Source organism: Cronobacter sp. HA18006 (assembly GCF_011605445.1).
Lineage (GTDB): Bacteria > Pseudomonadota > Gammaproteobacteria > Enterobacterales > Enterobacteriaceae > Cronobacter > Cronobacter sakazakii.
On the sequence record NZ_JAANQB010000024.1, the window covers coordinates 227,329 to 284,999 of the forward strand.

A 57,671-nucleotide genomic window follows, 5' to 3' on the forward strand; every position below is an offset into this window, starting at 1 on the left:
GCGGCGTCGCCTGATCCTGCGACGCGTCAGCGGTGTTATCGGTATTCAGAGGAACGGATTGCGGGCTGTTGGCCGCGTTCTGGCTCAGCTCAGCGCTGGACTGATCCGCCATGGTGCTGATTTCTTCCTGCTGCGCTTTGTGGTTTTGCCACCACCACGCGCCTGTCAGGCCGACCACCACAAAAAGCACAAGCCAGGTGAAACTCATCAGCCAGCCGTCACGTTTTTTACGGCTTTTGCCAAGCGCGTAGGTTTGCATCGGCGCGACCTGAGCGGTTCTCACCGGCGCCTGTTTGGCGAGCATCGGCAGCAGTTCTTCTTCCGGAACGTGCACCAGACGCGCATAAGAACGGATATAGCCGCGCAGGAACGTGGAAGCCAAATCGGCAGGCGCTTTGTCCTCTTCGATGTCGCGAACCGTCGATACCTTCAGGCATAAACGTTCCGCCACAACCTGTTGGCTGAGTCCCAGTTGTTCACGGGCCAGGCGCAGACGCTCACCCGTGGTGTGTGGTGCATTTTCTTCGTGAGTGGCTTCAGTATTCATTAGCTACAACTGCTGGTACTGTTTTCATTAGGAACCTGGCACCGGCAGGAATAAGACAACGTTTCGCTGCCCTGTCTGCCCATACCGCGAAATCATTCTCATCGAACACGCACATAACGCGTATCCGTTACCCGTTTCCGTATTTTAACGCCTCAGACGGCATAACGCCGCAGGCGATAAGCAGAAACGTTAGTTAACCATAGCCAGCTTTTTATCCGGTGTCTGTTAAGTAACGCCAGATAAGCCAGAAAGCCCCAGCTAACATGTTGTTGCGACGCTACATACTGCCTCAAAGCACAGAGAAACGCACCGTAATTATTTACCCTGCACGCTTCTTTACGCAGCAATCGCTGCGCCTGTGCGGAAAGTGGTCACGCGATAGCCTGTTCGCGTGACCTTACCGGCTTTTGGCTCGCTGTCAGACCGCCTTAACGGCAATCGGCTCACCCTGCATACGCTTGCGCATAGTGCGTTTGGTACGATCGATAACGTCGCCCGCCAGCTGCCCGCAGGCCGCATCGATATCGTCACCGCGTGTTTTACGCACGATCGTGGTGAAACCGTAGCTCATCAGCACTTTAGAGAAGCGATCGATACGGCTGTTAGAGCTGCGGCCATACGGCGCGCCCGGGAAGGGGTTCCACGGAATCAGGTTGATTTTGCACGGCGTATCTTTCAGCAGTTCCGCCAGCTGATGCGCATGCTCGGTGCCGTCGTTCACGTGATCCAGCATCACGTATTCGATGGTCACGCGGCCCTGGTTGGCGTTGGATTTGCCGATATAACGACGCACGGCCGCCAGGAACGTTTCGATATTGTACTTTTTGTTGATCGGTACAATTTCATCGCGAATTTCATCGTTCGGCGCATGCAGGGAGATAGCCAGCGCAACGTCAATCATATCGCCAAGCTTATCCAGCGCCGGCACAACGCCGGAGGTTGAGAGCGTGACGCGGCGTTTAGACAGCCCAAAGCCAAAATCATCGAGCATGATTTCCATCGCCGGAACGACGTTAGTCAGGTTCAGCAGCGGCTCACCCATGCCCATCATCACCACGTTGGTGATAGGACGCTGGCCGGTCACTTTCGCCGCGCCAATGATTTTTGCCGCGCGCCACACCTGGCCGATAATTTCAGACACGCGCAGGTTACGGTTAAAGCCCTGCTGCGCCGTTGAACAGAATTTGCACTCCAGCGCACAGCCCACCTGGGAAGAAACGCACAGGGTGGCGCGGTCATCTTCAGGAATATAAACCGTCTCGACGCGCTGATCGCCGACCGCAATCGCCCACTTAATGGTGCCGTCGGAAGAGCGCTGCTCTTCGACCACTTCCGGCGCCCGGATTTCCGCCACTTCCTTGAGCTTACCGCGCAGCACTTTGTTGATGTCGGTCATCTCATCGAAATCATCACAGCAGTAGTGATACATCCATTTCATCACCTGATCGGCGCGAAACGGCTTTTCACCCAGCGTTTTGAAGAACTCGCGCATCGCTTGGCGGTTCAGATCGAGGAGGTTAATTTTTTCAGATTTAATAGCAGGCGCCGCTGAGGCATCCTCAGGCGTGACAATGTGTTCAGACATATTCGATCCTGGCCTCGTTGTTACACGTTACGGCCTCTGGAGGGTTGATAAAAAAGAAACGCCCCGGTCAGAGCAGGCTCATCCGGGGCGCAGCATTGTACAAATTCTATGGCAGTGACGCCACGGCTTAAAGCGACATCATGAAAATAAAATGTAAATGTCTCTTTGCCGTTTCGCTTATTAGCGAGTGCGCGGGCAGATTTCGCCTTCGCCGAAGAAGTACGCGATTTCGCGGTTAGCAGACTCAACGGAATCGGAACCGTGGGTGCCGTTTTCGGTGAAGCTGTCTGCGTAATCAGCGCGCAGGGTACCTGCCAGCGCGTTTGCCGGGTTGGTCGCGCCCAGCAGGTCGCGGTGACGCTGTACCGCGTTTTCGCTTTCCAGTACGGAAACTACGATCGGGCCAGAGGTCATGAATTCCACCAGACCGTCAAAGAACGGCTTGCCTTCGTGCTCGGCATAGAAACCGCGCGCCTGCTCAACGGTCAGGTGCAGCATTTTGGTACCGATGATTTTGAAGCCTGCGGATTCAAAACGCGCGAAAATGCTGCCGATAACGTTTTTAGCGACTGCGTTCGGTTTGATGATGGAAAAAGTACGCTCGATTGCCATGATTACCTCTGTAAGTTGTTCTGTTTGCCCGACAGGCAAGTTTAGAATTGGCGGCGATTATAATGAGCATCGAAAGCCTTGCCTACCTTCGGGGATAACATTTTTTTAAAATAATATGAGCTTCGGCAACACTTCATGCCAAAAGCGTGCTTTTCAGGCGTCTTAACTCATTCCACCCGAAACTGCGCGGCGGCAATCTGCCCGGCTTCATCCATCAGCAAGACCTGATAATCCCCACTTTTATCAAAGGTCAGCGTCACACTATCGCCTTCTTTATCGAGCGGTTCGCCGTTTAAAAACCACCAGTGGCGTCCGCCACCGCCCTGACTGCGCAGCGGCAGCGACAACGCGGCTTGCCCCGGCAGTCGTTTCAGCACAGCCCCTTCGCTTACGCCGGTGAGCAGCAGCGGCACCTGATCCTGCTGATGAACTGGCGGACACTGCGCTGAAACCGGCGGCAGGCGGGCGGCGCGCCGCTCGGCGGGCGGCAGCCACGGTTCAAGCGGCAGCGGCCAGAGCAACAGGCGGCTTTCGGAAACATGCGGGCAATCCGCCGCCACCCGCTCGCCCTTCGCATTCAGCCACAGCGGGAACTGAATGCCCCGGCTTCCTTCCTGCCCTTCGGCAAGCAGCGTTGGCGGTTCGCTGTTATCAAGAAGCCACGTCGATAACCGGCGGCGGCAGTTGCTGTCTCCCGCCGGTAAGTGCTGCCCACCCGGCCAGCAGATGGTACCTGCCGACACCGAGGCCGGGCGCGGATCGACGGGTTGTCTCGCCTGCTGCACCGCCGAGGCGGCCCCCGCCTGTAACAGATTATTGACCTGATTCAGCACCGGCACGGCGCTTGCGAAACCAAACTGTCCGGCGACCGGCGTCGCATCCGGGCGTCCGGTCCAGACGCCAATCAGATAGCGCGACGTCACGCCGACAGCCCAGGCGTCACGGTAGCCGTAGCTGGTGCCGGTTTTCCAGGCGAGCGGCACCACCTGCGGCAGTGAACCGTCCGGCAGCGGCTGCGCCTCGTTCGCAAGGATGCGGCGGATAATCCATGCCGCACCCGGCGACATTAGAGGACACTCCACCAGCGGATCGCCTTTGACCACGCGCAGGCGCGCCGCCTGACCGTGACGGGCGAAAGCGCTGTAGGCCGCCACAATCTCATCAAGTCTTGCACCCGCGCCGCCCAGGATCACCGCGAGGCTTGGCTGCGCCGTCGGCGGAAAACGCAGCGCCAGCCCGACATTACGCAGCTTCGCCGTAAAGCGCTTCGGCCCATAGGCTTCCAGCACCTGAACGGCGGGCAGGTTCAGCGAACGCACCAGCGCCTCGCTCATGCTCACCGGCCCGTTAAAACCGCTATCGAAATTGCCAGGCCGGTAATCCCCGAAGCGACGGGGCACATCCTGTAACAGCGACGCCGGATGAATAAGCCCCTCATCCAGCGCCAGCCCGTAAACAAACGGTTTTAACACCGAACCGGGTGAACGAATCGCTGTGACCATATCGACATGACCAAAGCGGGCATCATCGTTAATATCCGCCGAACCGACCCAGCCGCGCACTTCCATGGTGGTGTGATCGACCACCAGGATAGCCAGCGACGTCCGCGCCGGGAGGCGGCCTTTCCAGTTCAGCGCGAGATCTTCAAGCTGGCGCTGTAAAGCGGCGTCAAGCGTAGTGGTGATTTTGGTGTCGCGACGTTGCCTCACCAGCCGCCGAGAGAGCAGCGGCGCCAGCTGCGGCATCTGGCGCGGAGCCAGCCAGACCGGTTCTTCCAGCGACTCGCGTACCTGTTTTTCACTCCAGACGCCCTGCGTCGCCATGCGGCGCAACACCTTATCGCGCGCCGCCTGTGCGCGGTCAGGCCAGCGGTCAGGCCGGAGCCTGCTTGGTGCCTGTGGAAGCACCGCCAGCAGCGCGGCATCGGAATAGCTAAGTTGCGAAGGCGGTTTGCCGAGATATACCCAACTGGCTGCCCCGATGCCCTGCAGCGTGCCGCCAAACGGCGCGCGGTTCAGATAGAGCGTGAGAATCTCGGCTTTGGAGAGATGCCATTCAAGCTGCATCGCCCGCCATACCTGACGCAGCTTGCCACCGAACGTGCGCGGATGTGGATCCAGCAGGCGCGCCACCTGCATGGTAAGCGTACTGCCACCGGAGACAACCGAGCCGGAGCGCAGATCCTGCCAGGCCGCGCGCGCGATCGCGAGCGGGTTAATACCGGGGTGACGCCAGAACCAGCGGTCTTCGTAGTTCAGCAACGCCTCAAGATAGCGCGGCGAGACATCGTTAATGGTGACCGGGTAGCGCCAGATGCCGTTTTTATCGGCGAAGCGCCACAGCGGCGTGCCGTCCTGGGCCACGACCACGCGCGCGGGCTGCACTTCATACAACGGCAGCGGCCAGCACTTATCGGCAAGCCACAGCGCAGCGCACAATAAAAGCGGCGCCGCCGCCAGAATTATCCAGCGGCGGCGCCTTTTACACAGGCTTTTAATCACAGCTCACCTGTCAGGGGTTGATGGTCAGCGCAGGGATAGTCGCACCGGTCGAACGCCACTGCGGCACATACATCGACTCCACCTGCGGCGCGGGCACTTTATAGGTGCCCGGCGTCACGGCGCGCGCCATGTAGACCAGCGTGGCGTTAACGCCTTCGTTCACCGGCAGCGCCGCGACGAAGCGGTCGTCACGAAACTCCATATGCTGAATATCCATCTGCTGCATCCGGTTGATGAGATCGCTCGCCTCACCCGCGCTACTCAGACTGGCGCTGGCGTTCGCCAGGTTCTGGTTCTCAAGCTCCAGCCCGGCCGGGAGAAGATCGACCACCAGCGCGTCAGGCACCGTTTTGCTGGCTGAAACTTCAAGCCACACCAGCACCAGCTCGCCGCTCTTGAGATTTGAGAGCGAAATCGACTCGCCTTTGCTGTTGAGGTAGTGACGCTCAATATGCAACACGTTGCTTGACGGCTGCGGCGCAACGTCCGGGTACCCCTGGCTGTCAAGACGCAGCCAGAGCGGGGTCTGGGCCGTGTTAGTCACCTGCAATGCGCCAAGCTGATCGGCGTTGAGCGTCACGCTCTGCGCTTTGTCGCCGCTCATGAACTGGCCTTGCAGCGTGGTTTGCGCCTGCCAGTTCCCCGGCTGGTTTACCAGATTGCGGCCTGCCAGGAACAGCGCGTTGCTTTCCTGGGTGGAGAGCCAGCGCTTGCCATACGCTTCATCAGAGAGCGCGTTAAGCAGCGAGCTCTGCGTGTCAGCCTGCAGGTTATATTCCTGCAGCAGGCTCAACTTGAGCGCATCGTCACGCAGATCGCTGCCGTAGTCGCCAATCCAGACGTCGTTATGCGGCCGCTCGGTTTTAAGGCCCAGATCCAGCGCGGCCTTACTGCGCGGCGCGTCACCCATCAGTTTCAGCGCCACGCCAAGCTGCACCAGCGGCAGACCGCCGCCCGCTTGCGCACGATGCTCCCAGAGATCGCGCAGCGCGCCGAGCGGTGCTTTCTGCTGACGAGCCAGCACTAGGCCCGCATAGGCCTGCACCGCAAAGCGCGAGGCCGCGTTATTTTCGCTGTAGCGCAGCGCGATGGTGGCCGGATCCTGGAGATAACGCAGCAGACGCGCGTTAGCTTTATTTAAAGCGTCAGCCGGCACGCTGTAGCCCTGTTCGCCCGCGCGTACCAGGAAATCGGTCACATAGGCCGTCGCCCAGTACTCTTCCGGGCTTTCTTTATCCCACAACCCGAAACCGCCCTCTTCACGCTGCATCTCCAGCAGGCGGGCAATGCCGATATCCACCGCCGCGCGGCGCTGTTCATCGGTGTCGCCTTTGATGCCGAGCGCTTTAAGCTGCGCGGCATTGGTGTAGAGCGACGGGAACAGGCCGCTGGTAGTCTGCTCAAGGCAGCCATACGGATACGCGCGCAACTCTTCAATGTAGCGGGCGATGTTCAGCGGCGGACGACCGCTTAACAGCAATCGGCCTTCCAGCGTGGAGGCGTTAAGCCCCTGCAGATGCGTGGCCGGTACGGTCCAGATTTCACCTGCGCGCAGCATCGCACCGCTGTTGATAGTCTGTGCCGGATACGCCGGACGCACGCCGATTTTCCACTCGCGGTTAATCGGCGCGAAACGCTCGCCCGGCAGTGAAAGCCCGGTGATCTGCGCCTGTACCGCGCCATCGCCAAACCCGTTGCTGGCGGCGACCGGCACGAACAGCGTTGTGCGCCCGCCCGCTTTCAGGTTCACCTGCTGGCTCGACTGCGCATCAAGGCTCACCAGCCCGCTGGCGCTAAAGGTGACGTTAAGCTGCTGCGGCTGTTCGGTCAGATTCGTGACATCCAGCGCCAGGCGCGAAGTATCGCCGCCCGCGAGGAAGCGCGGCGTGCTCATCTCGGCAATCACCGGTGCTGCCACGATCACTTTGCTTTCGCCGCTGCCGAAGCGGTCATCGCTCCAGGCCTGCGCCATCACGCGCAGTTCGCCGTTAAAGTCACCGACGGGCAGCGTAATTGTGCCTTCACCCTGGTCGTTTAACTGCACCGGCACCGCCTGTTCAGCGATGATAGTGACATGGTTGACCGGCGGTTTGCCGCCGCGGTTCAGCTCATCGCCGTCGCCACCAAAGCGCAGCGCCGCCAGACGGCCCTGTCCTTCAATGACCTGGCCGTAGATATCATAGATATCCGCGCCATAGCGTTTCTTACCAAAGAAGCCGCGCCACGGATCCGGCGTGACGTAGTCGGTGATGTTAAGCACGCCGCTGTCCACGGCGGAAACCAACACGTTGATCTGCTTCGGCAGCTCGCCGTTTTTCACGCTGGCTTTCACTTTCACCGACAGCGTGCTGTCCGGGCGCATCTTCGCGGGGGTTTCCAGCGACAAATTCAGGCGACGGTTTTCATCGCCCATCGGCAGATGCAGCAGGCCGACCGCGCGTTTTTGCGTCGCGGAGCGGGATTTATCGCCAGGGCGCACCACCAGCGTGCTGAGATAAAGATCGTGACGCTTCCAGGCTTTATCCACCGGAATATCCAGATCGAGGCCTTTCTCCGGCACGTCGATCTCCTGCCACCACAGCGGGCCTTCAGAGGATTCCACCATTGCATAGCCTTTGCCTGCGGCTGGCGCGGCGATATGCAGCTTGATGGTGTCGCCTGGCTGATAGAACGGCTTATCAATTTTCAGCGTCACACGGTCCGGGCGCGGCGCGCTGGCACCGTCGTTGTTATCCTGCCAGCTGTAACCGGCCCAGAAGCGCACACTGCTAACGAGATCGTCAGGCGAGACGACTTCCAGGCGATAGGAACCCCACTCCACCGGGAAGCTGACTTTGCCGGTTTCACCCGCCGCCAGATCGATAGTCTGCTCGGCTTCCACCAGATCTTTCTGATCGAACTGCGACAGCCAGCCTTCAGAATCTGACCAGTTCCAGTAATAGTCGCGGCGCTCGCGCACCAGGCGCACTTTGAGGCCTTTGACCGCGACTTTTTCACCCTGCGCGTTGGCATAGACGATATCGAAACCGGCATTGCCGTTTTCATCGACCATCGGCTGACTGACGGTATCGTCGGTACGGTAGTCGTAAACCGCTTTTTCACCAAACTGCGGGCGAATGCCCACCAGCGCGTCGGCAGGCCAGATGGCCTGTTCAACGCGGCGCGTCACCGGGCGACCGCCCGATTCCAGCAGGCTCGCCTGCAAAATCAGACGCAGCGGCGAGCGCACATCCTGCCACTGGCTTTCAGCAGCGACCTGCGCGACACCCGCGTCGTCAAGATTAAGCTGCACTTCATCCAGGCTGCGGGAGAGGTTTTCTTCCGCGATATTGCCGAACTGGAAGCCCGGCAGTTGCGCCACCGCGTCACGCAGCGGACGCAGATAGAGCTGCCCCTGCAGGCTGTTGCCCGCGGCAGGTGCGCCGTAGAGGTAATGACCTTCAATACCGAAATTAACGGTATCAGAAGGTGCCAGCGGCGTTTTCTGCACGTTGAGGTTGAGCGCCATCCGCTCCGGCATAAAGTCTTCTACATGGAAGAGCCAGTTACGGTTCTGGTTGTCGCCGGTATTGGCGCGGATCACCCATTGGCCGGTGGCGGCCTGAGCATCCAGTTTCCAGGTCAGTTGATAAAGCCCGTTATTCGGCTCCACCACCTGCGTGCGCGCCACCTGGCCATCCGGGCGCACCACTTCAAATTTCACCGGCTGCGCCGTCAGCGGCTTGCCATCGCTGTCGCGCAGCAGGCCATTAACGATCACCGTCTCACCCGGGCGGTAAAGATCGCGCGGGCCAAACATAAAGAACTGTTTGCTGTAGCCGCGATCGCCATCGATATCAAACTCGGCGAGATCCAGCGCCGGCAGGTTGAGATCGAGCATCGTGGTCTGCTCGCCCATACGGGCCAGCACCAGCGCCGCCTCTTTCGGGTTTTCCAGACGCACGTGACCGGTGCTGTCGCTGGTCGCTTGCGCCAGCGTCTGCCCTTTGTCATTCAGCAGACGGACTTCCACGCCGCTTTGCGCCGCGCCGTTCTCCAGGCTCTGGGTGAAGATATCCATGCGGTCGTGGTAGCGGTGCAGCGAAAGACCGACATCGCTCAGCGTAAAGAGCGTCGCGGCGTTGCTGTAGTTGTAGTGCCCCGCCTGGTTCATTACCGCCAGATAGACGCCCGGCTGTTGCAGCGGCTTGATGTCGCTTAACGGCAGCAGCAGTTTTTCGCGCGTATTGCGGGCCGGGTTGAGATCAAAACGCCCGGTATAGACCAAATCCGCCATTTTCAGCAGCTGGTCTGATTCCCAGTTACTGAGTGAATTACGGTACTCCCACTGGCTCACCATCGCCGCCAGCGATTCCGGTTTCACGCGATAGAAGTTAACGTCGACGCTTGAGATATTGAGCGCCATCACCGGCAGCCCCTGCACGACTTTGGTCGGCAAAAGCGATCCACGGCTCGCGAAGCCGACGCTCGGCGCGATATCGCGCGTGGTCAGGGTTTTCTCATACGCTATGCCGAAAGTGGCTTTATTCAGCGCCAGCAGTTCGCGATCGACGCTCAGCACCAGTTCACGGTTCGGCTCCAGATGGCGCAGGCGAAGCTCTTTTAAATTCGGTGCAAGCTCCCACGCACCGTCCACCTTGCCGTCTTTCTTATCGACAAGATGCACCACGCGGCCAAAATCCTGGTTGGGATCGAGCGGCACCGAGAAGGTGAGCACCAGCGTACTGGCACCATCAAGCTGAACCTCGGAGGCGTCCAGTAATTTGAGCGGTTTGCCAGCACTTTGCTGCGCCAGTTTTTGCAGGTCCGCCGCCTGGGGCTTTGCCTGGGGCGCCGGAGCGCTACTCTGGGCCGCAGGCGCGGTGGAATCGGCGGAAGCACTCTCCTTGTCGTCGCACCCGCCGAGAGTGAAAGACGCCAGTAACGCTGTCGCGATGACAGCCAGACGCAATGATTTCATAGTTTTCCCTGGCCGTAGTGGCCGTCGGTTGCCGGTAACGGCGGCTATTATGCTTAAAAGCTGTGACAAAAAAAAACCACCAAAAATAAATAGCGGAAGATGCTTTGCAAATTCCTTGCAACGGCCTGCAAAACGCTAACTTTCTCTCCACTTCCCGCCGATGTTACCGCGATCACAGTGCATAACGTTACATGTTACCTTTAGAGTTATTTGTTTTTAAAACAATTAGATAACTGGATTTTGAAGGCAGCGGGTTGCTACCTTTGAGCGGTGCCTCTGCACATCAGGTGGTTTAGCCAGACGATAAAAAAGAGAGAGCTAAATGAGATACGCCGTAAACGCCCTACAAAACTTTGGCAAGTCCCTTTACGGACCGGTATTAATCCTGCCGATTGTCGGCCTGTTTATCGCCTTCGGCAACGTACTCGGCAACGGCAGCCTGGCGGGTTATTTGCCGTTTCTCGGCCATCCGGCGCTGCAGCACACCGGGCAGCTTATCGCTAAATCGGCGGTCTCGGTGCTGGCGAACCTGGCGCTGGTCTTCGCCGTCGGCATTCCCATCGGCCTTGCGGCGCGCGACAAAGGCTACGCGGCGCTGACAGGGCTGGTGACGTTTATTGTTTTTATCAACGCCATGAATGTGACGTTACAGCTACAGGGCGAACTGGCACCGGCCGAACAGATGCGCGCGGCAGGGCAAAGCATGGTGCTTGGCGTGCAGGTGCTGGAGATGGGCGTATTTGCGGGCATTCTGACCGGCGCGCTCTCCGGCTGGCTCTATAACCGCTACTCCGGGGTCCAGTTCTCGGGTGCGATGGCGATTTACTCCGGCCACTGCTTTGTCGCCATCATTATGCTGCCCGTCTCGATGGTATTGGGCGTAGTGATGAGTGAGATCTGGCCCTTCGCCCAGCACGGCATCAGCGCGATGGCGCTGGCGATTAAAGGCGCTGGTGCACTCGGCGTGGCGGTGTATGGCTTCCTGGAGCGCATTCTGGTGCCGACAGGCCTGCATCACCTTGTCTATACGCCGTTTCTCTATACCGAACTCGGCGGCACCCAGGACGTCTGCGGGACGGTCTACCAGGGCGCGCGCAATATCTATTTTGCCGAAATGGCCTGCCCTTCCGTCACGCAGTTAAGCCCAACCGTGGTCTGGGACGCGCGCGGCATCAGCAAAATGTTCGGCCTGCCCGCGGCGGCGCTGGCGATGTATATGACGGCCAAACCAGAGCGCAGGGCCGCCGCCAAAGCGATTCTGATCCCGGCGGCGCTGACGTCACTTCTGGTAGGCGTCACCGAGCCTATCGAATTTTCATTCCTGTTTATCGCCCCGCTGCTGTTTGTGGTGCACGCGGTGCTGACCGGCATCGGCATGATGCTGTTTTATCTGCTGGACGTTCACGCCATCGGCGCTAACGGCATTATCGATTTCATTCTCTACAACCTGCCGCTCGGCACGACGAAATCGAACTGGCCGATGTATCTGCTGGTGGGGCTGATTATGGCGGTGCTCTACTTCACCGTGTTCCGCTTCCTGATCCTGCGCTTCAACATGAAAACGCCGGGCCGCGAGGACGACGACCAGGAGACGCGCCTCTACAGCAAACAGGAATACCAGGCGAAAGGCACGAACGACGGTCTGGGCGAGGCGATTATCGAAGGGCTGGGCGGTCGGGCCAACATCGAAGTGGTGGATAACTGTTACACCCGTCTGCGCGTCACGGTGCGCGACGTGGCCACTATCGATGAGCCGCGTCTGAAAGCGACCGGCGCGAAAGCGGTGATTAAACAAGGTAATAACGTTCAGGTGGTCTACGGACTGCATGTGAAAAAAATGCGTGAAGCCGTTGAAATGTTTCTTTGACAGGAGCTGATGATGTTGAAACCTCCCTTTATTCTTGCTATCGCCGGCGGCGGCAGCACCTATACGCCGGGTATTGTGAAAAGCCTGATGGTGCGCTTAAGCGATTTCCCGCTTGCCGAAATTCGTCTCTATGACATCGACAGCGCGCGTCAGGAGACGATCGCGCCGGTGGTGGAGAAAGTGATCCGCGATCACAGCCAGACCATTAAATTCACTACCACCAGCGACCCGGAAGTGGCGTTCAGCGGCGCGCATTTTGTCTTCGCCCAGATGCGCGTCGGCCAGTACAAAATGCGCGAGCAGGATGAAAAAATCCCGTTGCGTCACGGCGTGGTGGGCCAGGAAACCTGCGGACCTGGCGGGCTGGCTTACGGCCTGCGCACCATTCTGCCGATGGTCGAACTTATCGATATGGTGGAACGCTACGCCGACAGCAAGGCCTGGATTGTGAACTACTCCAACCCGGCGGCGATTGTGGCGGAAGGTGTGCGACGCCTGCGCCCCACCGCCCGCGTGCTCAATATCTGCGATATGCCGGTGGCGGCGATGCGCAACATGGGCGCTATTCTCGGGGTCGACCGCCATAAGCTTGAAGTGGATTACTTCGGCCTGAACCATTTCGGCTGGTTCACCCGCGTGCTGGTGGATGGTGAAGATCAACTGCCCGCGCTGCGCCGCCATATCGCGAAATTCGGCCTGCTGACCGAAGACGCGGCGCAGACCGATCCGCAGCACTCCGATCCGTCATGGGTGAAAACCTGGCGCAATATTAAGCCGATCATGGATCACTTCCCGGATTATCTGCCGAACCCGTATTTACAGTATTACCTGATGCCAAACGACATCGTCGAGCATCAGAACCCGGATTACACCCGCGCCAATGAAGTGATGGACGGGCGCGAGAAAAAACTGTTCGCGGCGGCGGAAGAGTACAAGCGCACCGGTATCCTGCCGGATGCGTTCCACGTAGGCGTTCACGGCGCGTTTATTGTTGATGTCGCCTGCTCGCTGGCGTTCGATTTACGCCAGCGGCATCTGGTGATTGTCGAAAACAAAGGCGCTATCGCCAATCTGCCTTACGACGCGATGGTGGAAGTGCCGGCGTATATCACCGCCGCCGGGCCGGAGCCGGTGCGTATGGGCGCGGTGCCGCTGTTCCACCAGACGCTGCTGATGCAGCAGCTCGCCTCCGAGCAACTGCTGGTAGAAGCCACACTGGAAGGCAGTTACGAAAAAGCGCTGCAGGCGTTTACACTTAACCGTACTGTCCCCACGATGCAGCACGCCAAAGCGATCCTTGATGACATGATTGAGGCGAACCGCGACTACTGGCCGGCGCTGCAAAAAGCCTGGGTGAACGGAGAAGCGGCGTCATAACCGGAGCCTGCTCGCGACATCAATAATGATGGCTTGTGGTGAGGTGAAAAAGCGCTGACAATCCGTTTCTCAGCGATGACACGGAGAACGCCATGTCCACATCCTTTTTTGTCGCGAGCCACTGGCTTGCAGAGCATATCGACGACCCGGAAATTCAGATCCTCGACGCCCGTATGGCCCCTGCGGGCCAGGAGCACCTGCGCAATATGGCGCAAGAGTATCGCGCGGGCCATCTTCCCGGCGCGCGCTTTTTCGATATCGAAGCGCTGTCCGATCACTCTACCCCCCTGCCCCATATGATGCCGCGCCCGGAAGCGTTCGCGGTCGCGATGCGTGAACTGGGCGTCAGCCACGACAAACATCTCATTGTCTATGACGAAGGCAACCTTTTCTCAGCGCCGCGCGCCTGGTGGATGCTGCGCGCCTTCGGCGTACAGAATGTGTCAATTCTGGCGGGCGGCCTTGCCGAATGGCAGCGCGACGGTTTTCCGCTGGAAGAAGGTATGGTCGACGCGCCCGAAGGCGACTTTGAAGCCAAATTTGACGACGGGCTGGTGAAACGCCTGACGGATGTCTTACTGGCAAGCCACGAGAAAACCGCACAGCTCGTTGATGCCCGCCCGGCGGCGCGCTTTAACGCCGAAGCCGATGAACCACGACCGGGCCTGCGGCGCGGCCATATTCCCGGCGCGCTGAACGTACCGTGGACGGATCTGGTCGTTAAAGGCCAGTTGAAAACCACCGACGAACTGCGCGAGATATTCGCGGACCAGGGCGTGGATCTGCATCGCCCGATTATCGCCAGCTGCGGCTCCGGCGTGACGGCGGCCGTCGTGATGCTCGCCCTCGCCACTCTTGAGGCCAGCGATGTGAAGCTCTATGACGGCTCCTGGAGTGAATGGGGCGCGCGCGACGATCTGCCCATCGAACCGGCGTCGTAATGGATAACCGCCTGACGCCGCTGCTGATGCGCGGCGAGTCGCTGACCCGCGCCGAGTACCGCGTGCTTTCCCACCTGACGGCGCATCCGCTGCGGGTGGGGAATATCACGGTACGCGAACTGGCGCAGGAGACGTTTGTCTCCACCGCCACCATCATGCGGCTGTGTCATAAGCTTGGCTTCAGCGGTTACAGCGAACTTATCTGGCACTGTAAGCAACTGCTCACTGACACGCCTCATCTCGCCATTGAATCCGACGCCGCGCCCGACGTTCTGCCCGCCCTGTTTAACCGCTTTGTCGACAATTATCAGCAGACCTTTCGCTGGGTGACGCCCGAAAAGATCGCCGCGTTCAGCGAACTGCTGCGGGAAAAAGAGCGTTTTTTTCTCTACGGCGCGGGGTTTTCGTATCTCTTCGCGGAATATCTGACCAAAAAGTTACAGGTGCTCGGCAAGACGGCCTTTATCTCCGGCCCTGGTGACAGCCGTAATATTTTTCTCAGCAACGCGGCGCGGTATGAAGTGTTTATTGCCGTCTCGCGCAGCGGCGAAACGGAACAGGTGCTCCACAAAGCGCGTATCGCCCGTAATGTCGGCATGGAGGTGGTGGCATTTACCCGCGCGTCGCCAAATCCGCTGGCGGCGCTGTCCGGGCTGCATTTTCCACTCTATGACGAGGCAATCCATTTCGCCGCCGAAGCGGCGGGGATCACCTCGTTTGAATCCAATCTGGTAATGCTTATCGACCTGCTGCTGTTACAGGCGCAGGCGTAACGGCGCGGCCAGCAGGCCGCGCCGCTTCCTTACGAGAAACGCGACAGCGCGTCGCGCGCGTGGATAGCGTTAAGGTTACGCACCAGCAGCTCCACCAGCATGTCGGCGGAGTACGCCTTACGGCTCTCTCCCTCGCGAAGCCCGCCGATAAACACGAACGCCAGCTTACGTTTACCGCGCTTCACGCGGGTGAAGTTTTTCCAGCGGCCGCCGACGGCGCGCGGCGGCTCAAACCCTTCGCGATAAATCAGCGTCACGGTGGTGGTATCGTTGGCGGTTTGCACCGAGAAATCTTCAATGGCGCTGAGCGGAATTCCCGCGGTGAACTGACGGCAGTGCAGCGAATCGGGCGTCATCGTCAGGAACGGGATCTCGCGCTTCTGCCATTGCTGCCAGAGCACGTAACAGGTCAGTAAGCCCAGCAACCCCGTGCCAATCGCGATGGCGACGATTTTACCGTCGGCAATGCCCTGAATATTAAACGGATCAACGATTTTCAGCATGGCAACCGTCGCGACAAATAGCACCACCGCCAGAATACCGCCGACGAAAAAGACTTTTTTGCCGGAGTAGAGCGTGACGGTCTCGCCAGACTGCTGCACCACCTCTTCCAGCTCGCGGCGAAACTCTTCGCGATGCTCCGCGGCTTTCCCGGCGAGCTCGCCAGTCATTTTGCCGGAGAGCGCTTCTGGCTGTGCGAACCACAGGCGCAGGTTTTCCCACGGGTCCTGCGGCACCGCGCGGGTGGCGTGCTGAATCAGCGTGTCGTCGATGGCGCAACCGAGCGCTTCGATACGCGCGCGTGACGGCGGGTGGCTGTCGGTCGGGTGCGCGGCTTTGTGCTCCAGATAAGCCTGGATATCGCCAAAGCCCTCTTCGCGCAGGCGAGTCACCAGCGCGGCCACCAGATCCTCAAAGCCCGGTTTGCCGTTAAAGAAATCGTCGAGCGTGTTGCTCAGCGGCTCACTGACGGCAGAAATACGCAACAGCGACGATGCCAGCGCCTGCGGGGAGCTGGCGCGCGCGCCCATCTCATCGGCGGCGTGCTCGCGGATGCGGCTCCAGTGGCTCACCGTTTCATGCAGTTGCTCTATAAAATAGACGCCCATATAAAGCGACGGATAAAGCACCACGTGATCGATAAACGGCGCGCTCTGCTGGTTTTGCGCCATGGTATTGATGCTGTTGGTAATGCCCGCGTACAGCGGCGCGAAGCGCAGGCTGTACTGTGTATCCTGGCCTGCGAAGTGGCCCAGTTCGTGACCGATAACCGCGCAGGTTTCGTCTTTATCAAGCAGCGCCGCCCAGGTGAGCGGAAAATAGAGCGTCTGACCGGTTAACAGCGGGCCGTCTTCCAGCTGCACGCTGTTGGCGGTGACGTAAAAGCCTTCCAGCATACCGACCACGATGTTATCCGGCATCATCGCCCCGGTTTTCTGCGACAGCGCTTCCACCATGCGCCAGAGCGCGGGCGCCTGTTCGCGGGTCAGGTTATAGCCCACCACTTCATTTGGCTCCGGCTGGAACAGCGCGAAGCAGCGGCGGATGCTGCCGAGGCTTTTATAAAGCACCCAGAGAATACCGAACAGGATCACCAGCGCGAACAGCATCACTTTGATGCCGCCGGCGTTCATTTTGTAATGCGTGGCGAACCAGAGCGTCTCATACCCGACGACCGCGAACAGCGCGAGGCCGCAGCAGACGATCTGCGACACCATCAGCCACGGCAGCAGTTTGCGGCACTTATCAAATGCCTGTACCAGCGCATCCTGCGACTGCTTTGCGATGGTCACGCTGCGCCGACACAACGCGATCGCTCCGGCGTTCAGCACCATGCACAGCAGCGCCAGCCCGACGGCGAAAGAGGCCAGCCCGCTCTGGGTGCGCGCCAGCATGATTTGGCCCGCGTATTCGTTCTGAACGCTCCGTTCGCTCTCAATCACTTCTGTCGCGGGAACGCGATAGTTTTTCCCGTCGCTGGTGAATTCAATGATTGCTTTCGGATCCTGTTTCAGCGCGTCGCTCGCCGTCTGAATCAGGCTGTTTGAGCTGTCGACGCTCTCCAGAATGTCGCTGACGCGCCAGTGCTGCCAGACGGCATAGCAGGCCACCAGCAGCGGCACCAGAAAAAGATAAGCGAGATGCTTCCTGTTCATCGTTACGTCGTTTCCTTGTTAATCCATAGACGGCAGGGACACGCCCCGCGGTTAAACGCGTCTGTCTGATAACAGACGCCTCCTCCCACAGCCCTCTGACGGGGCCGATGGGTTACTGCATCGTATCGAGCTGCGCCTTTACATCAGGGGCATGGAAATACATTTCGATCATCTCCATCAGCGCCTCCTGTGAAACCGGGTTGTTGTCGGCGTCATACAGCTTGCCATCTGCATCCAGCAGCATCAGACGCTCTTTTTTATTCACGTAGCGGTAAGGCCGAAAGCGCGCGCCAGCCAGTGCAGGTGGCTGATAGCCCTCTTTATATTCAAGGCCTATCATCATTTCCTTTTTTGCTGCCATGAACAGATAACTGGTCAGCGCTGAAAATGGCACAGGTTCTTTTAATTCACGGAAAATCAAATGCTGTGGGGTTAAAACCAGCAATGGCGCTTTGCTTTCGCGCCAGAAACGCAGCACGCTCCTGACGCCAAGCCAGATGAAATACGCAAATATCAGCGTAATGATAAGCCCCGCCCATTCCCGCTTACCGGGCGGAAACTGCCACTCGCGATCGGCATGAAACGCCACAAGCATCGACACAAACGTCACGATGGTCAGCACGCCGCCGCGCGAAATACGGCGGCGGGAATAAATGACCTTCTCGCCAGAGACGGCCTGCACCACGGTTTGTAATTCATCGCGCCAGGCATTGCGTTGCTCAGCAACCCGGCCAGTCAGTGAGGCGGTCAGCGAACGCGCCAGCTCATCGGTGTTGGTGAACAATGCGTGCAAATGTTCGTAATTCTGCAGGCTTACCGGACGTGAAGCCTGAATCGCCGCCAGCTCGACCGAGCAGCCCAGCGCTTCAATGCGCGCACGGCACGACGGGTGGGAGTCATAAGGGTGCGATATTTCGTTTTCCAGATACTCGCGCGGGTCCGGCACGGGATGTCCGCTAAGATGCGTCAGCAGCGTTGCCGCCACATTATCGGTTTGCACCTGCGCCTGATAAACGGCCTCCAGATACGCATTCACCGGGCCGCTTAGCGCCACAATGCGCAACAGCGCTGAGGCAAGCGCCTCTGGCGAGCTGGCCTGCGCGCCCGCCTCGTCTGCAGCATGTTCGCGTCGCTGGCGCCACATCATGACCAGCCTGTGGAACTGCTCAAGAAAGTAATGCGCGCTGTACAGTGCCGTGCGTAACTCAACCCGTCCCACGTACGGTTTTTTCCCGTCATCAGGATCGAGCACGTCAAGGCTGCGGCTAAAGCCGTCATAAACCGGCAAAAACCGCTGGCTGAATTCAGTATCTTTACCCGAGAAGTGGCCCAGTTCATGGCCGATGACCGCTGTCATCTCCTCCGGGCTTAGCAACGCCGCCCAGGTAAGCGGAAAATAGAGCGTCTGTCCGGTAACCGTTTCGCCATTATCAAGCAGAAGCGGGTTTGCGGTGACGTAGAAATTGTCCGTCAGCCCCACGACGATATTATCCGGCACCACAGCGCCAGGGTCGCTGGCCAGTGCTTCTACTGCTTGCCAGAGCGCAGGCGCGTCGTGACGACTGAGTCGGTGTCCCATTATCGGCTTCGCCATCGGGCGGAAAAGCGCGAAGCATTTCACCATGACTTTCAATATGTGCCAGAACACCCAGAACACGACGCCTGCCATCATCAGAAGGTAAAGGCCTATCGTAAAAGCGTTGATGTTCGGCTTAAAAGTAACCGCAGCCCAGACGACTTCGTAAAAAATAATACTGAACTGATAAACCGCGCCGACCACCAGCTGCGCGGCCATAATAAAAGGCAGCAGGAGTCGGCACAGCCAGAAGGCGCGCAGTAACGCGCCCTGCGAACGCTGCCCCTGCGCCACGCAAAAGCGGCAAAGCGCTACGGTCGCGGCGTTAATCATCAGGCTGATAAAGGCGAAGAGCATCCCCCCGCGCGCCAGAAACAGCTCAACATCCGCCGCATCAATCCAGTCACGATTCTCCGCAAGGTATGCCTGCGCCCGCTCCTGCGCATCGATGGCGGGCATTTCCGTCTCCTGGCCATCGTGACGATACGTCAGCGTCGCGCGCGGCGACTTGCTCGCGGTTTCAACGACTTGCGTTTCATACTGCGCGCGCTCCAGCACATGGCTGACACGCCAGTGTTGCCAGGTGGCATAGCAAAACAGGATCAGTGGAATTAAAAAGAGGTAAACGACGCTCTTTTTATGCATGGTATGGCCCTTGTGCGATGAAAACAGAAACGGCGCCCGCCCATGAATTCAGGCAGCGAAAGCGTGGGTAAACGTAATGAGGGGCGCAGAAGGCCGAAAGCTTAACAAAGCGAGCCCGCTGGCGGGCCTACCAGAATTTGGCTTGCTACTGAAAACAAGGTGTTAACGAGAAAGAAAAACGCGGCATTGGGCGCCGCGTGAAGAGAGGTTCAGATAATGCGGTTTTGTTTGAAATCGCGAAGGAAGCTGCCCCAGCGGCGCTCGTAGAACGGGGTCAGGTGCGCCATCATAAAGTGGCTGATGCCCTTCTCGCCTTCCACCACCTGGCAGATATCCACCGGCTCGTCGCCCGGCAGGGTGTCGGTCGCCACGCTACCGGCGGCGTTAATCACCGGCTCGATGTCGCCGTCCGCCTCAATGCCGATAAGATAGTTCGCGGGCTCGTCGGCATGTTCTTTTAAAAGGCACAGATACGCGCGTTTTACCGTTTTCATCTCTTTGAATAGCACGGTCAATGATTCGATCATTTGCGCAGGCGGTTCAGCGACTTCGGAAAGCAGCAGCGACGCGCCGCCTTCCAGCACTTCCTGCTGGCTGAGCGCCGAGCCTTCCGGGCTTATCAGGTGGCGAATCTCATTGGGGGTGAACTCTTTGCCGGTTGGCAGTTTGGCGTTAAGGAACAGTGTTTCGCCGAGCGTCATTTCAAAGAGTGTGCGCACCGGCATCGCCACAAAGGCCTGTTCGCCCTCAACCGCCTGCTCAAGGGCGGCCGGTGAGCTGAAGAACGGAATCACCGACGTGCCGTCATCTTTTTCCCAGTGCTGAAGATCCACCGCGCTTTCAGCGACTACCGCTTCGCCATCCGCCGCTTCGCCTGGCACCCAGACGGTGGATTCCAGCAGCGTGCGGAAAAACGCCGGACGGAACGCAGGCTCCGCCGCGGCCTTTTCCAGCAGGGTTTCGAGTTCGTTTTTTTCTGCGTTGTTTTCGTTTTTCGTTTCGGACATAGCGTTTGTATTTGTCAGTAATGGGCGAGAGAAAAGCCTCTCGCCCCGGCCCTCGCCTGCCGGAGAGGGGGAACCTGGGCATCGCGCTAACAGGGATGTAAGGCAGATAAAGGCAGCGCAATCATCGCTTCACATTATTATCGCGTTGGTGGGTGCGCTTCGCTTACCCACCCTACAGAAATAAATCTTTGTTTCCAGGGGGTGAGGCTTCGTGCGTAGGGCGGGTAAGCAAAGCGCACCCGCCGTACAGGGTATGAGGCTTCGTGTGTAGGGCGGGTAAGCGAAGCGCACCCGCCACGCCCCTAACACGCCCCGCCGTTACTCGCCGGTCAGCAGATTCGCCAGCGTGCGCACGCCGATACCGGTCGCGCCCGCCGCCCACTGCTCCACCGCCGCTTTACGATACGTGGCAGAACAGTCGATATGCAGCCAGCCCTGCTGATAATTTTCCACAAAGTGCGACAGGAAACCGGCGGCCGTACTGGCCCCCGCCGGATACGCGCCGCCCGCCGTGTTGTTCAGCTCGGCGAAGTTCGACGGCAACTGGTTACGGTGGAACTCCGCCAGCGGCAGACGCCAGAAGGCTTCGTTTTCCGCCTGCGCGCTTTGCAGCAGACGGTTCGCCAGCGCGTCGTCAAAGCTGAACAGCGCATGGTAATCGTTGCCGAGCGCCGTTTTGGCCGCGCCGGTCAGCGTCGCGGCGTCGATAATCAGCGCCGGCTTCTGGGCGCTGGCGTCAATCAGCCCGTCCGCCAGCACCAGACGCCCTTCCGCGTCGGTGTTCATCACTTCCACGGTTTTGCCGTTGCGGTAGCGAATGATGTCGCCCAGACGGAAGGCGTTGCCGCTAATCATGTTATCCGCGCAGCAGAGGATAAGCTTCACGCGCTTGTTCAGGCCGCGCGTAATGGCGAACGCCAGCGAGCCGGTCACCAGCGCCGCGCCGCCCATATCGGATTTCATCGAATCCATAAACGCGGTCTGCTTAATGCTGTAACCACCGGAGTCAAACGTAATGCCTTTGCCGACGAGGCAGGCATAGACCGGCGCGTTCGCATCGCCCGTCGGGTTGAAATCGAGCGCCAGCAGCACCGGCGGGCGTTCAGAGCCGCGACCTACGGTATGCAGGCCCATGTAGTTCTGCTCGCGCAAATCTTCGCCTTTGGTGATGCGGTAGCTCACGCGCTCGCCGCCGACATCCGCCAGCAGATCCACGGCGCGCTGCGCCAGATGCTCCGGGCCCATCTCTTCCGCCGGGGCGTTGATGACATCGCGCACCCAGTCGATGACTTTCAGGCGGTTGTTCAGCTCTTTCTGCTGCGCGTCGTCAAGCGGCGCCCAGGTGACGGTGCGTTTGCCTTTCGGGCCGCGATAGCCCATCCAGAACGCCCAGCTTTTCTCCACATCCCAGCCATCGCCGGCAAGCTCAACGTGTTTAAGCCCCTGGCCGTCGATTTTGCGCCCGGCGCGTTGAATCAAACCGAGATCGTCTTTGCCCGTCAGGTGCAGCGCGATACCGTCCTGCGTAAAACTGTACAGTGCTTTTTCACCCCAGCGAGCATCGGCAGGCTCGTGGGAAAGGGTAATCTTCATGGCTTCGGTCATTTTATTTTCCTTATATCGCCTGATGCGCAACGAAAACGGGCCGCCTTCTGGCAGCCCGTTACGTTATTCTGCTTCGTCTAACCAGACCAGCAGTATAGCCTCTAAAATCTTTTCATTAGAGGCCTGTGGATCGTCATCGAACTCTTCGAGGTCGCAGATCCACTGGTGCATATCGGTAAAACGCACGGTTTTCGGGTCCACGTCCGGGCGGCTGTCATACAGCGCCTCGCCGATTTCGCGGCTGTCGGTCCATTTCAGTCCCATATTAATGCTCCCTGGCGTGGTTGATGGTGTAACGCGGCATCTCCACCACCAGATCTTCGTCGGTGACGCGCGCCTGGCAGCTCAGACGGCTTTCCGGCTCCAGACCCCACGCTTTATCCAGCATGTCGTCTTCATCTTCGGTGCTTTCCGGCAGCGAATCGAAACCTTCACGCACGATGCAGTGGCAGGTGGTGCAGGCGCACGATTTCTCACAGGCGTGTTCAATTTCAATGCCGTTGCGCAGCGCAACGTCAAGAATGGTTTCACCGCTTTGCGCTTCCAGTACTGCGCCATCAGGGCAAAGATCCTGATGAGGCAAAAAAACAATCTTAGGCATTATTAAACCTCGTCAACGGAGTGGCCTTTCAGCGCCTGACGGATGGATTCATCCATGCGGCGAGCGGCAAACTCCTGGGTCTGTTTATCTGTATTTTTTATGGCGTCTTCAATGGCGCTGGCGTCATTGCCTTCCGCGGCGGCGCGCAGTTGCGCCATCGCGTCATCAATGGCGGCGCGCTCGGCCGCGCTAAGCAGCGCACCGTCGCTTTTCAGCGCGCCGTCGAGGCTTTCCAGCACCCGCGCGGCTTCCACTTTTTGCTCGGCGAGCATGCGTGCCTGCACGTCCTGCTCGGCAAAGCTCATGGAGTCCTGAATCATGCTGGCGATTTCGCCGTCGGTCAGCCCGTAGGACGGTTTCACCTGAATAGACGCTTCAACGCCGGTGGATTTCTCCATCGCCGTCACGCTCAGCAGGCCATCGGCATCCACCTGGAAGGTGACGCGGATATGCGCGCCGCCTGCCGGCATCGCCGGGATGCCGCGCAGCGTAAAGCGCGCGAGCGATCGGCAATCCTGCACCAGCTCACGCTCGCCTTGCATAACGTGAATCGCCATCGCGGTCTGGCCATCTTTAAAGGTGGTGAATTCCTGCGCGCGAGCCACCGGGATCGTGGTATTGCGCGGAATGACTTTTTCTACCAGGCCACCCATGGTTTCAAGACCGAGCGACAGCGGGATAACGTCCAGCAGCAGCATTTCGCTGTCCGGCTTGTTGCCCACCAGAATATCGGCCTGGATAGCCGCGCCAATGGCGACCACGCGATCCGGGTCGATGGAGGTGAGCGGCGTGCGGCCAAAAAACTCGCCGACGCGCTCGCGCACCAGCGGCACGCGGGTCGAACCGCCGACCATCACCACTTCCAGCACGTCGCTTGCTTCCACGCCCGCGTCTTTCAGTGCGCGACGGCATGAGAGCAGCGTGCGCTTGACCAGCGGCGCGATAAGTTCATTGAACTGCTCGCGGGTGATGCTGCCCTGCCAGCCTGCCACATTCACCTGCGCGACATCGGCGTCGCTGAGCGCGATTTTCGCCGCTGTGGCGGCATCGAGCAGCTGACGCTGAATGCGGTTGTCGCTGCGATCGGCGATACCCGCCTGCTCGCGAATATAATCCGCCAGCAGATGGTCGAAGTCGTCGCCGCCGAGCGCGGAATCACCGCCTGTCGCCAGCACTTCAAACACGCCGCGGCTTAAACGCAGCACGGAGATATCAAAGGTGCCGCCGCCTAAATCGTAGACGGCGATAACGCCTTCCTGACCGGAATCGAGGCCGTAGGCGATCGCCGCCGCGGTCGGCTCATTCAGCAGGCGCAGTACATGCAGCCCGGCAAGACGCGCGGCGTCTTTGGTGCCCTGGCGCTGCGCATCGTCAAAATAGGCCGGAACGGTGATGACCACGCCGTCGAGATCGCCTGCCAGCGCTTCGCGCGCGCGTTCGGCGAGGGCTTTGAGAATATCGGCGGAGACGCGTACCGGGTTCAACAGCCCTGCCGGCGTATCAATCATCGGCAGACCGTTTTCGCTCGCGCGCAGCTGATACGGCAGATGCGGGTAGCGCGCCTGAATGTCGGTAAGGGAGCGGCCCATCAGGCGCTTCACGGAGCTGATGGTGTTTACCGGATCGTCCGCCGCCTGGGCGCGGGCGTCGTACCCGACGTTGTAGCCCTGTGCCTGGTAGTGCACCACGGACGGCAGCAGATGACGCCCCTGATGGTCTGCCAGCGTTTCCGGCTGGCCGCTGCGAACCGTCGCAACCAGCGAATGCGTGGTGCCAAGATCGATGCCCGCCGCCAGTCTGCGCTGGTGTGGCGCGCTACTCATGCCGGGCTCACTGATTTGTAATAAGGCCATGTTGAGCTTCCAGAATTAAAAATCGAGCCACTTTTCTTCGAGTTGTTCTGACTGGCTTAACAGCTTGTCGAGAAAACGCAGCTTGCGTACCGTATCGGCCGCCTGCGCCCACGCGCCGTCGTCCAGCTCCGTGACCATATGCTGGTGGCGTTCCTGATACATTGCTTTGACGTTACGGACGAAGGCTTCGAGGCGGTCGGCGTCTTTGGCCTGCTCAATCTCATCCAGCGCTTCGCGAAGCTCCAGTTGCTCCATCAGAAACGCGGTATCGCGCACGGTGTGCTGTTCATTCGCCAGATCAAAGCCGTGCAGAGAGAGCAGATATTCCGCGCGCGTCAGCGGATGGCGCAGCGTTTGCCATGCCTGATTGATAGTGGCGGATTGCGAGAGCGCCGCCAGTTGTTCGGCCTGTGAGCGGCTGGCGTATTTATCGGGATGATACTGACGTTGCAGATCCTGGTAACGAGCCGCCAGTTGGGCACTGTCCAGCACATAACGGGCCTGCAGCCCAAAGAGGGTGAAGTAATCCATAACAGTCTCGGGGTCAGTCAACGTGATAAAGCAAATACCCCGCCTGCGGCTGGCGCAGACGGGGAGAGGCGGGAAAGATTATCAGACGTTAAAGCTTTCGCCGCAGCCGCACTCATCTTTAACGTTCGGGTTGGTGAATTTAAACCCTTCGTTCAGGCCTTCTTTGACGAAGTCCAGCTGAGTGCCATTAAGGAATTGCAGGCTTTTACCATCGACCACCACCTTCACGCCCTTGTCTTCGAACACCGTATCTTCTGGCTGCGGTGCGTCAACAAATTCCAGCACATAGGCCATGCCGGAACAGCCGGACGTACGAACGCCAAGACGCAGGCCAAAACCTTTACCGCGGTTGGCCAGGAAAGCGTTGACGCGCGCGGCGGCGGTGTCGCTAAGGGTAATCGACATACTACAACCTCAACTCATCAATGATTATTTTGCTTCACGTTTGCTTTTATAGTCCGCAATAGCGGCTTTGATGGCGTCTTCCGCCAGGATAGAGCAGTGAATTTTTACCGGCGGCAGTTCGAGTTCGTCTGCGATGTCGGTATTTTTAATTGCCTGCGCTTCGTCCAGGGATTTGCCTTTGACCCACTCGGTGACCAGCGAGCTGGACGCGATAGCGGAGCCGCAACCGTAGGTTTTGAAGCGTGCGTCTTCAATGATACCTTCATTGTTGACTTTGATCTGCAACTTCATCACGTCGCCGCACGCCGGCGCGCCGACCATGCCGCTGCCGACGTTGTCGTCGTTGTTGTCAAAAGAGCCGACGTTGCGCGGGTTTTCGTAATGATCGATGACTTTTTCGCTGTATGCCATGTGTTATTTCTCCTGAATCCGATACCGATTAATGATGAGCCCATTCGATGGTGGTTAAATCCACGCCCTGCTTAAACATCTCCCACAGCGGAGAGAGGTCGCGCAGACGGCCGATGGATTTGCGTACCAGTTCGATGGTGTAGTCGATCTCTTCTTCAGTCGTGAAACGGCCCAGAGAGAAACGGATAGAGCTGTGCGCCAGCTCGTCATTCATACCCAGCGCGCGCAGCACGTAAGACGGCTCAAGGCTCGCAGAGGTACAGGCGGAACCCGACGATACCGCAAGGTCTTTCAGCGCCATGATCAGCGACTCGCCTTCAACATAGTTGAAGCTCACGTTCAGAATGGTCGGAACGCCCTGCTCAAGATCGCCGTTCAGGTAAACTTCTTCGATATCTTTAATGCCGTTCCACAGACGGTTACGCAGGCCGCGCAGACGTTCCATTTCGCTCGCCATCTCTTCTTTCGCGATACGATAGGCTTCGCCCATGCCGACGATCTGGTGAACCGGCAGCGTACCGGAACGCATGCCGCGCTCGTGACCGCCGCCGTGCATCTGCGCTTCGATACGGATACGCGGTTTACGACGCACGTAGAGCGCGCCGATGCCTTTCGGGCCATAAATTTTGTGGCCGGTGAAGGACATCAGGTCCACTTTCAGCTGGGTCAGGTCGATAGGCAGTTTGCCGACACTCTGGGTGGCGTCAACGTGATAGATAATGCCACGCGCGCGGCACATTTCGCCGATGGTCGCGATATCCTGCACCACGCCGATTTCGTTGTTCACGTGCATGATGGACACCAGGATGGTGTCGTCACGCATCGCAGCTTCGAGTTCTTTGAGATCGATAATGCCGTTGCTTTGCGGGGCGAGGTAAGTCACCTCAAAGCCTTCGCGCTCCAGCTGACGGCAGGTATCCAGCACCGCTTTATGCTCGGTTTTGCTGGTGATGATGTGCTTGCCTTTTTTCTGGTAGAAATTGGCCGCACCTTTAATAGCGAGGTTATCGGATTCGGTCGCGCCAGAGGTAAAGACGATTTCGCGCGGGTCGGCGCCAATCAGATCGGCCACCTGGTTACGGGCGATATCCACCGCCTCTTCCGCCTGCCAGCCGAAACGGTGGGAGCGGGAGGCCGGGTTACCGAAGGTTCCGTCCATCGTTAAAAACTGCATCATTTTCTCGGCGACGCGCGGGTCCACCGGCGTGGTCGCGGAGTAATCGAGGTAAATCGGTAATTTCATTGCTCTTAAGCTCCGTACATCTCAAAGCGGTGAATCAGGCAGCCGGCTGGATGTACGCCGCAGTCTACAGGATGCCGGAGCTTCCTGGCCTGATTCGGGAAAAGCGTATTATTTTTTTAAGCGCGCAGTTTAACGTCGATAGCGTCCTGAGCGCGGGTCGGGCGATGGGCTTCATTATGCTGACGGTCAGAGACGTCCAGCACTTCCTGGTTGTTCACCAGTTCACCTAAGGTAATGTTGTTCAGAAAACCGGTCAGGCGGTCGCTCAGATCGCGCCACAGCGCGTGGGTCAGGCATTTATCGCCGCCCTGGCAGCCGCCTTTGCCCTGACAACGGGTCGCATCGACAGACTCATCAACGGCGCTAATTACTTCACCGACCGCAATCTGGCCCGCGTCTTTACCCAGCAGATAACCGCCGCCCGGACCACGCACGCTGGCCACCAGGCCATTTTTACGCAGACGAGAGAACAGCTGCTCCAGATAAGAAAGGGAGATACCCTGACGTTCAGAAATATCTGCCAACGGTACCGGACCGGATTCGGAGTTGAGCGCAACGTCAAGCATTGCGGTCACGGCATAGCGCCCTTTAGATGTCAGTCTCATGTCTTACTTAACCTCAAGCTCGCCCCTCGACGCGGGGGTTTTTATGAAAATGGGGGTATTGCATAGCAGGCGCAAGTCTGACATTCCCGAGTAAAATGGTCAACTATTTACCCGAGTATTTTACTCAAGTATTACGGCTTCTCATTACGGCTGCTTTCTATCGACGCCAGCATGCCGCGCAGGATGTTAAGTTCCTGACTTTCCGGGCGTGCGCGGGTAAAAAGACGACGCAATTTGTTCATTACCTGGCCGGGATGATTCGGGCGAATGAAGCCGGTTGAGAGCAAAACTTGCTCAAGATGACCGTAAAAACGCTCCAGATCGTCCACCAGCGGATACGGGGTTTCTTCTTCACCAGGCGCAGGCGTTTGGGCGTCCTGCGAGGCAAGCCACGCCATGCGAACTTCGTAGGCTATGACCTGTACCGCCATCGCGAGATTGAGCGAGCTGTACTCCGGGTTCGCCGCGATAGCCACGTGATAGTGGCACTTTTGCAGTTCGTCATTGGTCAGTCCCACACGCTCGCGGCCAAATACAATCGCCACCGGCGCATGCGTCGCTTCAGAAACGCTTTTCAGCCCGCATTCGCGCGGATCGAGCATCGGCCAGGGCAGCGTGCGCGAACGCGCGCTGGTGCCCACCACCAGGCTGCATCCCGCCAGCGCTTCATCCAGCGTATCGACGATGCTGGCGTTGCCAATCACATCGCTGGCACCGGCGGCGAGCGCGATGGCCTGGGAATCCGGTTTCACCAGCGGATTAACCAGCCACAGGTTGGTGAGGCCCATGGTTTTCATGGCGCGGGCAACAGAACCCATGTTGCCGGTGTGTGAGGTTTCAACCAGCACGATACGAATGTTTTGCAGCATAGCGACTCAGTATCCGAAAAGAATATCAGCGCATCTTATCATAAACCTGAGACATATTCCGAACCCTCTGCTATAATCCGCGCCGTTTTCCCGTTCTTTAACATCCAGTGAGAGAAACCTGATGCATCCGATGCTCAACATCGCCGTGCGTGCTGCGCGCAAGGCCGGAAATTTTATCGCCAAAAACTACGAAACCCCGGACGCCGTAGAGACCAGCCAGAAAGGCAGCAACGACTTTGTGACGAACGTGGATAAAGGCGCAGAGCGCATTATTATCGACACCATTCGCCAGTCCTACCCGCAACACACTATCATCACCGAAGAAAGCGGTGAACACGCCGGCACCGAGCAGGATATTCAATGGGTTATCGATCCGCTGGATGGCACCACCAACTTCGTTAAACGTCTCCCGCATTTCGCCGTTTCTATCGCTGTACGCATTAAAGGCCGCGCGGAAGTCGCCGTGGTTTACGATCCGATGCGTAACGAACTTTTCACCGCCGTTCGCGGCCAGGGCGCGCAGCTTAACGGCTACCGTCTGCGCGGCAGCACCGCTCGCGATCTGGACGGCACCATTCTGGCGACCGGCTTCCCGTTCAAAGCCAAACAGCACGCCACGCCGTATATGAATATCGTGACCAAACTGTTTACCCAGTGCGCCGATTTCCGCCGCACCGGTTCCGCCGCGCTGGATCTGTCCTATGTGGCTGCAGGTCGTGTGGATGGTTACTTTGAAATCGGCCTGAAGCCGTGGGATTTCGCCGCGGGCGAGCTGCTGGTGCGTGAAGCTGGCGGTCTGGTATGCGATTTCGTCGGTGGTCATAACTATCTGACGACCGGCAACATCGTGGCCGGTAACCCGCGCGTCGTGAAAGCGATGCTTAGCAATATGCGCGATGAGCTGAGCGAAGCGCTGAAGCGTTAATCGTTTCCCGGCACGAAAAAGGCAGGTACGCGCAAGCGGCCTGCCTTTTTTATTGGTTTTTTGGCGCGTGAGATTTCGTCAGCCGGTGGGTGCGCTACGCTTACCCACCCTACGTGAAAAAATCTCAACCGACCCGGTGGGTGCGCTTACCCACCTTGCATTAAACCCGCTAATCTCGTAGGGCGGGTAAGCGAATGCGCACCCGCCGTGCCGCGTCTAAAACGGTCTCAACCCCTGCGCGACGGGCGCTGCGCCTGACCACATCACCAGCGCGGCGACGACCAACACCACGCCGCCTGCAAGCGCCAGCGTCGCTCCGCCCGTCCGCCGCCACAACGGGGGCGTTTTCTGCCCGCCGAGCCGCGCCGCCAGATGCCGGAAACTGTGCACAAACAGCGCGATGGCTGAGATGGTCAGCGACGTTCCCGCCGCCATCGCCAGCGCTGACGCCACACCCCAGCCAAACACGCCGATCACCTTGCTGAACAACAGCACCATCAACGCGCCGGAACACGGTCGCATCCCCATCGAGAGCACCACCATGAGCCTCGCGCGCCAGTCTTCGCCGCGTTCAAGCTGTGCCTGCGACGGCATATGCTGATGCCCGCAGCCGCAGGTATCGCTGTGCGTATGATGTGGCGTAAACGCGGTAAACACCGGACGCCGCACCAGCCCGCGCAGCGTTTTCACCGCACGCCAGCAAAGCAGCAACCCCAGCGCGCCGACCAGCAGATAGCTCCCCTTCTCCAGCCAGTACCCGCTCAAATGCAGTTGCCGCGCGGGCAGCGCCAGCACCGTCAGCACTACCGTCACCAGCGCAATCGCCACCAGCCCCTGCAACAATGACGACGCGAACGTCAGTTGCAGGCTGGTTTTCAGGCGCGACGGATGCGTGGCAAGCCAGGTGGCGATCACCACTTTGCCATGACCCGGCCCCAGCGCGTGCAGCACGCCATAAACCAGGCTAAACAGCAGCAGCGAACTGCCCGCGCGCGTCGGGTTTTCGGCCACCTGCTGAAGCAGACCGCTCAGCTCGCGGTTAATATCGCGCTGCCAGACGGTGCTTTTCATCAGCACCTGCGGCCAATCAAGCCACAGCCAGACGCCCGCGCCGAGCATCAGCACAACAAACAGCGCCAGCGGCCAGAAGTGCAGCCAGCGGCGGGTCGCGAGCGGCGTTGAAATCACTGACATTGTAACGTCACCTCCTGAGCGAATTGTTTGCCTAAATCCATATCTTCCGGCGGCGCGTCAGATTTATCGAGGGAGAGCGCGAAATCCTGCACGGCCGCATCCGGCTGCGGCGTTTTCACCGCCACCTTGCAACGCTCGCGCAGCTCATCACTGAGCGTCACATCGCCCGATGCGTCATAACTCATCGACACATAATAGGTGGGATCGAACGTGGCGAACGTATAGCGCGCGCCTGAGGCTTTTTGCGGATGCGCGAGCGGCAGCGTGAAAGTCAGCACTGCCTGATGCCCTTCGCGTGCCAGACCATACGCCAGCGGCGTGGCGGCGAATTTCACCTTCTGCCCGTTGTGCCAGAACTCGGTGAAATAATGCTGTCCGATAACATTCGCCATTACTTCCGCCGCCAGCTTTTTCCACACCGGCGAACCGGGCGCGGCGTCGCCCGCGTCATACAGTAGATCTGCTGAAGTGATTTCATCCATTTTCCAGCGCATTTTCAGCGCCGTTATCTGCCCCGCTTCGCTGATGATGTCGGTTTTCAACGAGATAAAACTGTGCGGATGCGCCAGCGCCTCCCGCGCCGCAAGCAGCGAAACTACAGCCGCAACGCACATTCCACTGTAAAGACGAGCGCTCATTATCTTCCTCTGGCGAAAAATTCTGTGAGCCAGCCAGAATTCCGCGATCAAACTGCGCACCCTGAACGGCATTCAATAATCCTTTAGCTATTCTTAGCAATATTCTCACTCACTGGACAAAACGGATGATGACTCTGCTCTGCCCTCCACCATCTGTGCTCTCCAGTCCGCAGCGCCGCTGCCAGGTACTTTTAATGCTCTATCTGCCGGGGCAAACCATCACGCCGGAAATGTTAGGCCGGCTGAATGGCGTTGACGGCGCCATCGCCCGTCAGGACATTGCCGAAACCGGCGACGAAATTAAGCGGTATCACCGCCTGAGTATTATCACCCAGCAGGACGGCAGCTACCGGATTGAAGGCACGGCGTTAGACAGACGGCTTTGCCTGCTGCACTGGCTGCGCCGGGCGCTGCGCCTGTGCCCTGAGTTTATCCAGCAGCATTTCACGCCCGCGCTGAAAAACGAACTGCGCCAGCACGGCATCGCGACGGCGCTGTATGACGATACAAATTTACACGCGCTGGTCAACCTTTGCGCGCGCCGTCTGAACCGCCAGTTCGAGCCGCGCGACGTACAGTTCCTGCGCCTCTACCTGCAATACTGCCTGGTGCAGCACCATTACGGCCAGACGCCGGAATTCACCGAACCGCAACAGCTCTGGATGCGCGCCCGCGCCGAGTTTCTCGCCGCGCAGGAGATAGTCCGCCACTGGCAGCGCCGCGTCGCGCAGTCGCCGCACGTGAACGAACACTGCTTCCTGGCGCTGCTGTTTATGATGCTGCGCACGCCCGATCCGCTGCGCGACGCGCACCCGGAAGATCACCGGCTCCGTCACGCCGTGCTTTCGCTGATTGCCCGCTTTCGCGAGCTTTCCGGCATGGCGTTTAGCGATGAACAGGGCCTTGCGGATCAGCTCTATATTCATCTCTGCCAGGCGCTTGACCGCAGCCTGTTCGGCATCGGTATCGATAACGCGCTGCCGGAAGAGATTAACCGTCTCTATCCGCGCCTGATGCGCACCACCCGCAAAGCGTTTGATAGCTTTGAGGAAGAGTACCGGGTGACGTTTTCTGATGAAGAAGTCGGGCTGGTGGCGGTGATTTTCGGCGCGTGGCTGATGCAGGAGGCGGATCTGCATGAAAAACAGGTGCTACTGCTGACGGGCAACGACCCTGCGCTTGAGGCGGAAATCGAGCAGCAGCTACGGGAACTCACCCTGCTGCCGCTCAACATCAAACATCTGACGCTGCATACCTTCCAGCAGGAAGGCGCGCCGAAAGAGGTGGCGCTGATTGTGACGCCATACACCACCTCGCTGCCGCTCTTCTCGCCGCCGCTTATTCACGCGACGCTGCCGCTCGGTGAACACCAGCAGCAGCGGATACGCGAGATTCTGGAGGCTTAAGCGCGCGCCACGACTTTCGGGCGCAGGAAGAGCGCGGGCAGCGCAACCAGCGCCATCACCCAGAAGACGCCGCCTGCAAGGTGCTGATACAGGAAGCCTGCGAAGACGGTCATCACCGCAATCCCGCCGCCCATCGCGACGGCGGAGTAGACCGACTGTAGCCGGATGACTTCCGAGCCTTCGCGGGCGGCGATATAGCGCATCGCCGCCAGATGGCAGATGGAGAAGCTCCCGCAGTGCAGGATCTGCGCCACGATGAGCCACGGCAGCGCGGTCGTCCAGCCCATCATTCCCCAGCGGATAATCCCCAGCACGCCGGAGAGCAGCAGCAGATCGCGCGCGCCAAACCGGCTGAACAGCCGTTTACTGAGCGCGAAGATGATAATTTCCGCCACCACGCCGAGCGACCACAGATACCCCACGACCGAGGCGGAATAGCCTTTGCTCTGCCAGTAAATGGCGCTGAAGCCGTAGTAGGCCGCGTGCGCGCCCTGAAGCAGGCTTACGCAGGCGAGAAAACGCCAGTTTTCAACCATTAACTTGCGCCATACCGGCCAGCCTGCGGCCTCGTTATGACGCGCTTCGCCCTTCGGCATCACGGACGGTTTCAGCAGCATCCCGATAAGCATTGACGCCACGCCGAGCGACAGCAGCGCCAGAATAGCGCGGTAATCGTAGACGCTTACCAGCTTGCCGGTGAGCGCCGAGCCAATCACAAACGCCAGCGATCCCCACAGCCGCACTCGCCCGTAATCCATCGCTATCTGACGCTGCCAGGTGGCGGCGAGCGCGTCGGTGAGCGGCACCAGCGGCGAGAAAAAGAGGTTAAAGCCCACCAGCACGACAAACAGCCAGGCGGTCTGATGCCCGAACCAGAAGCCGAGGGCGAAAACGAGCGTCAGCAACGCAAGCAGGCGCAGCGCAAACACTAAACGGGAAGGATCTTTGACGCGCGGTGCCAGCAGCAGGCTGCCAAGAAAACGTGCAATCAGGCCGGAGCCGAGCAAAAGGCCGATAGTTTCCGGCGCGACGCCGACGCCTGCGAGCCAGACGCTCCAGAACGGCAGGAAAATACCGTAGCTGAAAAAATAGGTGAAATAGCTGAGCGCCAGCCAGCGCGTGGATTGCAACACCATGATTCCCTCCCGTTTCGCAGGCGTTAGTCTGGCGGGAAAGCGCAGGGGTTGCAAGCGATGCATAACACGTTAATAACAATTCGCTTTTACTGCGTAATGAGGCCGCCGCAGCGGCCTGTCCTGTTATATGCCCGCCTCGGCAAAGACCTTTTTGGCGGTAAACATCGCATTCAGCGCCGCCGGGAAACCGGCATAGAGCGCCATCTGGATGATCACTTCAATAATCTCTTCGCGGGTGCAGCCGACATTCAGCGCCGCGTGCAGATGCACCGCCAGCTGCGGCTGCGCGTGGCCAAGCGCGGTAAGCGCCGCGACGGTCGCGAGCTCCCGGCTTTTCAGCGACAGCCCCGGCCTGCTGTAGATATCGCCAAAGCCGAATTCAATGACGTAGCGCCCCAGATCCGGCGCGATATCGGCCAGCGCTTTAATGACATTTTCCCCTGCCGTGCCGTCGATTTCAGACAGCCGCGCAAGGCCTGCCTCGTAACGTGATGAAGTCATACCGTTCTCCTTTTGTGTGGTTGAGATAACGGTAAGCCTTCGAGTTAACTCCAGGTCAAGCGCTGTTTTTTAAAAGCGTCTCATCGTAGTACGCCATTTTCTCTTTCAGGCGCGCCAGATGGTCAGCCTGCTCCGCGAGCCGGGTTTCGAGCCGCTGCGCGTGATGCGCCAGCAGTTCACGGCGTGCCTCTGCGGTCGATTCCCCCTGCGCGCGCAAGAGAGCGTAGCGCTGGATCTCCTCCAGCGGCATATCGGTCGCCTTTAGCCGTTTGATAAACGCCGCCCAGTCGAGATCCGAACGAGAATAGTCGCGATGCCCGCTCGCATTACGCGCCGGTACCAGCAACCCCAGCTTTTCGTAATAGCGCAGCGTATGAACGCCAAGCCCCGTCAGCGTCGCGAATGCCTGAATACGCATGGCCGCCTCCTGTCTACCATTGCCCCATAAAAAAAGGCCGCGCGAGGCGGCCTTCAGCAGTGAGTGAACGCTTACGCGTAAACCGGGAAGCGTGCGCAGATATCCAGCACTTTACCTTTGACGCGCTCGATAACCGCTTCGTCATTGATGTTGTCCAGGATGTCGCACATCCAGCCTGCCAGCTCTTTCACTTCCGCTTCTTTGAAGCCGCGACGCGTGACCGCCGGAGAACCGATACGGATGCCGGAGGTGACGAACGGGCTCTTCGGATCGTTCGGCACGCTGTTTTTGTTAACGGTGATGTTGGCGCGGCCAAGTGCGGCGTCCGCTTCTTTACCGGTCAGGTTTTTATCGACCAGATCCAACAGGAACAGGTGGTTTTCCGTACCGCCGGAAACCACTTTGTAGCCGCGGTTCAGGAACACTTCCACCATCGCTTTGGCGTTTTTGGCCACCTGCTGCTGGTAGGTTTTGAACTCCGGCTCCATCGCTTCTTTCAGCGCGACCGCTTTCGCCGCGATAACGTGCATCAGCGGGCCGCCCTGCGCGCTCGGGAACACGGCAGAGTTCAGTTTTTTGTACAGCTCTTCGCTGCCGCCTTTGGCGAGGATCAGACCGCCGCGCGGGCCAGCGAGCGTTTTGTGGGTGGTGGTGGTGACGACGTGCGCGTGCGGAACCGGGTTCGGGTAGACGCCTGCGGCAATCAGGCCCGCCACGTGCGCCATATCGACGAACAGGTATGCGCCGATGCTGTCAGCGATTTCACGCATTTTTGCCCAGTCAACGATGCCGGAGTACGCGGAGAAACCACCGATGATCATTTTCGGTTTGTGCTCTTTCGCCTGCTTCGCCATATCCTCGTAATCGATTTTGCCGGACTCATCGATACCGTAAGGAATGATGTTGTAGAGCTTACCGGAGAAGTTAACCGGGGAGCCGTGAGTCAGGTGACCACCCTGCGCAAGGTTCATACCAAGAACGGTATCGCCCGGTTGCAGCAGCGCGGTGTAAACCGCGAAGTTGGCCTGGGAGCCGGAGTGCGGCTGCACGTTGGCGTAGTCAGCGCCGAAAAGTTCTTTCGCGCGGTCAATCGCCAGTTGCTCAACGATATCCACATATTCGCAGCCGCCGTAGTAGCGCTTGCCCGGATAGCCTTCGGCATATTTGTTGGTCAGCTGAGAGCCCTGCGCCTGCATCACGCGCGGGCTGGTGTAGTTTTCGGAGGCGATCAGTTCGATGTGCTCTTCCTGACGTACTTTTTCCTGCTCCATAGCCTGCCACAGTTCGGCATCATAATCGGCAATGTTCATTTCACGCTTTAACATCCGCATCTCCTGACTCAGCTGACAATAAAATGTACTGCAATTAGGGGCCCTTTTGGGCGACGGCCAACAGTGTAAACCGATTGGCAGCGTGAAGATAGGGCTTGACAGAGGTTTTTACGCAAACGTTTGGCATGGCGTGGCGCAAGGGTTTGAACGATTAAGCAAACGTGCCGTTTACGCGACTTATTTTCATTTTCAACCTGTCGTTTTTTCATACGCCGTGGTGTTTTCCCAAGGCTTGATAAAACCATTTACAGCGTGCAGGTATTTTTTATAAGATGCATTTAAAATACATTTTATAGAAAAACGGAAGGAAGCAACCATGCTGGATAGTCAAACCATCGCCGTCGTGAAATCCACCATCCCGCTGCTGGCGCAGACGGGCCCGAAACTCACCGCGCATTTTTATGACCGGATGTTTACGCACAATCCGGAGCTAAAAGAGATTTTCAACATGAGCAACCAGCGCAATGGCGATCAGCGTGAAGCGCTGTTCAATGCCATCTGCGCCTACGCCACTAATATCGAAAACCTCGCGGCCCTGCTGCCAGCGGTGGAGAAAATCGCCCAGAAGCACACCAGCTTTAATATCAAACCGGCGCAGTACAACATCGTGGGCGAGCACCTGCTGGCGACGCTCGACGAGATGTTCAGCCCAGGCCAGGAAGTGCTGGACGCCTGGGGCAAAGCGTATGGCGTGCTGGCGGGCGTGTTTATTAACCGTGAAGCCGAGATTTACCAGAGCAACGCGCAGAAAACCGGCGGCTGGGAAGGTACGCGTGAATTCCGCATCGTGAATAAAACGCCGCAGAGCGCCATTGTCACAAGCTTTGAGCTGGAGCCGGTGGATGGCGGCCCGGTCGCCGATTACCTGCCCGGCCAGTACACCGCCGTCTGGATCAAGCCGCAGGGGTTTGCGCATCAGGAGATTCGCCAGTATTCGCTCACCCGCAAGCCGAACGGCAAAAGCTACCGCATCGCGGTGAAACGCGAAGGCGAAGGCCAGGTGTCGAACTGGCTGCATCAACATGCGCAGCCGGGCGATGTGATTCGCCTTGCCGCGCCTGCGGGCGATTTCTTTATGGATGTCGAGCCGCAGACGCCGGTGACGCTTATCTCGGCGGGTGTGGGTCAGACGCCGATGCTGGCGATGCTCGATACGCTGGCAAGCGCGCAGCATCCGGCGCAGGTGAACTGGTATCACGCGGCGGAAAGCGGCGATGTGCATGCGTTTACCGATGAAGTGGCGCAATTCGGCGCGACGCTCCCCCGTTTTACCAGCCACGTCTGGTACCGCGTGCCGACCGACGCCGATCGCAGCGCGGGCCGTTATAACAGCGAAGGGTTGATGGCGCTTCGCGATCGCGAGGCGCACGTGACCACGCCCGGTATGCAGTTTTATGTCTGCGGCCCGGTGAAATTTATGCAGTTCGCCGCGGAGCAGTTAGTGAGCATGGGCGTGAATAAAGAGAACATTCATTACGAATGTTTCGGCCCGCATAAGGTGTTGTAAGCGCCTGGCGTTTTTTTGGGGCGGTTCGGCGGGTGCGCTTCGCTTACCCGCCCTACGAAATCACACCGTATTCTGTAGGGTGGGTCAGCGCAGCGCACCCACCACGTCCAACCCCAACCTCCCGTAGGGTGGGTAAGCGCAGCGCACCCACCATGCCAAACACCAGCGTCCCCTGTAGGGTGGGTAAGCGCAGCGCACCCACCATGCCGAACACCAGCGTCCCCTGTAGGGTGGGTAAGCGCAGCGCACCCACCATTTACCTGCGCGCCCCATGCGCGTCGGGCATAAAAAAAGCAGGCCCACTGGCCTGCTTTTTTTGTCGTCGCGCCCGCTTAAATCGCGGCGTCGTCTTCCTCGCCGGTGCGGATACGCACCACGCGCGCCACGTCGAAAACGAAAATCTTGCCGTCGCCGATTTTACCGGTCTGAGCGGTACGGATAATCGTATCCACGCAGGTATCGACGATATCGTCGGTCACTACGATCTCGATTTTCACTTTCGGCAGGAAATCCACCATATACTCTGCGCCGCGATACAGCTCGGTATGGCCTTTCTGACGACCAAACCCTTTCACCTCGGTCACCGTCATCCCGGTGATCCCGACTTCCGCCAGCGCTTCACGTACGTCATCGAGTTTGAAAGGTTTAATAATCGCATCAATCTTTTTCATGGTGGATCCTTAATTCCTGCCAGCGCCTGCACGGCGATTCAGTTCGCGAAATCGGTTGCTCAAATTACCATACCTTGCAGCGGTTTGGGCACCAAAAACTACTCTTTAAAATCATTCGCCTCAAGCTCGTGGCGAGCCAGTAATTTATAGAATTCGGTACGGTTACGCCCCGCCATCCGCGCGGCGTGCGTCACATTGCCTTTGGTGATTTGCAACAGCTTGCGCAGATAGTTGAGCTCAAACTGATTGCGCGCCTCGACAAACGTCGGCAGCACGGTGTTCTCGCCCTCCAGCGCCTGCTCCACCAGCGCCTCGCTAATGACCGGCGCTGAGGTCAGCGCCACGCACTGCTCAATCACGTTCACCAGCTGGCGCACGTTGCCCGGCCAGCTCGCCGCCATCAGACGCTTCATCGCATCGGTAGAGAAACTGCGCACGAACGGCTTATGGCGATCCGCGGCCTGACGCAGCAGATGGTTCGCGAGCAGCGGAATATCTTCCGCGCGCTCCTGCAACGCCGGGATCTTTAAATTCACCACGTTCAGGCGATAAAAGAGATCTTCGCGGAACTCGCCGCGCGCCATCGCCTTCGGCAGATCGCGGTGGGTGGCGGAGATAATCCGCACGTTGATATCGATATCGCGGTTGCTGCCGAGCGGACGCACTTTGCGCTCCTGCAAAACGCGCAGCAGCTTCACCTGTAACGGCACCGGCATATCGCCGATTTCATCGAGAAACAGCGTGCCGCCTTCAGCCGCCTGAAAAAGCCCTTCACGGCTGCTGACCGCACCGGTAAACGCGCCGCGCGCATGGCCGAACAGCTCAGATTCCAGCAGCTGTTCCGGCAGCGCGCCGCAGTTAATGGCGATAAACGCGTTTTTAGCGCGCGGGCTGGCGTTATGGATGGCCTGCGCCAGAATTTCTTTGCCGGTGCCGCTCTGGCCGTTAATCAGCACGCTGACATCCGACTGCGCCACCATGTGCGCCTGCTCAAGCAGCCGCAGCATCACGGGGCTTCGGGTGACAATCGTCTCGCGCCACTGTTCGTCGCCTGCGGGCGCGGCATGCGCCAGCGCATCATCGATAGCTTTATACAGCGCGTCTTTATCCACCGGTTTGGTGAGAAAACTGAAGACACCCTGCTGGGTCGCCGCCACCGCATCAGGGATCGAACCATGCGCGGTCAGAATGATCACCGGCATGCCCGGCTGGAGCTTCTGGATCTCGGCGAAAAGCTGCATGCCGTCCATTTCATCCATCCGCAGATCGCTAATCACCAGATCGATCTTCTCACGCGCCAAAATGCGCAGCCCTTCATGGCCGCTTTCAGCGGTCTCAACGGTAAATCCTTCGCTGGTGAGCCGCAGGCCCAGCAGTTTCAGCAGGCCCGGATCGTCATCCACCAGCAACAGGCGCGCGGGTTTATGCTGCGTCATGGTTTGGTCTCCTCCTGCGCGGGTGCGGTGTCCTTCTCAGCCGGCGCGGCGCCCTCTTTCTCGGCATCCGGGCTGTGGCTGTTGTCCTGAATATAGCCGCCCGCGCTTTTCCGCGTGGAGAGCTGGCGTTCAATATCGGTCAGGTTTTCCAGCTTGCGGGTGGTGAGCTCAAGCTCGCTGCGCAGGTGCCGCTGCTGCTCGCGCAGGGCATCCAGTTCGCTATCGGTGCTTTCCTGAAGCTTGCTGTAGCGGCCACGCTCTTCCGAAAGCGCAAGCTGCGCCGCCTGGCCGTCGCGCCAGGTTTCATAGAGCGGGCGCACGTGCGCCGGAATCGCGCCGGAGGTGGCGCTGAGCGTGGTGATATAGCTGCGGCGTTCGGCAGGCGTAATGCGGGCGTTAGCCAGCAAAATGCCGCGTCGGAAGGCATGCTGCCAGGTGTCGTCCGGGAAACGACGCGCCTGCGCGCGCGCCTCGGCGGGCGAAAGGCGTTCCGCGCAGTCCATGCCGCGCAGCCAGAACAGCGGGTTGTTTTCCACACTGGTGCCGGAGAGCTGCCAGATGCCGGAACAGTCGGTAAAGAGAAAATCCGCCAGTTGCTGTTCCGGCAGTTTTGGGTCGTGCGTTTGTTTGATATGGCTGGAAACCGGGCTTTGCACGCAACCGGCCAGAAGGCATGGCAACAGCACGGAACAGGCCCGCGTGCGAAGAGAGAAAAACCGTGTGCCGCGCGAGCGCAGGCTGCGCCATGCGCTTACCAGACGTGAATTCATTTTTTTAATCGTTCCGGGTCAAAGAGCGGTAATTCGATACGAAAACAGACGTCGGCGGTGTCATCTTCAACCAGACGCAGTTCGCCGTGCATACGTCGGATGCAGTCCTGTGCAATGCTCAGGCCCAGGCCGCTGCCTTTCACCGCCCCTTTACGTTGATGGCTTCCCTGATAAAAGGGCTCGAAAATCATTTGCCGTTCCGCCTCAGGAATGGGCGTGCCGGTATTCGCCACCTCAATACATAACGTACTGGCAAGGCGGCGGCTTCGCAGATAAATGGTACCGGATTCACGCCCGTAGTGCACCGCATTGGAGTAGAGATTATCCAGCACGCTCATCAGCAGCATCGGCTCCGCGAGGCAAGGCGCATCGGCAAGCGACACCTCGGTATGCATCATTTTAGCCCGCGCTGGCAGACTGTGTGAGGCGATGACAATCTCCACCAGCGGTGCCAGCTCCACTTTTTCAAGCTCCACCGCGCCGCCCGCCAGTTTACGGTTGTAATCAAGGAGTTGCTCAATGAGCGTTTGCAGGTTGCGGCTGCTGGTATCGAGAATTTCCACCACCTCGCGCTGCTCCGCGGTCAGCGGCCCGACGACCTGATCGGCAAGCAGTTCGGTGCCCTCGCGCATACTGGCGAGCGGCGTTTTTAATTCATGGGAGATATGACGCAAGAATTGATGACGCTGCGATTCAAGCCAGGCGAGACGCTCGCTGAGCCAGATAATACGCTGGCCTACCGATCGCAGCTCGCGCGGGCCTTTAAACATCATGGCAGTGCCGAGCGATTTCCCCTCGCCCAGCCGGTTGATCATCCGCTCAATGCCTTTTACCGGGCCGATAATCATCCGCGTGAAGAGCAGCACCAGCGCGAGGCTTGCCAGAAACAGCGCCAGCGCCTGCCAGCCAAACAGTCGCCCGCGCGAGGCGATTTCCTGCTGAAGCTGTTGACCGCGGGCGTAGATCACCGCGCGGGTGGCCTGCACCAGCCGGGTGTTGGTATCCGCGAAGGCTTCCAGACGCGCGGCAGCATCCGGCTTCGGGCCGCTGTTATGACACTCCAGTTGCGCCAGATCCACCAGGCTCTGGCGCAGGGCTTTATAGAGTCTCGCGTCAGGCAGCACGCTCGCCTGCGCCTCCAGCATTCGGGAATAGCGCTGACGCTGGCTTTCATAGACTTTCGCCAGCGTGACGTCATCCAGCACGCAGTACTGCCGGTAGCTGCGCTCCATTTCGAGCGCGATATTGGTCATCGCCTCGCTGCGCCGGGCATCCATCTGGGTAAGCGTGTTGGACTGCGCCGCCTGGGCGCTTAACGTATTCAGGCTCTGCCAGGCCTGCCAGGCGAGAAACAGCAACGGCACCATCACCAGTAAGAAAGCCATCATTACCAGTTGGCGAAGCGAGCGGGGAAAAGCAGGCCAGCGTTTCACGGCGTTATTCCGAAGTGATTGCAAAAGCCTGATGCTAACCGACAGCCGCGCCGGAGCAAAGCCAAACGCAAAAAACAACAAAGGCAGGGGATTAACCCTGCCTTTGTGATGGAATCAGGCGGTGCCTTACTCAACGTGTCGCCCGGGTTCTGAAATAGCAGCGCTATGATCAGCAGTTGGACGGCAGGCACCTTTGAGTGCGTCATTCGAAGTTTATGTAGCGCTCGCAATGGGGCTGACATAAGAAGGTGAATGAGCCACTGCGTGTTATTATGCAGTAACCGTGCCAGGTTTACTACATAAATCATAAGTTGCTGTTATGTAATAGTTTTAATTATATGAGACGCTTCAAAGTTTTGCGTTATTTTTCGCCAGAGTGTCGCTAAATCCCAACACTTCCCCCGATGCTTTTTATGCACTATATAAATCAATCATTTAAATGTCGCAAATCAGCGACACCGCGATCATACCGCTGTCGCAATTTACCGACACCTGCCGGATTCGCACTCAAAGAAAAAGCGATTAAAAGAAAAAAGGCCTCTTGCGAGGCCTTTATCAGGATAAAACGAGCAGGATTAACCGAGCTGCTTACGCGCGTTGCGGAAAATGCGCATCCACGGGCTGTCCTCGCCCCAGTTCGCCGGATGCCAGGAGTTCGCCACGGTACGGAAGACGCGCTCCGGATGCGGCATCATGATAGTGACGCGCCCGCTTTCGCTGGTCACGGCGGTAATGCCGTTCGGTGAACCGTTCGGGTTCGCCGGATAGGTTTCCGTTACCGCACCGAAGTTATCGATATAGCGCAGCGCCACCAGCCCTTTGCTCTCAAGTGCTGCCAGATGCGCGTCGTCGCGGACTTCCACGCGGCCTTCGCCGTGGGAAACCGCAATCGGCATATGGGAGCCGGTCATGCCGTCCAGCAGCAGCGACGGGCTGGCCGTCACTTCCACCAGGCTGAAGCGCGCTTCAAAGCGGTCGGACTGGTTACGCACAAAGCGCGGCCACAGTTCGCTGCCCGGGATCAGCTCGCGCAGGTTGGACATCATCTGGCAGCCGTTACAGACGCCGAGCGCCAGCGTCTGCGGACGGTGGAAGAATTCGGTGAACTCGTCACGCACGCGGTCGTTGAAGAGAATGGACTTCGCCCAGCCCTCGCCCGCGCCCAGCACGTCGCCGTAAGAGAAGCCGCCGCAGGCGACGAGCGTGTGAAAATCGCCGAGGCCACGACGACCGGCGAGCAGATCGCTCATATGCACGTCGATGGCGTCAAAGCCCGCGCGGTGGAACGCGGCCGCCATCTCCACATGAGAGTTCACGCCCTGCTCGCGCAGTACCGCGACTTTCGGGCGCGCGCCGGTGGCGATAAACGGCGCGGCGATATCTTCTTTGATATCGAACGTCAGCTTCACGTTAAGGCCCGGATCGCTGTCGTTGGCTTTCGCCTGGTGTTCCTGATCCGCGCATTCCGGGTTATCGCGCAGGCGCTGCATCTGCCAGGTGGTTTCCGCCCACCACATGCGAAGCTGGGTGCGGCTTTCGCTGTACACCACCTTGTCGCCCGCCGTCAGCGTGAAGCGATCGCCCGCGACCGCCTTGCCGAGATAGTGCGTGCATTCGCCAAGACCGTGATCTTTCAGTACACGCTCTACCTGCTCGCGCTCGGCGGCGGCAATCTGAATCACCGCGCCCAGCTCTTCATTAAACAGTGCCGCCAGCGCGTCGTCGCCGAGAGCGGCGATATCCGCTTCAATGCCGCAGTGACCCGCAAACGCCATCTCCGCGAGCGTCACCAGCAGGCCGCCGTCGGAGCGGTCGTGGTAGGCCAGCAGTTTACGCTGCGCCACCAGCGCCTGAATGGCGTCGTAGAAGCATTTCAGCTGACCGGCGTCGCGCACGTCGGCAGGCTTGTCGCCGAGCTGACGATAAACCTGCGCCAGCGCCGTCGCGCCCAGCGCGTTCTGGCCGTTGCCGAGATCGATTAACAGCAGGGCGTTATCTTCGGTAGTGAGTTCCGGCGTTACGGTGCGGCGCACATCTTCCACGCGGGCGAAAGCGGAGATCACCAGCGACAGCGGCGAGGTCATCTCGCGCTGTTCGCCATCCTGCTGCCAGCGGGTTTTCATCGACATCGAATCTTTACCGACCGGAATGGTCAGGCCGAGCTGCGGGCAGAGCTCCTCGCCCACCGCTTTAACGGCAGCATAGAGACCGGCGTCTTCGCCAGGGTGCCCCGCCGCCGCCATCCAGTTGGCGGAAAGTTTCAGGCGCTTGATATCGCCGATTTGGGTCGCCGCAATGTTAGTGAGCGCCTCACCTACCGCCAGACGGGCGGAGGCGGCGAAGTCCAGCAGCGCCACCGGCGCGCGCTCGCCCATCGCCATCGCTTCGCCGTAGTAGCTGTCGAGGCTTGCGGTCGTGACCGCGCAGTTCGCCACCGGCACCTGCCACGGGCCGACCATCTGATCGCGCGCTACCATGCCGGTCACGGTGCGGTCGCCAATGGTCACCAGGAAGGTTTTCTCCGCGACTGTCGGCAGATGCAACACACGCTTCACCGCATCGGCAAGCGTAATGCCCGTACGGTCAAATGGCTGGCCCTCGGCCTGTAAGCGCGTAACGTCGCGGGTCATTTTCGGGGTTTTGCCGAGCAGAACGTCAAGCGGCATATCCACCGGCTGGTTGTCGAAGTGGCTGTCGTTAAGCGTCAGGTGCTGCGCTTCGGTCGCCTCGCCAATCACGGCGTACGGCGCGCGCTCGCGGCGGCACAGTTCGTCAAACAGCGCCAGCTGTTCGGGCGCCACGGCCAGCACGTAACGCTCCTGGGATTCGTTACACCAGACTTCCAGCGGGCTCATGCCCGGCTCGTCGCTTAAAATGTCGCGCAGTTCAAAACGCCCGCCGCGCCCGCCGTCGCTTACCAGCTCCGGCATGGCATTGGAAAGGCCGCCCGCGCCAACGTCATGAATAAAGAGGATCGGGTTGGCCTCGCCCAACTGCCAGCAGCGGTCGATCACTTCCTGGCAGCGGCGCTCCATTTCCGGGTTGTCGCGCTGTACCGAGGCGAAATCGAGATCGGCGTCGGACTGGCCAGACGCCATGGAGGACGCCGCGCCGCCGCCAAGACCGATATTCATCGCCGGGCCGCCGAGCACAATCAGCTTCGCGCCGGGCGGAATTTCGCCTTTCTGCACATGGTCGGCGCGAATGTTGCCGATGCCGCCTGCCAGCATGATCGGCTTATGGTAGCCGCGCAGCTCTTCGCCGTTGTGGCTCGCCACTTTCTCTTCATAGGTACGGAAATAGCCGTTCAGCGCCGGACGACCAAATTCGTTGTTGAACGCCGCGCCGCCAAGCGGGCCTTCGGTCATGATATCGAGCGCGGTAACTATACGATCCGGCTTGCCGAAATCTTCTTCCCACGGCTGCTCAAAGCCCGGAATGCGCAGGTTAGAAACAGAAAAACCCACCAGACCCGCTTTCGGCTTCGCACCGCGGCCCGTCGCGCCTTCGTCACGAATTTCGCCGCCGGAGCCTGTCGCGGCACCCGGCCACGGTGAAATGGCGGTCGGGTGGTTGTGCGTTTCCACTTTCATCAGAATATGCGCCGGTTCCTGATGGAACGCGTAGCGGCCCGCTTCATGATCGGCATAGAAACGGCCCACGGAAGAGCCTTCCATAACCGCCGCGTTATCTTTATACGCGGAGAGCACGAAATTCGGGGTCTTCTCGAAAGTGTTTTTAATCATTTTAAACAGCGACTTCGGCTGTTTTTCGCCGTCGATAACCCAGTCGGCGTTAAAAATTTTGTGACGGCAGTGCTCAGAGTTGGCCTGCGCGAACATGTAGAGTTCGATGTCGTTCGGGTTGCGCCCCAGGCGGGTGAACGCGTCATGCAGGTAGTCGATTTCATCTTCTGCCAGCGCCAGCCCCAGACGCACGTTGGCGTCCGCCAGCGCCTGACGGCCCTGCCCCAGCAGATCCACGCTCTGTACCGGTGCAGGTTCGTGGTGCGCGAATAGCTGCGCGGCGTCTTCCAGCGCGCCGAACACGCTCTCCATCATGCGGTCATGCAGCTCTGCCGCAATCTGGCGCCAGGCGTCGTCGCCCGCGGTGGGATCCACATTGAGGTAATACGCCACGCCGCGCTCCAGGCGTTTGACCTGGGCGAGCCCGCAGTTATGGGCGATGTCTGTCGCTTTGGAGGACCAGGGAGAGATAGTGCCAGGGCGCGGCGTTACCAGCAGCAGACGGCCCGACGGCGCGTGGCCAGTAAGGCTCGGCCCATATTTCAGCAGGCGCTCAAGGCGCGCGTGCTCTTCGGCATTCAGCGGTGCGGCGAGGTCAGCAAAATGGACATACTCGGCATAAAGGGTTTTCACCGGGAGGTGAGCGTCTTTGAAACGAGCCAGCAGTTTGTTAATACGAAATGCCGACAGAGCGGGCGAACCACGCAGAATTTCCATCATCTAATCTCTCGTCTTCGAAGCGCCGGAGGGCACCTCAGTGGGCGCAAGGGGGAAAACGGGCGTCATTATAGAGAATCCGGCGCGCTGACGAAACCGTTTGCGTAGAAATAAAATCCCGCCGTCGCGTTAACGTTTGGTGTGGCCGATTCCTCTAATTAGTTGCCAAGTGGCGCTTTGTTACGCAAAATGCCGCTCCATGCCATTCAAACGAAACGGTTTACTAACGATTGTTCGCTGAGCCCCGAGGCAACGCAGAGAATTAACTAATTGAAAAAATTAAAGCTTAATTATCTGCTCATCGGCGTCGTTACCCTGCTGCTGGCAGTGGCCTTGTGGCCGGCCATTCCCTGGTCCGGCAAAGCCGATAACCGTATCGCCGCGATTCAGGCGCGGGGGGTTTTGCGCGTCAGTACCATCGCCACGCCGCTGACCATGTACCGCGCTGGTGACACGATGTCCGGGCTTGATTACGAGCTAAGCCAGGCCTTCGCCGACTATCTGGGCGTGAAGCTTAAAATCACCGTGCGCCAGAACATCAGTCAGCTCTTTGACGATCTCGACAATAACGACGCCGATCTTCTCGCCGCAGGCCTGGTCTATAACGAAGCGCGCAGCCAGCACTATCAGGCTGGCCCTATCTATTATTCCGTCTCGCAGCAGATGGTTTACCGCGTCGGCAGCCTGCGTCCGCGAAGCCTCGCCAGTATTAAAGAGGGGCAACTGACCATTGCGCCGGGCCACGTGGCGCAAAGCGAGCTGGAACAACTCAAAGCAAGCAAATACCCGGATTTAACCTGGCGCGTCGACCCGAAACTCAGCAGTAATGAGCTGATGCTGCAGGTGGCTCAGGGCACGCTGGATTACACCATCGCCGATTCGGTCGCCATCGGCCTGTTCCAGCGCGTTCATCCGCAGCTTGCGGTCGCGCTCGATCTCAGCGATGAGCAGCCGGTAACGTGGTTCAGCCGCCGCAGCAGCGATAACTCGCTCTCGGCCGCGCTGCTCGATTTCTTCAATCAGATTAATGAAGACGGCACGCTGGCGCGCCTGGAAGAGAAGTATCTGGGCCACGGCAATGATTTCGATTACGTGGATACCCGCAGTTTCCTGCGCGCCGTAGACAGCGTGCTGCCGGAGCTGCAGCCGCTCTTTGAGAAATACGCGACGGATATCGACTGGCGACTGCTGGCGGCTATCTCGTATCAGGAATCCCACTGGGACAGCCAGGCTACCTCGCCTACCGGCGTGCGCGGTCTGATGATGCTGACGCGCAATACGGCGCAAAGCCTGGGGCTGACCGATCGCCTTGATGCCGAGCAGAGCATCAGCGGCGGCGCGCGCTATCTGAAAGATATGATGAGCAAAGTGCCGGAAAGCGTACCGGAAGAGGAGCGGATCTGGTTTGCGCTGGCAGCGTATAACATGGGCTATGCGCATATGCTGGACGCCCGCGCGCTGACGGCAAAACAGAAAGGCAACCCGGATAGCTGGTCGGATGTAAAACAGCGGCTGCCGCTGTTAAGCCAGCGCCCCTATTACAGCAAGCTCACCTATGGCTACGCGCGCGGGCATGAGGCTTACGCCTATGTGGAAAATATCCGTAAATATCAAATAAGCCTGGTCGGTTATCTGCTGGAGAAGGAGAAGGAAAAGCAGGCCGCCGCGGCAGCGCAGCCTAAGCTTGTGCAGAGTTACCCGACGAATATTACGCCGCAGGGTCTGTTCCCGTCGCCCTTTTCGTCGCTTCCTTTAGGGCCTTTTTCTCAAGCCGGCGCTGGCGGAAAAACGCACTCAGCATTGCCGAACACTCTGTCGCCAGTATCCCCTCGATAACCTGCACCTGATGGTTCATGCCGGGATGCCCGGTGATGTCCATCAGCGACCCGACCGCGCCGGTTTTGGCATCGCGCGCGCCGAACACCAGCGTGCCGATACGCCCGTGCACCATCGCGCCTGCGCACATGACGCATGGCTCAAGCGTGACATACAGCGTGGTATCCAGCAGACGATAATTTTGCAGCACCAGCCCGCCCTGGCGCAGCGCCATGATCTCGGCGTGTGCGGTCGGGTCGTGGCGGCCAATCGGGCGGTTCCAGCCTTCGCCGATAACCTGATTGTTGTGTACCAGCACCGCGCCTACCGGCACTTCTCCCTCGTCCCAGGCGCGCTGCGCGAGCGTCAGCGCGTGGCGCATCCAGTATTCGTGGGTGAGTTCAGTCTGTGACACAAGCTTCTCCGGGAGTATAAGGCGGGCGGCATTATACACACCGTTTATGGGTTGCGAAACGCGCCTTATTCGAGCTGCTGGAGCTGCCCCTGCGGGGTGACGCGCCAGCGGTGCTGGCAGAAGTAAAGCAGCGGGTTATCTTGCTTGCTGTCGCTGTAGCCACTGTAGAGACGCAGCGGCGTGCCAATCTGGCGCTCCAGCTGCGCTACTTTTTCATGGCCGAGGCAGCGCAGCGTCAGTACCCAGCCACCAAAGCGGCGCTCCATTTGGCTGGCGATGACATTCACGCGCGGCAGCCACGGGGTATCGTAATAAACCTGTTCTACCAGCGTCTGCGGGGAGCCGGTGATGAGCCAGACGTCGGCATCGGTGCTGGTGAGGTAACCGGTCAGGCGCTCATGCACCACCGGAAAGGTGACGACATGGGTGCGAAACCAGTCGGCGAAAGCTTTTTCCAGCGTTTTCAGACGCGCCTCGCTGTGACCGAAGGTACAACCCCAGAGCAAGAGGCTCATCGGCCAGCGGGCGGCGCGCCCTTTGATTAACAGCCCGCCCAGGATAACGGGCAGCAGAGGAATAACCAGCAGCAGGTTAAGCGGCTGACGCCGCAGCAGATAGCGCATAAAAGTGCCGAACATATCCTGTTGATGCAATGTGCCATCCAGATCGAAAAACACCACCCGACGCTCGTTATTGGCCAAACCTTACTCCTCTGGATCGTTAAAGCCCAGGAACCACGTAAATAGAAAACCGGCGATCACCGCTACCAGATAGCCTAACAGATAGAGCATCACTTTTCCGGTCACGATGGTAAGCGCCAGCGGTAGCCCGGAGATGCCAAAAGTGATGACCGTCGCCACTTTAAAGTAGCTGATAATCGCGCCGCCTGCCGCCCCGCCAAGACACGCGCCGATAAACGGCTTGCCAAGCGGCAGCGTCACGCCGAAAATCAGCGGCTCGCCGATACCGAGCAGACCGACCGGCAGCGCGCCTTTAATCACCTTTTTGAGGCGCGCGTTACGGGTTTTCAGCAGCACCGCCAGCGACGCGCCGATCTGCCCCACGCCCGCCATCGCGAGGATGGGAAAGAGCGCGTTATAGCCGTGCGCCTGAACCAGTTCAACGTGAATGGGCACCAGCCCCTGATGCAGGCCCGTCAGCACCAGCGGTAAAAACGTGCCCGCCAGCACCGCGCCCACCAGCAGCCCGCCTTTATCGATAGCGAGCGACGCGCCATGCGCGATGGTTTCCGAGACCCAGCCGCCGAGCGGTTGCAGCGCCACAATAGCGATGGTGCCAGTAATCAGTGTTGTCAGGAGCGGGTTCAGGATAAGCTCCACCGACACCGGCAGCAGATTACGCAGCTTTTTCTCAAGCCAGCACATCAACATCACCACCAGCAGCACGGCGATAACGCCGCCGCGTCCCGGCTGTAACGGCTCGCCGAAGAGCGTAATCTGTGCCAGCTGCGGGCTGGAGAGAATACCCGCCATGACGCCGCCCATCGCCACCGAGCCGCCGAATACCCGCGCGGCGTTAACGCCGACCAGAATGTTCATGATGGCAAACACGGCGCTGCCGAAAACGCCAAGCAACCCCAGCAGGTTGGGATAACTGATGGCGAAGCCGCCGACGATATCCGGGCGTTTGAGGATATTGATAATCCCGGTAATCAGGCCCGAGGCGATAAACGCCGGGATCAGCGGAATAAACACGTTCGCAAGCTGACGCAGCGCATCGCTCATCGGCGCTTTATAGCGCGCTTTCGCCTGAGCTTTCGTGCGTGCGGCGTCGTCAATCGCCGGTTCGGTGGACGTCGCGCCCTGCATCTGCGCGCGCATCGCATCGACGATTTGCGCGGCGCGTCCGGGGCCGGCAATGAGCTGATGCTGTTCGCCCTGCTTCACATAACCGCTGATGCCTGGCAGCGCCTTCAGCGCCGGGAGATCCATCAGACTCTCGTCGCGCAGCTCCAGACGCACGCGCGTCATGCAATTTTCCAGCCGTAAAATGTTGCCTTCACCGCCCACGCCTTTGAGGATTTGCGTGGCGAGCGTCACCGATTTTTCCATACGTTACGTCCCCTTACGGCTGCAACGCCGCTCTTAAAAAGCCGTTATGCGCCGCGAGACGCGCGTGGGCAGCCTGCGCGTCCAGCCCGGTCAGCACCATTAAAATGGCGGGTTTCACCTCGTACTCGGTCTGCGTGAGCACCGCTTCGGCCTCTTCACGCGTCACACCCGTCGCTTCCATCACCATCCGGCAGGCGCGATCCACCAGTTTGACATTGGTCGCTTTCATATCCACCATCAGGTTCTGGTAGACCTTGCCGCACTTCACCATTGCGCCGGTGGAGATCATATTAAGGACGAGCTTCTGCGCAGTACCGGATTTCAGGCGCGTGGAGCCAGTGAGCGCCTCCGGGCCGACCACGGGCGAAATGGCGATTTCCGCCGCTTCGGCTATCGGCGAGCCGGGGTTGCAGGAGATGGCCGCCGTCGCGCAACCCAGCGCGCGGGCGTACTTCAGGCCGCCGATGACATACGGCGTGCGCCCGGAGGCTGCCAGCCCTACCACCATATCGCGCGCGTTAAGCCCAATGGCTTTAAGATCGTCTTCGCCAAGCTGCGCGTTATCTTCCGCGCCTTCGACGGCTTTCAGCAGCGCGCCGGGGCCGCCTGCGATAAGCCCGACCACCACGCCATGCGGCACGCCGAACGTTGGCGGGCATTCCGAGGCGTCCAGTACGCCAAGACGCCCGCTGGTGCCTGCCCCCATATAGATAAGCCGCCCGCCGCAGGTAAGCGCCGCGGCCGCCGCATCCACCGCTTTCGCGACCTCCGGCAGCGTTTCACTGACGGCGTGCGCTACCCGCTTGTCTTCTTCGTTAAAACGCCTCAGCATCTCAAGCGTCGGGAGCGCGTCGAGATCCAGGGTATCGGGATTGCGGGTTTCTGAGACCAGCGAGCCAAGATTCATATTGCACCTCTGAATTTTTAATTCATAATGATGGCGCTATAATGGAATATAAAATTCAAAGTGGCGAGTAAATTTCCCGGCATTGAAAAGCCGATCACACTTAATCCAGCCGGAGGCGTTGATGAATACCCTGATCCTTATCCGCCAGCGATACCCGACGCTGGCGCAAAGCGACCGAAAACTTGCCGACTTTTTGCTTCAGTTCCCCGACTACGCTCGTCATTTAAGCTCGCAGCAGCTGGCGGCGGAAGCGGGCGTCAGCCAGTCGAGCGTGGTGAAGTTTTCACAGAAGCTCGGTTATAAAGGCTTCCCGGCGCTGAAACTCGCCATCAGCGAAGCGCTCGCGAGCCAGAGCAACATTCACTCGGTGGCGGTACATAACGAGATCCTGGGCGACGACCCGCTGCGCCTGGTTGGTGAAAAGCTCATTAAAGAGAATGTCGCGGCGATGCATGCGTCGCTGGATATCAACCCGGAAGAGAAACTGCTGGCGAGCGTCGGGCTGCTGCGCAACGCGCGGCGCATAGTGCTGACCGGCATCGGCGCGTCAGGGCTGGTCGCGAAAAATTTCTCCTGGAAGCTGATGAAAATTGGCCTTAATGCCGTTGCCGAACAGGATATGCACGCGCTGCTGGCCACCGTGCAGGCGATGGAGCCGGAAGATTTGCTGGTGGCGCTTTCTTACTCCGGCGAGCGGCGCGAAATCAATCTCGCTGCCGACGAAGCGCTGCGCGTGGGCGCACGCATTCTCGCCATCACTGGTTTTACGCCGAACGCGCTGCAACAGCGCGCGACGCAGTGCCTTTATACGATCGCCGAAGAGCAGGCGACGCGCAGCGCGGCAATCTCCTCTACTTCCGCCCAGATGATGCTCGCGGATCTGCTGTTTATGGCGCTGGTGCAGCAGGATCTGGAGAAAGCCCCGGAGCGCATTCGTCACAGCGAGGCGCTGGTAAAAAAACTGGTCTGAGTAACAAATGGGCGTATAATGCCCGCCCTGTTTGTGTTGTTTCTGAGATTTTCCTGATGGCGCTGCTAATCACTAAAAAATGTATCAACTGTGACATGTGCGAGCCGGAGTGCCCGAACGAGGCTATCTCAATGGGAGACAACATCTACCAGATTGATACCAGCCGTTGCACAGAATGCGTGGGGCATTACGAGACGCCCACCTGTCAGAAAGTGTGCCCGATCCCCAACACGATTATTAAGGATCCGGCGCATGCAGAGAATGAAGAGCAGCTGTGGGATAAATTCGTGCTGCTCCATCATGCCGATAAGATCTAGCTTTCGATAATTACCGTGGCACAGGCGTAGTGCCGTTCGTCAGCAAGCGTGACGTGAACGGACGTCACGCCCATCCGCGCCGCCAGCCGTTCAGCCTCATCCCACAGCCGCAGCTTCGGTTTTCCCAGCTCGTCGTTAAACACTTCAAACTGATTAAACGCCAGCCCGTTGCGGATGCCGGTGCCGAAGGCTTTTGCCGCCGCCTCTTTCACCGCGAAGCGCTTTGCCAGAAAGCGCACCGGCTGCTGGTGCGCCTGATACTGCGCCCATTCGTTCGCGCTCAGGACTCGCTTCGCCAGCCGGTCGCCTGAGCGGGAGATAACCGCCTCGATGCGGTCGATCTCCACGATATCGGTACCGAGCCCCAGAATCGCCATTAGCGACGCGCTTCCAGCATCAGGCGTTTCATCTCAGACACCGCCTCTTTCAGGCCGCTCATCACGGCGCGCCCGATAATCGCGTGGCCGATATTCAGCTCATGCATTTCCGGCAGCGCAGCAATTGCCTGCACGTTGTGATACGTCAGCCCGTGTCCGGCGTTCACTTTGAGGCCCTTGCTCGCGGCGTAGGTGGCGGCTTTCGCGATACGCTCAAGCTCGCGCGCGCGGGTGGCGTCGTCTTCGGCATCCGCATAGCAGCCGGTGTGGATTTCAATGTACGGCGCGCCGACGGCGACCGCTGCGTCAATCTGCGCGTTATCGGCGTCGATAAACAGCGACACCAGAATACCCGCCGCCGCCAGACGCTGGCAGGCGTCGCGCATTTTATCGAGCTGGCCTGCGACATCGAGCCCGCCTTCGGTGGTCACTTCCTGACGCTTCTCCGGCACCAGGCAGCAGAAATGCGGTTTTGTCTCGCAGGCGATGGCCAGCATCTCTTCGGTGACGGCCATCTCAAGGTTCATACGGGTGTGGAGTGTCTGGCGCAGGATACGCACATCGCGATCGGTGATATGACGGCGATCTTCGCGCAGGTGAACCGTGATGCCATCCGCGCCTGCCTGTTCGGCGATAAACGCCGCCTGTACCGGGTCCGGATAAGCCGTGCCGCGGGCGTTACGCAGCGTGGCGATGTGGTCGATGTTAACCCCTAACAGCAATTCAGCCATGACAATCCTCGTAAATCGACAAAAAGTGCAGGCAGTTTACACCTGGTCGGGAAAGGCTGGCTATGGTTGCGCGGTCAGGCGGTTTCGCCTTCCGGCGGAAGCGGACGTTTTTTAGGCACAAACTGGCGAAACAGCTCGCGGCTCTTTAACGGTTTGCCGCCAAGATACGGTTTGAGCGCCATACGCGTGAAACGCTTGGCGGCGCGCAGGGTGTCAACATCGGGGAATTCGCGGGTGGCGAGCGCTTTGAGCTGGCGGCCGGTAAAGGAGGTATTGTCGATAACCAGGCTTGCGATAAAGCCCTTCTCTTCGCGGTAACGGTACGTCATGGCGTCATCGACTTCATCGCCGGTGCCCGCGCAGTGCAGAAAATCGACGCCGTAGCCGAGATGCCCGAGCAGCGCGAGCTCAAAGCGACGCAGCGCAGGCTCCGGCGATCCGCTGGCACCCGCCAGCGCCTGAATGCAGTGCAGGTAATCGAAGAAGAGTTCGGAAAAGCGGGTTTCCGGCTCCAGCACGCGCGCGACCAGTTCGTTAACGTACAGGCCGCTGTAAAGCGTAATGCCGGAAAGCGGAAGCGCGAGCGAAACGGCTTCGGCGCTGGTGAGGTTTTTAACGTCGCCGCGCCCGCTCCAGCGCACCAGCAGCGGGGTAAACGGCTGCAGCGCGCCTTTGAGATTAGAACGTTTGCGGCGCGCGCCTTTGGCGACCACGCGCACGCGGCCGGATTCTTCGCTGAAAAGATCGATAATCAGGCTGGTTTCGCTCCACGGACGCGCGTGGAGCACAAAGGCACGCTGCCAGCCTTCCATCAGGCGGCCTTAGAGATCGTCAACGTAACCGAGACTGCGCAGGGCGCGCTCATCGTCGGCCCAGCCCGATTTCACTTTGACCCACAGCTCCAGATGCACCGGCGCTTCGAACATGTCCTGCATGTCCTTACGCGCTTCGATGCCGATGGTTTTGATTTTGGCGCCTTTATTGCCAATCACCATTTTCTTCTGCCCTTCGCGCTCAACGAGGATCAGCCCGTTGATGTCGTAACCGCCGCGCTCGTTAGTCACGAAACGCTCGATTTCGACCGTCACCGAATACGGCAGCTCAGCGCCCAAGAAACGCATCAGTTTTTCACGGATGATTTCAGAGGCCATAAAGCGCTGCGAGCGGTCAGTGATGTAATCTTCCGGGAAGTGGTGAATCGCTTCTGGCAGATGCTTGCGCACAATCGCCGCGATAGTATCCACATTCATACCGGTTTCCGCGGAGATCGGCACGATATCGAGGAAATTCATCTGGCTTCCCAGGAATTGTAAATGCGGCAGCAGCTCCGCTTTGTCCTGCACGTTGTCGACTTTGTTGATAGCCAGAATGACCGGCGCTTTGCCTTCGCGCAGTTTGTTCAGCACCATTTCGTCGTCCGGCGTCCAGCGGGTGCCTTCGACCACGAAAATCACCAGCTCGACGTCGCCGATAGAGCTGCTGGCCGCCTTGTTCATCAGGCGGTTAATGGCGCGTTTCTCTTCCATATGCAGGCCGGGGGTATCGACGTAAATCGCCTGATACTCGCCTTCGGTGTGAATGCCTACGATACGGTGGCGCGTGGTTTGCGCTTTACGGGAAGTAATCGAGATTTTCTGCCCGAGCAGTTTGTTCAGCAGCGTTGATTTCCCGACGTTCGGGCGGCCAACGATGGCGATAAATCCGCAGTACGTTTTGGTTTCGCTCATTCCAGCTCCAGTTTTTTCAGCGCCTGCTCAGCGGCTGCCTGCTCCGCTTTGCGGCGGCTGGAACCCGTGCCGACCACCGGTTCGCTCAGGCCACTTACCTGGCAGTGGATAGTAAATTCCTGATCGTGAGCTTCCCCACGCACCTGCACCACCAGGTAAGACGGCAGCGGCAGATGGCGCCCCTGCAGATATTCCTGCAGACGCGTTTTCGGATCTTTTTGTTTATCGCCCGGACTAATTTCATCCAGACGCGTTTGATACCAGGTGAGAATTAAGCGCTCAACGGTCTGGATATCGCTGTCGAGGAACACGCCGCCAATTAAGGCTTCAACGGTATCGGCAAGAATCGATTCGCGACGAAAACCGCCGCTTTTCAGCTCGCCCGGCCCAAGACGCAGGCACTCGCCCAGCTCAAATTCACGTGCGATTTCGGCGAGCGTATTGCCGCGCACAAGCGTTGCACGCATACGACTCATGTCGCCTTCGTCGACACGCGGAAAACGGTGATACAGCGCGTTCGCAATCACGAAACTTAAAATGGAGTCACCCAGAAACTCCAGACGCTCATTATGTTTGCTGCTGGCACTGCGATGCGTTAATGCCTGCTGCAACAGATCCTGATGATGAAAAGTGTAGCCCAGCTTTCGCTGAAGCCGATTAATTACGATGGGGTTCATGCGATACCAATTAATGAATGCGTCAAAAATTCAGCACACGGAACAGGGCTGATGGGGTTCAAAGCTGTTTCGTGTGCCGTGGCTCCCTTGCGGGAGCCAGCCGGAAATCGTCGGGGGAATATTCTATACACAACGACAGGGGATGTCGTTAGTTCCAACAGATTTAATTCGTTAATGAATGCCGCCGATTCGATTCAGGCGCACGCCTGTCGGCCATTCACCTTCCTGCTTCTCGAAACTCATCCAGATAGCGGTCGCTTTACCCACCAGATTCGCCTCCGGGACGAAGCCCCAGTAACGGCTGTCGGCGCTGTTATCGCGGTTGTCGCCCATCATGAAGTAGTGGCCCGGCGGAACAATCCAGGTACCGGTCTGCTGGCCCTGCTGACGGTAGTAAATACCGACCTGATCCTGCGCGATAGGCACCGTGAGAATGCGGTGCGTGACGTCGCCTAAGGTTTCCTTACGCTCGGTCAGGCGAATACCGCCGTCTTTGCTTTCGTTTTTCGGCACCTGGAAGAAACCGCTACTCGCCTCGCCGCCGTTCTGACGGCCAAAGGTCTGCACGAAATCGCTCGGCTCGACGTTCGAATAGGTAATAGGCAGCGCGTTTGCGCACGCCTGGCCTGAGCTGCAGTTCGGCTGGACGGTCACCTCTTTCGCGACCGGATCGTAGCTGACTTTATCACCCGGCAGACCAACCACGCGCTTGATGTAGTCAAGGCGCGGATCGCCCGGATATTTAAACACGGCGATATCACCGCGCTTCGGATGCCCGGTTTCGATAAGTGTTTTCTGGTAAATCGGATCTTTGATGCCGTAGGCGAATTTCTCCACGAGGATAAAATCGCCGATAAGCAGCGTCGGCATCATGGAGCCAGACGGGATCTGGAACGGCTCATAAATAAACGAGCGCACCACCAGAACCACCGCCAGAACCGGAAATATCGACGCGCCGGTTTCCAGCCAGCCCGGTTTCGGGCCTGCTTTCTTCGACGCGCCCGCGTCCTGCGCATCCGCGGCGGCAAGCGCCGCGCGCTCGCGACGCTTCGGCGCGAAGATAAATTTATCCACGCACCACAAGATGCCCGTCACCAGCGTTGCGATGACCAGGATCAGGGCAAACATATTCGCCATGCCAACTCCTTAGGTTATTTACCGTCT

At 59.1% G+C, this 57,671-nt stretch carries 49 protein-coding genes and 1 pseudogene (2 of these 50 only partly in view); 10 read left to right on the forward strand and 40 right to left on the reverse strand.

Annotation, left to right across the window (positions count from 1 at the left end; all coding sequences use genetic code 11):
* From rodZ to G9X48_RS19115, 5 genes are all read right to left on the reverse strand, one after another.
* On the reverse strand, positions 1-547 hold the 5' portion of the coding sequence (rodZ, locus tag G9X48_RS19095; RefSeq protein WP_032988746.1) for a cytoskeleton protein RodZ. The gene continues 470 nt to the left of window position 1, outside the view; 547 of the gene's 1,017 nt are visible here — the first part of the coding sequence; the start codon lies at positions 545-547; its stop codon lies beyond the left edge, outside the window.
* Between the two features lie 418 nt (positions 548-965).
* On the reverse strand, positions 966-2,132 hold the full coding sequence (locus tag G9X48_RS19100; protein WP_004386974.1) for a bifunctional tRNA (adenosine(37)-C2)-methyltransferase TrmG/ribosomal RNA large subunit methyltransferase RlmN: 1,167 nt from the start codon (positions 2,130-2,132) through the stop codon (positions 966-968).
* A 180-nt stretch (positions 2,133-2,312) separates the two neighbouring features.
* Positions 2,313-2,744 (reverse strand): nucleoside-diphosphate kinase, encoded by a 432-nt coding sequence (gene ndk / locus G9X48_RS19105; RefSeq protein WP_004386973.1) that lies wholly within the window; start codon positions 2,742-2,744, stop codon positions 2,313-2,315.
* Between the two features lie 167 nt (positions 2,745-2,911).
* Positions 2,912-5,242 carry a peptidoglycan glycosyltransferase PbpC gene (pbpC, locus tag G9X48_RS19110; RefSeq protein WP_105629541.1) on the reverse strand — a complete coding sequence of 777 codons (2,331 nt, stop codon included), beginning with the start codon at positions 5,240-5,242 and terminating at the stop codon, positions 2,912-2,914.
* Positions 5,243-5,255: 13 nt separating this feature from the next.
* On the reverse strand, positions 5,256-10,205 hold the full coding sequence (locus G9X48_RS19115) for an alpha-2-macroglobulin (protein ID WP_097647957.1): 4,950 nt from the start codon (positions 10,203-10,205) through the stop codon (positions 5,256-5,258).
* Between the two features lie 322 nt (positions 10,206-10,527).
* Between G9X48_RS19115 and G9X48_RS19120 the strand changes: the two genes are divergently transcribed.
* From G9X48_RS19120 to G9X48_RS19135, 4 genes are all read left to right on the forward strand, one after another.
* Positions 10,528-12,072, forward strand: a complete 1,545-nt coding sequence (locus G9X48_RS19120; protein ID WP_097641700.1) for a PTS transporter subunit EIIC — start codon at positions 10,528-10,530, stop codon at positions 12,070-12,072.
* 12 nt (positions 12,073-12,084) lie between these two features.
* A complete protein-coding gene (locus G9X48_RS19125) occupies positions 12,085-13,449 on the forward strand; it encodes a 6-phospho-alpha-glucosidase (protein ID WP_004385934.1) in 1,365 nt (454 codons plus the stop codon).
* Positions 13,450-13,541: 92 nt separating this feature from the next.
* Positions 13,542-14,390 (forward strand): 3-mercaptopyruvate sulfurtransferase, encoded by an 849-nt coding sequence (gene sseA / locus G9X48_RS19130; RefSeq protein ID WP_007870012.1) that lies wholly within the window; start codon positions 13,542-13,544, stop codon positions 14,388-14,390.
* A complete protein-coding gene (locus tag G9X48_RS19135) occupies positions 14,390-15,163 on the forward strand; it encodes a MurR/RpiR family transcriptional regulator (protein ID WP_097641699.1) in 774 nt (257 codons plus the stop codon). The genes sseA and G9X48_RS19135 overlap by 1 nt, the downstream gene beginning before the upstream one ends.
* 29 nt (positions 15,164-15,192) lie before the next feature.
* On the opposite strand, the gene G9X48_RS19140 is transcribed toward G9X48_RS19135, so the two are convergent.
* The 13 genes from G9X48_RS19140 to trmJ form a co-directional block, all read right to left on the reverse strand.
* Complete coding sequence (locus tag G9X48_RS19140) at positions 15,193-17,319, reverse strand: M48 family metallopeptidase (protein WP_097641698.1); 2,127 nt, start codon at positions 17,317-17,319, stop codon at positions 15,193-15,195.
* 112 nt (positions 17,320-17,431) lie between these two features.
* Positions 17,432-19,540 (reverse strand): M48 family metallopeptidase, encoded by a 2,109-nt coding sequence (locus G9X48_RS19145; protein ID WP_097641697.1) that lies wholly within the window; start codon positions 19,538-19,540, stop codon positions 17,432-17,434.
* Positions 19,541-19,749: 209 nt separating this feature from the next.
* Complete coding sequence (sseB, locus tag G9X48_RS19150) at positions 19,750-20,547, reverse strand: enhanced serine sensitivity protein SseB (protein WP_012124041.1); 798 nt, start codon at positions 20,545-20,547, stop codon at positions 19,750-19,752.
* 318 nt (positions 20,548-20,865) lie between these two features.
* Positions 20,866-22,152: an aminopeptidase PepB gene (gene pepB / locus G9X48_RS19155; RefSeq protein ID WP_097641696.1), complete on the reverse strand. Its 1,287-nt coding sequence runs from the start codon at positions 22,150-22,152 to the stop codon at positions 20,866-20,868.
* Positions 22,153-22,215: 63 nt separating this feature from the next.
* Complete coding sequence (iscX, locus tag G9X48_RS19160) at positions 22,216-22,416, reverse strand: Fe-S cluster assembly protein IscX (protein WP_004385929.1); 201 nt, start codon at positions 22,414-22,416, stop codon at positions 22,216-22,218.
* 1 nt (position 22,417) lies between these two features.
* A complete protein-coding gene (fdx, locus tag G9X48_RS19165) occupies positions 22,418-22,753 on the reverse strand; it encodes an ISC system 2Fe-2S type ferredoxin (RefSeq protein ID WP_004385928.1) in 336 nt (111 codons plus the stop codon).
* 2 nt (positions 22,754-22,755) lie between these two features.
* Positions 22,756-24,606, reverse strand: coding sequence for a Fe-S protein assembly chaperone HscA (gene hscA / locus G9X48_RS19170; protein WP_097641695.1), 1,851 nt, complete (start codon positions 24,604-24,606; stop codon positions 22,756-22,758).
* 15 nt (positions 24,607-24,621) lie between these two features.
* Entirely contained in the window at positions 24,622-25,137 is a 516-nt protein-coding gene (gene hscB / locus G9X48_RS19175) for a co-chaperone HscB (protein ID WP_097641694.1), read from the reverse strand.
* An 81-nt stretch (positions 25,138-25,218) separates the two neighbouring features.
* A complete protein-coding gene (iscA, locus tag G9X48_RS19180) occupies positions 25,219-25,542 on the reverse strand; it encodes an iron-sulfur cluster assembly protein IscA (protein WP_004385926.1) in 324 nt (107 codons plus the stop codon).
* Positions 25,543-25,566: 24 nt separating this feature from the next.
* Positions 25,567-25,953 (reverse strand): Fe-S cluster assembly scaffold IscU, encoded by a 387-nt coding sequence (iscU, locus tag G9X48_RS19185; protein ID WP_004385925.1) that lies wholly within the window; start codon positions 25,951-25,953, stop codon positions 25,567-25,569.
* Between the two features lie 28 nt (positions 25,954-25,981).
* Complete coding sequence (gene iscS, locus G9X48_RS19190) at positions 25,982-27,196, reverse strand: cysteine desulfurase (RefSeq protein ID WP_007777299.1); 1,215 nt, start codon at positions 27,194-27,196, stop codon at positions 25,982-25,984.
* A gap of 116 nt (positions 27,197-27,312) precedes the next feature.
* On the reverse strand, positions 27,313-27,801 hold the full coding sequence (iscR, locus tag G9X48_RS19195; RefSeq protein WP_004385924.1) for a Fe-S cluster assembly transcriptional regulator IscR: 489 nt from the start codon (positions 27,799-27,801) through the stop codon (positions 27,313-27,315).
* Positions 27,802-27,932: 131 nt separating this feature from the next.
* The gene (gene trmJ, locus G9X48_RS19200; RefSeq protein WP_007870043.1) at positions 27,933-28,670 is read right to left on the reverse strand and encodes a tRNA (cytosine(32)/uridine(32)-2'-O)-methyltransferase TrmJ; all 738 of its coding nucleotides are present in this window, start codon (positions 28,668-28,670) and stop codon (positions 27,933-27,935) included.
* A gap of 121 nt (positions 28,671-28,791) precedes the next feature.
* On the opposite strand from trmJ, the gene suhB reads away from it, so the two are divergent.
* On the forward strand, positions 28,792-29,595 hold the full coding sequence (gene suhB / locus G9X48_RS19205) for an inositol-1-monophosphatase (protein ID WP_004385922.1): 804 nt from the start codon (positions 28,792-28,794) through the stop codon (positions 29,593-29,595).
* 216 nt (positions 29,596-29,811) lie between these two features.
* On the opposite strand, the gene G9X48_RS19210 is transcribed toward suhB, so the two are convergent.
* Together G9X48_RS19210 and G9X48_RS19215 are read right to left on the reverse strand one after the other, a co-directional pair.
* Positions 29,812-30,789 (reverse strand): nickel/cobalt transporter, encoded by a 978-nt coding sequence (locus G9X48_RS19210; RefSeq protein WP_097641693.1) that lies wholly within the window; start codon positions 30,787-30,789, stop codon positions 29,812-29,814.
* The gene (locus G9X48_RS19215) at positions 30,780-31,427 is read right to left on the reverse strand and encodes a DUF1007 family protein (protein WP_080605077.1); all 648 of its coding nucleotides are present in this window, start codon (positions 31,425-31,427) and stop codon (positions 30,780-30,782) included. The genes G9X48_RS19210 and G9X48_RS19215 overlap by 10 nt, the downstream gene beginning before the upstream one ends.
* Before the next feature lie 125 nt (positions 31,428-31,552).
* Between G9X48_RS19215 and csiE the strand changes: the two genes are divergently transcribed.
* Positions 31,553-32,833, forward strand: a complete 1,281-nt coding sequence (csiE, locus tag G9X48_RS19220; RefSeq protein WP_029590932.1) for a stationary phase inducible protein CsiE — start codon at positions 31,553-31,555, stop codon at positions 32,831-32,833.
* On the opposite strand, the gene G9X48_RS19225 is transcribed toward csiE, so the two are convergent.
* The 4 genes from G9X48_RS19225 to glyA all read right to left on the reverse strand — a co-directional run bounded on the left by G9X48_RS19225 (position 32,830) and on the right by glyA (position 36,213).
* Positions 32,830-33,969, reverse strand: coding sequence for a 3-phenylpropionate MFS transporter (locus G9X48_RS19225; protein WP_041460410.1), 1,140 nt, complete (start codon positions 33,967-33,969; stop codon positions 32,830-32,832). The two genes, csiE and G9X48_RS19225, sit on opposite strands and share 4 nt — an antisense overlap.
* 123 nt (positions 33,970-34,092) lie before the next feature.
* Positions 34,093-34,470, reverse strand: a complete 378-nt coding sequence (locus G9X48_RS19230) for a carboxymuconolactone decarboxylase family protein (protein WP_097641692.1) — start codon at positions 34,468-34,470, stop codon at positions 34,093-34,095.
* A gap of 55 nt (positions 34,471-34,525) precedes the next feature.
* The gene (locus G9X48_RS19235; protein ID WP_097641691.1) at positions 34,526-34,888 is read right to left on the reverse strand and encodes a MerR family transcriptional regulator; all 363 of its coding nucleotides are present in this window, start codon (positions 34,886-34,888) and stop codon (positions 34,526-34,528) included.
* Positions 34,889-34,959: 71 nt separating this feature from the next.
* Complete coding sequence (gene glyA / locus G9X48_RS19240) at positions 34,960-36,213, reverse strand: serine hydroxymethyltransferase (RefSeq protein ID WP_007897240.1); 1,254 nt, start codon at positions 36,211-36,213, stop codon at positions 34,960-34,962.
* A gap of 322 nt (positions 36,214-36,535) precedes the next feature.
* Here glyA and hmpA point away from each other — a divergent pair, with 322 nt between their 5' ends.
* Positions 36,536-37,726 carry an NO-inducible flavohemoprotein gene (gene hmpA, locus G9X48_RS19245; RefSeq protein ID WP_097641690.1) on the forward strand — a complete coding sequence of 397 codons (1,191 nt, stop codon included), beginning with the start codon at positions 36,536-36,538 and terminating at the stop codon, positions 37,724-37,726.
* Positions 37,727-38,058: 332 nt separating this feature from the next.
* Here hmpA and glnB read toward each other — a convergent pair whose 3' ends face one another.
* From glnB to purL, 5 genes are all read right to left on the reverse strand, one after another.
* Positions 38,059-38,397 (reverse strand): nitrogen regulatory protein P-II, encoded by a 339-nt coding sequence (gene glnB, locus G9X48_RS19250; RefSeq protein ID WP_002438074.1) that lies wholly within the window; start codon positions 38,395-38,397, stop codon positions 38,059-38,061.
* Positions 38,398-38,495: 98 nt separating this feature from the next.
* The gene (glrR, locus tag G9X48_RS19255) at positions 38,496-39,833 is read right to left on the reverse strand and encodes a two-component system response regulator GlrR (protein WP_007851747.1); all 1,338 of its coding nucleotides are present in this window, start codon (positions 39,831-39,833) and stop codon (positions 38,496-38,498) included.
* The gene (gene qseG / locus G9X48_RS19260; RefSeq protein WP_097641688.1) at positions 39,830-40,603 is read right to left on the reverse strand and encodes a two-component system QseEF-associated lipoprotein QseG; all 774 of its coding nucleotides are present in this window, start codon (positions 40,601-40,603) and stop codon (positions 39,830-39,832) included. Before qseG ends, glrR begins: the two co-directional genes overlap by 4 nt.
* On the reverse strand, positions 40,600-42,036 hold the full coding sequence (locus G9X48_RS19265) for a HAMP domain-containing sensor histidine kinase (RefSeq protein WP_007870066.1): 1,437 nt from the start codon (positions 42,034-42,036) through the stop codon (positions 40,600-40,602). Before G9X48_RS19265 ends, qseG begins: the two co-directional genes overlap by 4 nt.
* Positions 42,037-42,611: 575 nt before the next feature.
* Positions 42,612-46,502 (reverse strand): phosphoribosylformylglycinamidine synthase, encoded by a 3,891-nt coding sequence (gene purL / locus G9X48_RS19270; RefSeq protein ID WP_097641687.1) that lies wholly within the window; start codon positions 46,500-46,502, stop codon positions 42,612-42,614.
* Positions 46,503-46,769: 267 nt separating this feature from the next.
* Between purL and mltF the strand changes: the two genes are divergently transcribed.
* Positions 46,770-48,335: a membrane-bound lytic murein transglycosylase MltF gene (gene mltF / locus G9X48_RS19275; RefSeq protein ID WP_234451473.1), complete on the forward strand. Its 1,566-nt coding sequence runs from the start codon at positions 46,770-46,772 to the stop codon at positions 48,333-48,335.
* Here mltF and tadA read toward each other — a convergent pair.
* From tadA to murQ, 4 genes and pseudogenes are all read right to left on the reverse strand, one after another.
* Positions 48,295-48,696 (reverse strand): annotated as a pseudogene (gene tadA, locus G9X48_RS19280) (tRNA adenosine(34) deaminase TadA); the annotation flags it as partial. The gene mltF and the pseudogene tadA overlap by 41 nt on opposite strands.
* Positions 48,697-48,794: 98 nt before the next feature.
* Entirely contained in the window at positions 48,795-49,430 is a 636-nt protein-coding gene (gene yfhb / locus G9X48_RS19285) for a phosphatidylglycerophosphatase C (RefSeq protein WP_004387389.1), read from the reverse strand.
* A 3-nt stretch (positions 49,431-49,433) separates the two neighbouring features.
* Positions 49,434-50,801, reverse strand: a complete 1,368-nt coding sequence (locus G9X48_RS19290; protein WP_097641686.1) for a PTS transporter subunit EIIC — start codon at positions 50,799-50,801, stop codon at positions 49,434-49,436.
* A 13-nt stretch (positions 50,802-50,814) separates the two neighbouring features.
* The gene (gene murQ, locus G9X48_RS19295; protein ID WP_004387387.1) at positions 50,815-51,708 is read right to left on the reverse strand and encodes an N-acetylmuramic acid 6-phosphate etherase; all 894 of its coding nucleotides are present in this window, start codon (positions 51,706-51,708) and stop codon (positions 50,815-50,817) included.
* Positions 51,709-51,829: 121 nt separating this feature from the next.
* Between murQ and G9X48_RS19300 the strand changes: the two genes are divergently transcribed.
* Entirely contained in the window at positions 51,830-52,678 is an 849-nt protein-coding gene (locus tag G9X48_RS19300; RefSeq protein ID WP_004387386.1) for a MurR/RpiR family transcriptional regulator, read from the forward strand.
* Between the two features lie 56 nt (positions 52,679-52,734).
* Positions 52,735-52,995 (forward strand): YfhL family 4Fe-4S dicluster ferredoxin, encoded by a 261-nt coding sequence (locus tag G9X48_RS19305; RefSeq protein ID WP_004387385.1) that lies wholly within the window; start codon positions 52,735-52,737, stop codon positions 52,993-52,995.
* On the opposite strand, the gene acpS is transcribed toward G9X48_RS19305, so the two are convergent.
* The 7 genes from acpS to lepA form a co-directional block, all read right to left on the reverse strand.
* The gene (acpS, locus tag G9X48_RS19310; protein WP_004387384.1) at positions 52,992-53,372 is read right to left on the reverse strand and encodes a holo-ACP synthase; all 381 of its coding nucleotides are present in this window, start codon (positions 53,370-53,372) and stop codon (positions 52,992-52,994) included. The two genes, G9X48_RS19305 and acpS, sit on opposite strands and share 4 nt — an antisense overlap.
* Positions 53,372-54,103 (reverse strand): pyridoxine 5'-phosphate synthase, encoded by a 732-nt coding sequence (pdxJ, locus tag G9X48_RS19315; protein ID WP_004387383.1) that lies wholly within the window; start codon positions 54,101-54,103, stop codon positions 53,372-53,374. The genes acpS and pdxJ overlap by 1 nt, the downstream gene beginning before the upstream one ends.
* 74 nt (positions 54,104-54,177) lie before the next feature.
* A complete protein-coding gene (recO, locus tag G9X48_RS19320; protein WP_004387382.1) occupies positions 54,178-54,915 on the reverse strand; it encodes a DNA repair protein RecO in 738 nt (245 codons plus the stop codon).
* Positions 54,916-54,924: 9 nt separating this feature from the next.
* Positions 54,925-55,830 (reverse strand): GTPase Era, encoded by a 906-nt coding sequence (gene era / locus G9X48_RS19325; protein ID WP_004387381.1) that lies wholly within the window; start codon positions 55,828-55,830, stop codon positions 54,925-54,927.
* Positions 55,827-56,507 carry a ribonuclease III gene (gene rnc / locus G9X48_RS19330; RefSeq protein ID WP_004387379.1) on the reverse strand — a complete coding sequence of 227 codons (681 nt, stop codon included), beginning with the start codon at positions 56,505-56,507 and terminating at the stop codon, positions 55,827-55,829. The genes era and rnc overlap by 4 nt, the downstream gene beginning before the upstream one ends.
* Before the next feature lie 171 nt (positions 56,508-56,678).
* The gene (gene lepB / locus G9X48_RS19335; protein WP_004387378.1) at positions 56,679-57,644 is read right to left on the reverse strand and encodes a signal peptidase I; all 966 of its coding nucleotides are present in this window, start codon (positions 57,642-57,644) and stop codon (positions 56,679-56,681) included.
* A gap of 14 nt (positions 57,645-57,658) precedes the next feature.
* Positions 57,659-57,671, reverse strand: partial view of a translation elongation factor 4 gene (gene lepA, locus G9X48_RS19340; protein ID WP_004387377.1) — the end only. Its footprint extends 1,787 nt past the window's final position; only the last 13 of its 1,800 coding nucleotides appear in the window; the start codon falls outside the window, past its right edge; it ends in the stop codon at positions 57,659-57,661.

Excerpts from the sequence above, each read along its gene's own strand:
- G9X48_RS19120 (WP_097641700.1), top strand. The coding sequence starts at position 10,528 with ATGAGATACGCCGTAAACGCCCTACAAAACTTTGGCAAGTCCCTTTAC.
- G9X48_RS19100 (WP_004386974.1), bottom strand. The coding sequence starts at position 2,132 with ATGTCTGAACACATTGTCACGCCTGAGGATGCCTCAGCGGCGCCTGCT.
- hmpA (WP_097641690.1), top strand. The coding sequence starts at position 36,536 with ATGCTGGATAGTCAAACCATCGCCGTCGTGAAATCCACCATCCCGCTG.
- G9X48_RS19305 (WP_004387385.1), top strand. The coding sequence starts at position 52,735 with ATGGCGCTGCTAATCACTAAAAAATGTATCAACTGTGACATGTGCGAG.
- glyA (WP_007897240.1), bottom strand. The coding sequence starts at position 36,213 with ATGTTAAAGCGTGAAATGAACATTGCCGATTATGATGCCGAACTGTGG.
- ndk (WP_004386973.1), bottom strand. The coding sequence starts at position 2,744 with ATGGCAATCGAGCGTACTTTTTCCATCATCAAACCGAACGCAGTCGCT.
- csiE (WP_029590932.1), top strand. The coding sequence starts at position 31,553 with ATGATGACTCTGCTCTGCCCTCCACCATCTGTGCTCTCCAGTCCGCAG.
- G9X48_RS19225 (WP_041460410.1), bottom strand. The coding sequence starts at position 33,969 with ATGGTGTTGCAATCCACGCGCTGGCTGGCGCTCAGCTATTTCACCTAT.
- iscX (WP_004385929.1), bottom strand. The coding sequence starts at position 22,416 with ATGGGACTGAAATGGACCGACAGCCGCGAAATCGGCGAGGCGCTGTAT.
- fdx (WP_004385928.1), bottom strand. The coding sequence starts at position 22,753 with ATGCCTAAGATTGTTTTTTTGCCTCATCAGGATCTTTGCCCTGATGGC.
- G9X48_RS19125 (WP_004385934.1), top strand. The coding sequence starts at position 12,085 with ATGTTGAAACCTCCCTTTATTCTTGCTATCGCCGGCGGCGGCAGCACC.
- G9X48_RS19140 (WP_097641698.1), bottom strand. The coding sequence starts at position 17,319 with ATGAACAGGAAGCATCTCGCTTATCTTTTTCTGGTGCCGCTGCTGGTG.
- hscB (WP_097641694.1), bottom strand. The coding sequence starts at position 25,137 with ATGGATTACTTCACCCTCTTTGGGCTGCAGGCCCGTTATGTGCTGGAC.
- iscR (WP_004385924.1), bottom strand. The coding sequence starts at position 27,801 with ATGAGACTGACATCTAAAGGGCGCTATGCCGTGACCGCAATGCTTGAC.
- pepB (WP_097641696.1), bottom strand. The coding sequence starts at position 22,152 with ATGACCGAAGCCATGAAGATTACCCTTTCCCACGAGCCTGCCGATGCT.
- G9X48_RS19145 (WP_097641697.1), bottom strand. The coding sequence starts at position 19,540 with ATGCATAAAAAGAGCGTCGTTTACCTCTTTTTAATTCCACTGATCCTG.
- trmJ (WP_007870043.1), bottom strand. The coding sequence starts at position 28,670 with ATGCTGCAAAACATTCGTATCGTGCTGGTTGAAACCTCACACACCGGC.
- sseB (WP_012124041.1), bottom strand. The coding sequence starts at position 20,547 with ATGTCCGAAACGAAAAACGAAAACAACGCAGAAAAAAACGAACTCGAA.
- recO (WP_004387382.1), bottom strand. The coding sequence starts at position 54,915 with ATGGAAGGCTGGCAGCGTGCCTTTGTGCTCCACGCGCGTCCGTGGAGC.
- iscS (WP_007777299.1), bottom strand. The coding sequence starts at position 27,196 with ATGAAATTACCGATTTACCTCGATTACTCCGCGACCACGCCGGTGGAC.
- acpS (WP_004387384.1), bottom strand. The coding sequence starts at position 53,372 with ATGGCGATTCTGGGGCTCGGTACCGATATCGTGGAGATCGACCGCATC.
- G9X48_RS19235 (WP_097641691.1), bottom strand. The coding sequence starts at position 34,888 with ATGCGTATTCAGGCATTCGCGACGCTGACGGGGCTTGGCGTTCATACG.
- purL (WP_097641687.1), bottom strand. The coding sequence starts at position 46,502 with ATGATGGAAATTCTGCGTGGTTCGCCCGCTCTGTCGGCATTTCGTATT.
- iscA (WP_004385926.1), bottom strand. The coding sequence starts at position 25,542 with ATGTCGATTACCCTTAGCGACACCGCCGCCGCGCGCGTCAACGCTTTC.
- qseG (WP_097641688.1), bottom strand. The coding sequence starts at position 40,603 with ATGAATTCACGTCTGGTAAGCGCATGGCGCAGCCTGCGCTCGCGCGGC.
- G9X48_RS19210 (WP_097641693.1), bottom strand. The coding sequence starts at position 30,789 with ATGTCAGTGATTTCAACGCCGCTCGCGACCCGCCGCTGGCTGCACTTC.
- era (WP_004387381.1), bottom strand. The coding sequence starts at position 55,830 with ATGAGCGAAACCAAAACGTACTGCGGATTTATCGCCATCGTTGGCCGC.
- glnB (WP_002438074.1), bottom strand. The coding sequence starts at position 38,397 with ATGAAAAAGATTGATGCGATTATTAAACCTTTCAAACTCGATGACGTA.
- G9X48_RS19230 (WP_097641692.1), bottom strand. The coding sequence starts at position 34,470 with ATGACTTCATCACGTTACGAGGCAGGCCTTGCGCGGCTGTCTGAAATC.
- hscA (WP_097641695.1), bottom strand. The coding sequence starts at position 24,606 with ATGGCCTTATTACAAATCAGTGAGCCCGGCATGAGTAGCGCGCCACAC.
- pdxJ (WP_004387383.1), bottom strand. The coding sequence starts at position 54,103 with ATGGCTGAATTGCTGTTAGGGGTTAACATCGACCACATCGCCACGCTG.
- suhB (WP_004385922.1), top strand. The coding sequence starts at position 28,792 with ATGCATCCGATGCTCAACATCGCCGTGCGTGCTGCGCGCAAGGCCGGA.
- G9X48_RS19215 (WP_080605077.1), bottom strand. The coding sequence starts at position 31,427 with ATGAGCGCTCGTCTTTACAGTGGAATGTGCGTTGCGGCTGTAGTTTCG.
- G9X48_RS19290 (WP_097641686.1), bottom strand. The coding sequence starts at position 50,801 with ATGGAAAAATCGGTGACGCTCGCCACGCAAATCCTCAAAGGCGTGGGC.
- G9X48_RS19300 (WP_004387386.1), top strand. The coding sequence starts at position 51,830 with ATGAATACCCTGATCCTTATCCGCCAGCGATACCCGACGCTGGCGCAA.
- rnc (WP_004387379.1), bottom strand. The coding sequence starts at position 56,507 with ATGAACCCCATCGTAATTAATCGGCTTCAGCGAAAGCTGGGCTACACT.
- murQ (WP_004387387.1), bottom strand. The coding sequence starts at position 51,708 with ATGAATCTTGGCTCGCTGGTCTCAGAAACCCGCAATCCCGATACCCTG.
- sseA (WP_007870012.1), top strand. The coding sequence starts at position 13,542 with ATGTCCACATCCTTTTTTGTCGCGAGCCACTGGCTTGCAGAGCATATC.
- G9X48_RS19135 (WP_097641699.1), top strand. The coding sequence starts at position 14,390 with ATGGATAACCGCCTGACGCCGCTGCTGATGCGCGGCGAGTCGCTGACC.
- glrR (WP_007851747.1), bottom strand. The coding sequence starts at position 39,833 with ATGACGCAGCATAAACCCGCGCGCCTGTTGCTGGTGGATGACGATCCG.
- lepB (WP_004387378.1), bottom strand. The coding sequence starts at position 57,644 with ATGGCGAATATGTTTGCCCTGATCCTGGTCATCGCAACGCTGGTGACG.
- G9X48_RS19115 (WP_097647957.1), bottom strand. The coding sequence starts at position 10,205 with ATGAAATCATTGCGTCTGGCTGTCATCGCGACAGCGTTACTGGCGTCT.
- iscU (WP_004385925.1), bottom strand. The coding sequence starts at position 25,953 with ATGGCATACAGCGAAAAAGTCATCGATCATTACGAAAACCCGCGCAAC.